This is a genomic window from Vicinamibacterales bacterium, from assembly GCA_036496585.1.
GTDB lineage: Bacteria > Acidobacteriota > Vicinamibacteria > Vicinamibacterales > 2-12-FULL-66-21 > JAICSD01.
Window position 1 is genome coordinate 114,112 of record DASXLB010000050.1, and the last position, 57,671, is coordinate 171,782.

The window sequence follows — 57,671 nt, forward strand, 5'->3', positions numbered from 1 at the left end:
ACGACGACCACGTTGGCGTTCCCCGCCGTCTGCGCGCTTGCGTAGCGGGCGGTGACGGCCGCCTGCGGCGATTGCGGCGTGGCTGAATTGGATTGAACGAAGGCGATCGTTGATTGGGCGCCGACTGGAGCGGCCGTCAGCAATCCGAGAACGATTCCGATTGCGGCCGGGAAAATCCGAGCCGCGCGACACCCGGCGGTGCGCTCGTGAGCCCTAATCACTGATGTGTCCTTTGCGTTCAATGCTGATGGCGCGTTGAGGCGAGACGCGCGATGAGGGCGCGTCAGCAGCGATGTCTCGTTGAGCAAGAGCGCAGCCAAGCGCAATCGCTGGATCTCACTGCAAATGCGTTGGTAATCCGCAGAGTGTCGCCGCGGATGGGCGCCAGGAGGCAGACTAAAGTCTCAGCGCGAGCGATGAAAAAGCGCGGACGTGAACGCACGTCGAGCCGCGAGCGATGAGCGCTCGGCGGCGGTTGCAGAGAGAGATCGGGAGTGACAGAAAGGAGAGACGCGTCGACGAGAGCGATCGACGTTAGGCGATCTTGCGTTCGGCGTCCGACACCAGCCACGGCGTCCGGCGAGCGGGCGATTCAACCCGTACGGGCGCCGCCGCGTGGCGCGCGTTGGACTTGACGATCTGACGGCGGGCCCAGCTGCTGACAATCGAGAGCGAGATGCCGAGCGTCACCAGCAGAGCGGGTTCAGACAACTGAATGTGATTCACGATGGCAATCAAAGGCGTATTCATGGTCGACGATCCCAAAACCCAAAAACGAGTGGATACCGTCGATATAGCAATGGGACTGCCAGACCGCACACGTGAGCGATCCGTCGTTTTTCTCAGGATTTCGCACGATCTGCCGGTATGCCCCTTCCGAAAGGCTGCGTGAGCGCGGACTTTGTTCTGCCGGACCTGCGCCGAAGGACGATTCAGCCAATTGAAATGAGTAGCAACGACCCATCGCTGCAAGGAGGCGTGAGGAAACACGAGGCGTGAGGAAACACGAGCGAGTGACGCCGGCGGCCCGGCGTCATCAAGGGTTCGAAAGGGAGGCTGTCGTTAGAGCGTCGCCAGAATCCGCGCCGCGTCCGCCGCGCCATCGAAATCAGGCTGCAGCCGAAGAGCGGCTTGGAGCGCACCCTTCGCGCGCGTCTTGTCTCCGGCCCTGACGTAGGCGAGCCCGAGATGATATTGCGCAACCGCATTCTTCGGGTCGTGGTCGACACTGCTCTTGAGAGAGGTAATCGCGAGCGGCAGCAAGTCCTTGCGGTAATAGACCCACCCGAGGGTGTCGTCGACCTCCGCCTGCTCCGGCATCGCCGCCTTCGCCGTCTGGGCGAGTTGCAGCGCCATATCGAGATTGCCGCCGTTTTCGCAGTACAGCCAGGCCAGATTGTTGGCGGCGACGGCGGCGTGGCCGTCGAGCGACATGACCCGTTCGAACGTCTTTTGGGCTTCGGCCTTCTGGCCGCGCATCTGCTGCAGGATGCCCACCATCGTCAGCGCCATGGTGGCCGGCGACTGGCGTTGGGCGAGCGTCTCGAACTCCCTTTGCGCGTCAGGCAGTCGCTTCTGGGTCACGTAGAACTGTCCGAGCAGCCCGTAGGCCGCGAGGTTGTTGCCATCGGCCGCGATCGCTCTGGTGAGGAGCGGTTCCACTTTGGTGGGATCCCCCAGCAGCAGATACGTCTTGGCCGCCATCGTCAGGACCGCCGAATTGCCTGAAGCCGACGCGACGAGCGCATCGATGCGCTGGCGCGCCGACTCGCGCTTGTTCTCGCTCAGATCGAGCGCCAGCAATCCGCCGACCGCGTCGAGCTGCAGGGGCTCGAGCTTGACTGCGGTCTCGAATTCCGCCCGTGCCTCCGCCGATCGCTTCCGCGCGGCTGACAGGAGACCCATTTCCGCATGCACGGCGGCCGACTGCGGTATCGCGTCGACCAGGCCGCGCAACACGCCTTCGGCCTGCGTGTAGTCGCCTCGCGCGCGGAGCGCCCGCGCGAACACAAGCTTGGCCTCAGCACTGCGCGGGTCCAGCTTGACGGCATGACCGGCGAACGCCACCGCCGTGTCCGGCGTGCCGCGCTGCAGCTGCAGCCGCGCGAGCTCGACTTCCGCGGCCGCGGCGCGCGGGTTCAGCCTCAGCGTCTCGTTGAAGGCCTGGCGGGCATCGTCGGGCCGGCGCAGCGCGACGAGCACACGTCCCTTGACGAACTGGGCAGGTGCCGAGGTCGGGTCGGCCGCGATCGCCTGGTTGGCGTCGGCGAGCGCGCCCGCCGAGTCTCCCTTCTGCTGCAGCAGCAGGGCGTGGGCGAGGAGCACGTCGACGTTGCGCGGCTCGCGTTTCAACAGGTCGGCCACGAGCTGCAGCGCCGCGTCGCCGCGTCCCTGGCGGCGTTCGATCTCCGCGGCGCGCAGTTGCGCCCGCGTCGCAAATGCCGGGTCGGTGCGCAGCGGCTGCAGGATTGCGCTCGCCTCGGCGTAGCGGTTCGAGGCGAGATAGAAATCGACGAGCGCGAGCTTGCTGTCGGCGGCGTGCGGCGCATTGGCCGCGGCCTTGAGGAACGGCTCGGCCTCGGCGTGGCGATTCGAGGCTTCGTACAGGAGGGCCATCAGACGATTGACCGCCGGATCGGCGGGCGCGAGCGTCAACGCATCTTTCAACACCTGCTCGGCATCCGCCTGCCGGCCCGACAGCCAGTAGAACTGCGCCAGCGCCACCCGCACCGTGGGAGAGGTCGGCGCTTTCGTCACCGCCTCCTTGAAAGCCTTCTCGGCTGCGGGCATGTTGCCGCGCGCCGCCTCGAGGGCGCCGAGATTCGCGTAGGTGCCGCTGCGCTCGGGATCGATGGCCAGCGCCTGCTGGATTTCGGCGACGGCTCCCTCGAGATCCTTGAGGCCGGCCAGGGCGGAGCCAAGCGCGAGCTGCGCCTGGACGTTGCGGGGGTCCCGCGCGATCACGGTCTGCGCCCGCGTCCGCGCCTCCTCGAATCGGCGGGCGAGCAGCAGGAAGTTGATCGCCCGGAGCTGCACATCGTCACGCTCGGGAAGCAGATCGGCCGCGCGGACCGCCTCTCGGAAGGCGTTGGTGGTGTCGCGCGTTTTCTCGTAGGCGATGCTCAACTGGTATCGGGCGTCGCCGTTCCGTGGATCGGCCTGCACCGCGTTCCGGTATTCGATGATCGCCGCCTTGTAATTGTCCGCGCTGACGTACTGTTGCGCTCTCTGCATCGCCGCCTGGCTGGCTGCGCGCGGATCGCGGTGGCAGGCGCTCAACCCGACTGCCACCACGGCGATCAGCACGACTGGAGCGATCAACGTCCACTGTCTATTCATGGTCATCAGAAGACTTCCTCGGCAACGGATCGGGAGACGCGATCGGCCAGCGCACGGGCGCTGCGATCCGCGGAGACGTCGGGCCAGCCGGACGGGAGGGAGACCACGACGCGAACCAGGGCCGCATCGCCGCGGCGCTTGGTAATCGCGTCCGCCACCAGATAGAACTTGCTGGCGTAGTCGCTGGCCACGATCCGATTGAACGACTGGTACCAGTAGTAGACCAGTTGTTGCTGTTCGCCCTTTTGCACGACGACGCGATTGACGATCGCGCCGGCGGCGCCCTCGTCGAGCGGCACGCGGTCGCGGCGCACTGGCTCCCACCCGGCACCGGGCAGGCAGTTCAGCGGCGAGTGAATCGACGCCCCTTGCCGCTGAACGCGGTAATAGCCGATGTAGAGATCCGCCATCCGGCCGGCGTCATCGCGATAGGCGCGGTTCAAGTAGGCATCGGTGGCCAGCGTCCGCTCGACCGCAGGCGAATAGCGGCTGTCTCCCGCACTCTGCCAGGTCTCGAAGTGCGACGGGATACGCGCCAGGGAGATCGGCGGTCCGTCGATGGGGACGCGCTTGAACGCGGCTTCACGCCCGAGACCGCCGGCGGCCAGGACGGCGGCGAGGATCACGACTCTGGCGGTCATACGGTTGCCGCGCCCGCCGGAAGGCTCGGGCGTGATTGCAGCCTGGTGACGATGGTATCGGCCATCACGAGTATCAGGATCGACACGCCGAACAGGGCCCAGCCGGAAAACGAGTGAAGCAGACCCTCGACGGCCTCTGGTCCCCATCGATCGGCGGCGAGCGCCGAGCACATCACGCGCACCGCGTTGACGGCGATCGCCAGAGGCACGACCGAAAGCAGAAGGAGCGCGCGGCGCAGGTGCGTCGCGCCGCAGGTGCGCCCGTAGAGGAGCGCGAACGCCGCCAGCGCAACCAGCGAGCGGATCCCGCTGCACGCTTCTGCGACCTCGAGGGTCATCTGCGGCAGCACGATGACGTTGCCTTCCCGGAACACCGGAGTCCCGAGCTGCTGCAGGCCCGCGACCCCGAGACGCGACGCGAGCAGTTGGAGAGGAAACGCGATCTGATTGAACACCACCGCCGGCAGCGGAATCATCAGGCAGAGAAAGGCGATCGGAAATGCGACTTCACGCAGCAGGCGCGGTCCTCCCAGGAACAGCACGCTGCCGGCGACGACGATCGGCAGCGCCGCTTCGGTGAGAAACCGATCGGCGCCGATGACGCCTGTCAGCAGGACCAGGAGGCCGCCGAGAACCACCGCGAAGCCCGCGTTGGAGGGGGCGAGCGGGAGCTGGCGAAGCGAGTCGCGCCGATCCCACACCAGCCAGATCGCCGCCGGCACCACGAGGAAGCCATGGGAGTAGTTGGCATCCTCGAGCCAGTCGCTGACCAGGTCCGCGAACGTCCGCCAGAAGACCAGTCCCAGCGCCCCGGCGAGGACGAACGCAGCTCCGGCGCCGAACGCCGGCGATGACTTTGTCACAATCGTGACACTGAGCAACCGGGGGTCCACAGTGGCGCCGGTCTCTAATCCCGCTAAGATGAAGCCCCTAAGTCAGTTAGAGACTGACAGAGAACATCCGCCAGGGCGCCTTTTGAGGATAGTTCCACAAAAGGCTGACTTTTATCCTCCGCCTGGCCGATGTCTGGCTCTGAGCAGACTCGAATTTCACGCGCAAAAAAGCCCTTGCGCGGACGGCGCAAGGGCTTTGGGGAGCCGACGAGAGAATCCGACTTCAGGCGACCTGGCGGCGGCGCGCCACGCGGGCGAGGCCGAAGAGGCCGGTGCCGAGCAACAGCAGCGACCCGGGCTCGGGGACCGGAGCGAGCGATTCCACGTAGAGAATGCCGTCCGTGAAGTTGTGGTCGCCGTCGACGTCGAAGGCAATCACCCAGTCCGAACTGTTCCCCTGCTGATACGTCAGCGCGTGGGCCGCGCCGTCGGCGTTGAGCGAATCGAGCGTGTAGTAGGTCTGCCCGCCGGTCTGCAGGAAGAAGCCGAAGGCATTGCGGCTAATCGCGTTCGCGAAGATGCCGCAGTTCACCGTCGTCGGGCTGCAGCTGTCCGCACCGGCGTCCGACAGTTTGACGGTGCCGGTCGTGGACAGCCACTTGATCCCGACCGCGGCCTCGCTGCCATCGAGCGCGCCGTTCGGCGCCGCGGCGCCCGCGAAGAAGAGCGCCAGGTTGTCGATCGAATTGGAATCGGGATCCACGCCCCAGATGCCGATCACGGCGTCGCTCGGTCCGTTGAACACCAAAGTCGGGGTGATCGGACCGAGACCCGACGCGGTCGTCCACATGCCGTACTGCTGCTGGTCCGTGTTCGCGTTGGGAACAGGACCCAGAGAGGGATTTCCGAACAGCTCATTCAAGGTGGTCTGAAGCTCGGTGCCCGTCACAGCGACGTTCGGCGATCGATCGTTCACCGGACTGCCGGGACTGACAATCGGACTGTTCCAGAGCACCGGACCGGCCTCGGCCGACGCGGCGGACAATCCGATCGCGGAAATCGCAAAGCCGAGAGCCAGAGTTAAGTTTCGCATCGTGTTCCGTTCTCCTGCGGGCACCGACCGTATTCAGGACCCGTTACTGCCGACATGTATCCGCAAGTGGGTTGCCACGAGCTTGCGGACCGCACGCCTCGCAAATGACTGGCAAAAATGACGATTGGTGATCCGCCGGATTCTTGACACCCGACACTAGTCTGCCGCAGAGGTGACGAGAGTCTTCGCAAGTGCTGACTCACTTAGAGTCCCGTCGCCCGCCCGACCACCGGCACGCTGCGCAGCAAGCGCGAGACAGTGTCGAGCGGTATCTGCGTCGTGGGTTCCTCGGTTCCGGTGTGCGTGTGCTGGAAGACCTGAGACCCCGTCGTCTCGATGCGCACTGTGTAAGCGATCGGCATCGGATCGAGAATGGCGCCGATGGCTTTCAGTAGCGCCGGCGCAAATCTGTTCTCGTCTTCCGCCGTGAGTGAAGATACAAATCGAATGTCCATGCAGCACTCCGGTGATCCCGACGACATGTCGGGAGCTGGTTGTAGGTTCTGACGAAATTGCAATGAGTGTTCCCTGTCGTGCCATTCAGAAATCCCAACAAATGCGCTGACCTCCATTTGATTCAGTACCCGGACTCAGCCAAAACTCTGCGTCCGCTCAGACTTCTTCCGCGCTGATCCGCTCCGCCGCGCGCGATTCGACGTAACTGCCCGCATTTCGCCGCACCGGTTTCTAGGGCGTGTGGCATATCGTCTGCAGCCGACGTCGCGGACGCGTGTCTCTCGTGACCACACCATCGCAAGGCCCATTCATCGACGTAGCGACGGCGGTCACGCAGGCCGCATCGCTCAACGATGCCGCTCGACGTGCCGCCCGCGCCCTGGCGACGGCGCTCTCGACCGCAATCGCGATCCTGTCGCACGGCGACGACGGCTGGCGTTTCGAAGCGGATGGAGCGCCGCCGCACGGGCGCACACGCGCGCACACGGCGGATGTCCCGATGCCGCTCTCGCCGCCCTCGAGCGGCACCACGCCGGGCTGGACGGGCGTGCTCGTCGGCCGGGTGTCGGATCGCGACTGGATGCTGATGCTGCCGGGTGACATGGACGCCTGGAGCGAAGCGGCAGGGCTCGAGCAATTCGTGACCGATCTGCGCGACAACCTCGAGCGGGTGGCGATCCGCGAAGAGAGCGCCTACGCGCGCCGCCTGCAGCGGCGCCTCTATGGTCTGACGCGCCGCCTGACCTCCACGCACACCAACGGTCGCGTGAGCGATCTCGTCCTGCGAGCCATGTGCGCCCAGACGCGCGCCCGGGTCGGGGCGCTGGCGAAATGGATGCCGGCGGAGAACGCGCTGGCAATCACCGGAACCGTCGGCTATCCGGTGGCATCCGTCGAGCACCTCCGGCTGCGTCCAGGGCAGGGCATTCTCGGCGAGGTGTTCGTCACCCGCCGGCCGATGTTCGTGACCCGCCAGACAACCGAAGGCACGCGCCGCCTGCGCTACGCCACCGACTCGTTCATGGTCCTGCCGGTCCTCGTCGGATCACGCTGCGCCGCGGTGATCGCCCTGACGGACCGCGCCGATGGCCGCCCGTTCGACGCTCGCGATTTCGAGTCGGCACGGCTCATCGCGGCGCAGGCGGCCGCCGGCTTTCTGCGCGAGCGGATCAACGAAGACATGTCGGAACTGGCGCGGATCGCCACGGTCGATCCGCTCACCGGCCTCTTCAACCGCCGCTACAGCGAGGACCGTCTCACCGCCGAGCTGCAGCGCGCGCTCCGCCAGGAACGGCCGCTCGCGCTGATGATGATCGACATCGACGATTTCAAGCGCATCAACGACACGCTCGGTCACCTCGAAGGCGATCGCGCACTGCGCGACGTCGCCGATCTGCTGCGCACCAGCGTCCGGATCTTCGACGTCTGCGCGCGTTTCGGCGGCGAGGAGTTCGTGATCATCATGCCGGGCGCCTCGGCCGACGTCGCGACCCAGGTCGCCGAGCGCATCCGGGTGAAGGTGGAACAGGCGATGGTGTCGATGGGGTCGAGCCTGACGATTAGCGTCGGCATCGGCACGCTCGGGACGGCCGGCAGCGCTCAGGACCTGCTCGCGTCCGCGGATCGGGCCCTCATGGCCGCCAAGTCATCGGGGAAGAACGCGGTGTGGCTCGAGGATTCGTCCGGATCGCCACGCCGAATGGCGTGAATCACGCCGTCGGCGTCGTGGCCTATTTCGCCGGCGAACCAGACGGCGCAGCCGGCGCAGTCATGATGACGTTGAATGGCTGCGATCGCGTCCCGGGAACCGCCTCACCGCCGCTCATCAATGTTGCGCCAATCGCCAGCGCATGCGGACCAGGCGTGAGTTCCGGAACCGTGGCGGTGCAGTCGAAGCGGTCAAGGCCGACGCGCTGGCAGGCCGCGTCAGTCAGTTCTCGGGTGCCGGTCGAGTCCACGTAGACAAAGAAGCGGAAATGCGAGACGTCGGTGGCGGTTTGTGTCCAGGAGAAGCGCTCCCCGCCGGTCATACGCACGGGAGGCGCCGGTGCCGGACCAGCGGGTGGCGCGTCGTGTCGTCGGCAAGCGCCGCAGAGCAGCACAAGCGAGATGCAGAGCATCCCGGCGCTGGCTGGCCAGCGCGCTGACGTCTTCATGCCCTTAGTCTAGCGGCAAAGCCTGGTGCGTGCGGGCAAGACTGGCGATGATGCGGGCGAGCGCACGGCCGTTGTGGCGGATTTTGCCTTCGTTGTCGCGGGCAGCGAGGTCGCACTCCAGCACCTGCGCGCTGCCGACGCAGTGAAGGCGGCCGGGACGTGACACCGGGATCGATCCCTCTTGCGCGTAACGCTGCAGCGTCTCCGGCTCGAGCGATCCGTTGTGCACCAGGATGTAGTCGAACAGATGGTAGCCGGTGTGTGCGTGGATCGCGCGCAGATGGTCGTCGATCGAGTAGCCGTCCGTTTCGCCCGGCTGCGTCATCAGGTTGGCCACGTAGATACGAACAGCCGACGAACCGTAGATGGTCGCCGCCACTCCCTCCACCAGGAGATTCGGCAGCACGCTCGTATAGAGGCTGCCGGGCCCAACGACGATGGCGTCGGCGTTGGCGAGGGCGCAGATGACGTCCGGGAGCGGCCGCGGACTCGGCGAGAGCGACAACTGGGCGATGCGAAGCGGATCCTGGACGATGGCCGTTTCCCCGAACACGACCTTGCCCGATTCCATGCGCGCACGCAGGCGCACGTTTTCAAGGGTCGTCGGGATGACCCGCCCGCGCGCCCCGACCAGACTCCCGACCTGATCGATCGCCTTGGCGAAGTCGCCGGTGACCTGCGTCAAGGCCGTCAGCAGCAGGTTCCCGATCGGATGCCCCGCGTGGCCGCCGGCGTCATCCGCGATGCGATGCTGAAGGAACTGCGCGACCGCGCCGTCGTGGCTGGCGAGGGCGACGAGGCAGTTGCGGATGTCGCCCGGTGGCAGGACGCCAAACAGCTCACGCAGCCGACCCGAGCTGCCGCCGTCATCCGTGACGGTGACGACCGCGGTGAGCGCGTCGAGATCAATCGACGGGTTCGCACTCTGGACGAGACCTCGCAACACCGCGGGCAGCCCGGTGCCTCCCCCGAGGGCCACGATCCGCTTCCCGGGTTGGTGGCGCTGAGGCGAGGGCCTTCCCACGTTGCGGCGGCCGAAGCCAGGTTTGGGACGCTCGACGTGGACCGGAAATGCCATGCGACCTCCAAGAGGCAACGGAGGTGCCACGAAAGTTCTGCCGCAAATGGGCTTCTTTCACGAGACAGGAGAGTTTGTCTTCTTCGCAGGTGACAAATGTTCGTGGTGCAGCGCCTGATGGCGCATCGGCATCCAATCCGGCTCGCTCGGCGTCCTCCCGAACGTCTCAATGGGGCGTTTGACAGTACCGCCGCCGGGGGATAAAGTCACCCCTTTACGGACCTTTTGTTGCGTCTCCCATAGAAAATGGAAGCGACCGACCTTGTCGGCATCAGCTCTGCGATCGTCGCGCTGCGCGAAGAGATCGAACATGCGGCGCGCTGCGATGCGAAAGTCCTGGTCACGGGTGAAAGCGGCGCGGGCAAAGAGATCGTCGCCCGCCTCATTCACAGCCAGAGCAACCGCCGGCGCTCGCCCCTCGTCACGGTCAATTGCGCGGCCCTGACCGAAACCCTCCTCGAGACCGAGCTGTTCGGCCACGTCCGGGGCAGCTTCACCGGTGCCTACCGCGACCGCTCTGGCGTCTTCGAACAGGCGCACCGCGGCACGGTCTTCATGGACGAAATCGGCGAGACGAGCCCCAGGATGCAGGGGCTGCTCCTGCGATTCCTGGAAACGGGTGAAATCCAGCGCGTGGGCGCCGATCGGGCGCAGACGCGCGTCGACGTGCGGGTGATCGCGGCGACGAATCGCGTGCTCGTGGACGCAGTGGCGCAGAAGGTGTTTCGGGAGGACCTCTACTACCGGTTGAACGTCGTCCATCTGTATGTCCCGGCGCTGCGCGAGCGGCGCGACGACATTCCGGTGCTGCTCCGCTATTTCCTCGACTCGTTCGCGCGGCACTATCAGACGCCCGTGCCGGAGCTTTCGCCCGACGCGCTGACCGTGCTGCTGGATCACCCGTGGCCCGGCAACGTCCGCGAGCTGAAAAACATCGTCGAGCGACTGATCGTCAGGGCCGGGGGGGGCACGATTGGCGTCGCCGACCTGCCCGTCGACGTCCGGCGCCCGCCGGCCGCGGTCACGATGGGCGTGGTGACGGCGCCAGCGGTGAAGAGCGTCGCCGACCAGCTGTACGATCAGATGGTCAGCGAGCGGCTGTCGTTCTGGTCCGTGGTCTACGGGCCCTTCATGTCGCGCGATCTCACCCGGGCCGACATCCGGACGCTGGTGAAGCGCGGTCTGGAGTCGACGTCAGGCAACTACAAGGTGCTGGTCGAGCTGTTCAACATGAAGCCCGACGACTACAAGCGGTTTCTCGGCTTCCTGCGGAAGTACCACTGCCACATTCCTTTCCAGCAGTTCCGTTCCGCGGCACTGAGCCGTCCCGCAAGCGACGACATCGAGCCGACGGGTCCGCCACCGCCTGCGGCGTGACCGACGTGCGCGACGGTCGTCTTCTAGGCTTTGGAGAGCAGGCGAATCAGATCGCTCGCGGTCACGGGCTTGACCAGGTAGGTGGCGCCGATGTGCTGGGCTTCGCTGCGGAGCACCGGATCGTCGAACCCCGAGAATACGATGATCCGCATATCCGGGTAGGTGTCGCGCGCGACGACCGCCAGCTGGATCCCGTTGAAGGCTCCCAGACGCACATCGGTCAGCAGCGCGTTGAACCGTTCATCGCGCAGCGCGTTTCGCGCGCCCTCGAAGGTCGTGTGCGCGACCACGTCGAGACCGCCGTCGGACAGGCCGCGCTCGAGCGCCTCCAGGAGCGACAGGTCGTCGTCGACAACCAGCAGCCGCTTCGAAACCGCGTGAGACATGCGGGCTGCATGTTACAACGGAATCCGCAAAATCGAATCGATTACGGATCGTGCGGCTGATTACATCCTCGTTGTTCCTGGCTCATGTGACACCGCCCGGGCACCCCGAACGTGCTGAGCGCGCTGCTGTGTTCGAAGAGGTCGCGCGCACATGGCGCGATCGAGGCGCACACTCGGCTGAGCCGCGTCCCGCGAGTCGTGACGAACTCCTGCGGGTACATAGTGCCCAGCACATCGACGCACTCGCCGCAACGGCAGGGCGGGACGGCCAGATGATCGACTCGGATACGTTCACTTCGCCCGACTCCTACGAAGTGGCGAGGCTGGCCGCGGGCGCCGCCCTGCAGGCCGCGGTGCACGCGCTCGAAACAGGTGAGACGGCCATTGCCCTGGTGCGGCCGCCTGGGCATCACGCCGAACGCAACACGGCGATGGGATTCTGCCTGTTCAACAACGTCGCCGTTGCTGCTGCTGAGGCCATCGCGCGCGGCGTGCCTCGCGTGGCGATCGTCGACATCGATGTGCATCACGGCAACGGCACCCAGTCGATGTTCTACGCGGACCCGCGCGTGCTCTATGTGTCCACGCATCAGTCCCCGTACTATCCCGGCACTGGCGCCGCGGACGAGACGGGCGCGGGCGTTGGAACGGGTTTCACGCTCAACGTGCCGCTCGCGGCGGGCGCCGGAGATGTGGAATACCGGCGGGCGTACGAGTCGATCTGCGGCCGCCTGCGTGAATACGATCCGGGCCTGCTGCTGGTCTCGGCGGGCTTTGACGCCCACGCGGACGATCCGCTCGCGTCGATGCGGGTGACCGTCGGCGGCTTTGCCGAGATCGTCCGGATGCTGTTCTCCGCCGTGTCGTGTCCGACCGCGTTCGTGACCGAGGGTGGCTATGATCTGGATGCCCTTGGCGCGTCACTCGATGCCGTCCTGGATGTCGTCAGAGAGACGGAGACGCCGACGATCGACGGGTCCGGCCGGTGACAAACCGTGCATTTTCGCCACTGTACTTTCGTACAATCCCGGCCTGCGGCAGACAAGGAACATCGGTTCAGTAGAACAAAGATCGCCTTTACGCAGACTTGTCTGACGGTTCGTACGATTCTGTAAAGAAATCCCCGGCAGCAGCGTGGCTGCTCACTTGCAAAGGCTGAGGTCTGTTCGCGAGTTAGGAGAACCCGGCACATGCCGGCTCAGTCACGGGATCGCGTGCAGTTCATCGACATCGCGAGAGGCAGCGCGATGTTCTTTGTCCTGCTCTCGCACTTCGCATTCACCTACTTCGCGCGGTCGGATTCGACGCGGCCGGCGCTGACCTTTATCGGGATGGTGGCGTCGCCGACGTTCGTCATGATCAACGGCCTGCTGCTCGGCCTGATCTTTCGAACGCGACCGCAGGATTTTGATCGGTTCCGCACCATCGTCATCGATCGCGGGCTCTTCCTGCTGACGATCGGTCACATCCTCATTCTCTTGTCGCATGTGACCTACGCCGTCCGTTTCCTCTCGATCACCGACACGGTCGGCGTCTGCATGCTCATCAGTCCTGGCCTGATCTCCGTGATGGGCGCCAGAGGCCGCCTGATCACCAGCGTCGTGGGATATGCCGTGTCGGCGGTGGTCTATTTGTCGTGGTACCCGATCGGCCTTCACGCGCACGTGTTCAAGGAAGCATTCTTCGGCGTTGCCGAGCACAGCCGCTTCACCTACGCCTTCCCGATTGTCCCGTGGTTCTGCTGGCAACTCGCGGCAACGGTGCTGGGAGAACAGCTCGGCGCGCGTGTTCTCTCCGATGACACGCCCGCGGTGCACGCGCTGCTGCTGCGGACCGCCGCGGCGTGCCTGACGATTGCCATGCTTCTGAAGGTGTCCTATCACCTGGCCGTCCGGCTCGGAGCCGCGCCGAGTGATGCCTTGTACGACGCCACGTCGCCGTTTACGAAAGCGCCACCGTCGCTCGTTTACCTGCTGTTTTACGGATCGCTTGGCTTGGTCATGCTCTCGCTGTCTCTCGGTCTCGCCAAGAGCGCGCGCATGCGATTCGCGGCCGCCCGGCTGGCTGCGCTGGGGCAGACGTCGTTTCCGATATTCGTCATTCAGTTTTTCGTGTATTTCACGGTGCTTCCGCTGATCCGACCCCATCTGCCGTGGCCGTCGCTATGGCCCCTGTATTTCTCGATCACGACGGTAGCCGTCGCCATTCCAGCGCTGTTCTGGCATCGAGCCGGAGGAAACAGGTTCCTGACCGTGGGGTATCCACGCATGGCGAGCGGGCTGGGAGATCTCCGCGAATGTTGGCCCCTGTGGCTACGGCGGTCACAACCGCGGAGGATGCTCTAGGACGTCGACCGCTGATCTCGCGCGGTCAGTCGTGCCAGGCGGCGTAGGTGAACGTGAGTTGCGGCCTCAGGCTGCAGCCGACGGCCGTGCGGCCCGACACGTTGATGGCCCCAAAATGCGCTGGATTGTCCGTCAGGACCCGTGCTGCCCGCAGCGTTGGCGATGCACGCGGCCCGGCAGGGCTCATGAGCCAGCCGGTTCCATCGTCGGCGAACACGGCGAGTTGCGTCGTCTCGAGCGCCGCAACGCCGATGACGGTTGCGGTCGACGTGAAGATGGCGCCGCCCGTCGCGGTTGAACGAACCGCGTACTGACTGCTGCCGGACCGTTCGACTATCCAGAACTGCCCATCGCGATTCCAGGTCGCCGCAATCGGGAATCGCGCCACGAAACCTGCGTCGAGGTCGAGGGGACCTGGCGTGCCCGGATCCACGACGGCCACAAACGGGCCCGCGACGGGGGCAGCCGTGGCCCATCCGAACGCGACATACAGGCGCCCGTCCGGCCCGAACGACGCCGTAGCGCCGGCCGGCCTGGAGGGCAGCGCGCCTTCCACGAGCACCGCGCGTTCCCCCAGAACCCCGTTCAGCTCCCGGTAGCGAACTATCCGGACGCGGGGCTCGGCATCACCAAGTGACGTCAACGCGACGTACACCACATGCGCGCCCGGCTCGGTGCGCGCGGCCACCGCCGCGAGATGCCACGACGAGTCCGTCTGGCTGGACCAGGTCAGCGCTTGAACCGCGCGCCTGTTCGGCGATACGAGTTCGAGATCGCCGGCCGTGCTCCACGCAACCAGGCGGGTCGGATCCCATTGAGCGAGACCGCACGAGGGCGACGCGCCGCTGTCTTGCGCGGGCGACGGCGATGAGGTTGCGGGACGTTCGGGCGGCACAGCCATGGCCACGGCCTGGGCCGTGCCTGGGCCGGTGACCGTGACGACAATCGAGTCCGACTTGGGGCCTTCGATGAGTGAGTCGCCGTTTCGAACGGCGGCAGACAGCTGCAGGGTGTGCGTCCCCTTGGTCAACGGTGGAAGCGGCGACTCGCACGCGAAGGCGCCACTGCTCGAGGACGTGCACGTCGCCTGCGTCAGTTCGTTGCGAACGCCGTCGACGTAGGCGGCATAGACGAAGCCGTTGGCGCCGTCGCCCGTCTCGGTCCAGCCGAGCCGTTCGGTGCCGGTGATCGTCGTCCCCCCGCCCGTCGACGGAGGTTGATCGGTGGATGGAGCGGCCGGTTTCGACCCACCGCACCCGACGGTCAGCGCAGCCAATGCGATACAGACGCTGCGAAACACCGCGGTCATCGACGTCCATTGTACGCGGCTCGTTCCGCGCGACGGCTCGACCCTCTATAATTGAAGGATCGTGGCCGATTACAAGCCCCAATCCATCGAGAGCAAGTGGCAGGAGCGCTGGCGCGAGGCGCGTGCCTTCGAGGTCACCGAGGATCCCTCGAAGCCGAAGTTCTACTGCCTCGAGATGTTCGCCTACCCCTCGGGGCACGCGCACGTCGGCCACGTCCGCAACTACATGATCGGCGACGTCGTCGCGCGCATGAAGCGGATGCGCGGCTTCAACGTCCTGCACCCGTTCGGCTGGGACGCGTTTGGCCTGCCCGCCGAGAACGCCGCGATCAAGAACGGCACGCATCCCGAGACCTGGACGCTCGAGAACATCGCGCACATGAAAGGGCAGCTGCAGCGGCTGGGCATCAGCTATGCCTGGGACCGCGAGATCGCGACCTGCCTGCCCAACTACTACCGCTGGAACCAGTGGATCTTCCTGAAGATGCTGGAGCGCGATCTGGCCTACCGTAAGCGCTCCACCGTCAACTGGTGTCCGAGCTGCCAGACCGTCCTCGCCAACGAGCAGGTCGTTGACGGCGGCTGCTGGCGCTGCGGCACGCCGGTCGAAACGCGCGACCTGGAACAGTGGTTCTTCAGGATCACGCACTACGCCGACGAGCTGATCGACGGTATGAAAGAGCTTGGCGAGTGGCCGGCCAAGGTCTTGACGATGCAGACGAACTGGGTGGGCCGCTCACAGGGCGCCCGCATACGCTTCGACGTCGAGGACTCCGGCGCCGCAGGCAGCGACTCGCATCCCGCGCCGCGCGCCTCGGTCGAAGTGTTCACGACACGGATCGACACGATCTTTGGCGCGAACTTCATCGTGCTCGCGCCCGAACATCCGATCGTCCAGCGGTTCGCCGCCGAGTCGGACGATCCGGCGGCGTTCCGAGCGAAGGTGGGCAGATTCACCGCCCAGGACAAGTCGGCGCGCCAGCAGGGCGACGTCGAGAAAGAAGGGTTCGACACCGGCCGGCGGGCGATCAACCCGTTCACCGGCAAACCCGTTCCGATCTGGATTGCCAACTTCGTGCTCGTCGACTATGGCACCGGCGCTGTGATGGGCGTGCCGGGGCACGACGAACGCGACTTCGAGTTCGCCCGCAAGTACCGCCTGCCGATCACGCTGGTCGTCCAGACCGACGAAGAGCCACTGGATTCGGCGACGATGACCCACGCGCATGCGGGTGAGGGCAGACTCGTCAACTCCGGGCCGTACGACGGCCTGCCATGGCAGGACGCCAACCATGCGATGACCGCCGAGGCGCAGAGGCGCGGGATCGGCGAGGGCACGGTGCAGTACCGGCTCAAGGACTGGGGCATCTCGCGCCAGCGCTACTGGGGCACGCCGATTCCGGTGATCTACTGCGAGAAAGACGGCATCGTCGGAGTGCCGTACGATCAGCTGCCGGTCGAGTTGCCGAAGATCGCCGAGTTCAGCGGCCGCGGCGATTCGCCGCTGGCGCAGATCCCCGAGTTCGTGAACACGATCTGTCCGACGTGCGGCGGCCCGGCGCGGCGCGAGACCGACACGATGGACACGTTCGTCGATTCGTCGTGGTACTTCTTCCGGTTCTGCGATCCGAAGGACGACCAGCTGCCGTTCGATCCCGAAACGGTCGGCTATTGGGGCCCGATCGATTTCTACAGCGGCGGCGTCGAGCACGCGATCCTGCACTTGATCTACTCGCGCTTCTTTACACGGGTATTCCGCGATCTGGGCATGACGCACCTGAGCGAGCCCTTCGCGCGGCTGCTGACGCAGGGCATGGTGCTGAAAGACGGGCAGGTGATGTCGAAGTCGAAGGGGAACGTGGTCGACCCCGACGACATGATCCAGAAATTCGGCGCCGACGCGCTCCGTCTCTACGTGATGTTCGTCGCGCCGCCCGAGAAGGAAATCGAATGGACCGACGCCGGCCTCGAAGGGAGCTGGCGCTTCCTGGCGCGCGTCTGGCGGCTCGCCGATTCGCTGCGGGACTCGATCGGGGGAGAAGGGATTCCCCTGCCGTCCACTCTGCCGCTGAACGACGCCGAGCGCGCGCTGCGACGCAAGACGCACGAGACGATCAAGCGGGTGACGGTGGATCTCGATCCGCGCGTGCATCTCAACACCGCCGTCTCGGCGATGATGGAACTCGTCAACGAGCTCTATGCTTTCTGCAGCACGAACCACTGCATCGCCATTGGCGGCGTCGAGGAACCGGAGCAGGTGGGACGCGTCGACAGCCCCTCCACGATCGCCGTGCTCAAGGAAGCGGTCGAAGCCCTCGTCCGGCTGCTGTCTCCGTTCGCCCCGCACATGTGCGAGGAGTTGTGGGAGGCGCTCGGGCATCAGGGGGGGCTCGTCGCCGCCGGCTGGCCCCAGCACGACGAGGCCGTCGCGAAAGCCTCGGAAATCGTGGTGCCGGTCCAGGTGAACGGCAAGCTTCGCGCTCGTGTGACCGTGCCGGCCGACGCGACCGACGATCAGCTGCGCGAGACGGCGCTCGCCGACCCGCTCGTGAAAGGACACCTCGAGGGCAAGACGATCCGCAAGGTTGTCGTGGCGAAGGGTAAACTGGTCAGCATCGTAGTGGGGTAGACGCCCGCGGCGAAAACGGCGGCTCCCCGCACGTCCGAGGCGGGAAGGAAGATGCGAAGACTCTCGACGGTTGGTGTGTTGATCCTGACCCTGCTTGCGCAGAGCGGCTGTGGATATTCGCTTGCCGGACGCGGGTCGTTTCTGCCGGCCTACGTCAAGCGAATCGGCATTCCGATGTTCAGCAACGCGACGACGGTGTTCGACCTCGATCGCAAAGTCACCGACCTGGTCCGCAGCGAATTCATCGGCCGCGGCAAATGGACGGTCGTTCCCGATCAGTCTGGTGTCGACGCGGTCGTGACCGGCAGCATCACCGGAGTCACGCTGACACCAGTGGCGTTCAACCAGCAGCAGCAGGCGACGCGCTATGCCCTGGCGATGACCGGCACCGTCGAGTTCAAGGACCTCCAGGCGAACAAGGTGCTCTGGAGCAATCCCGGCATGTCGTACCGGCAGGAATTCGACGTGCCCGCGTCGTCGAACACGCTCGACACCTCGACCTATTTCGGCCAGGACGCGAACGCGCTCGATCGGCTGTCGCAGGAATTTGCGCGCGCGCTGGTCAGCGCGATTCTGGAAGCCTTCTAAGCCGCGCCCGCCGCAGGCTTCGTCGCCGCAGCCATATCTGCTACAGTCGCTTTCACCTGCGAACGTAGGGAAGGAGCGCCCGTTGGCCGGAGAGGGGTCGCACGAACGCCGTCAAGTGGCCTGGATCGGACAGAACGTCACGGTCGAAGGGAAGATCACCAGCCGCCAGGACATCCGCATCGACGGTCATGTCGCAGGCTCGATCGAAGTTGGCGAGCACGAGGTCGTGCTCGGCGTCGGCTGCACCGTCAAGGCAAACCTGAACGCGCGGACCGTGATCGTCGGCGGCACCGTCAACGGTGACGTCGTCGCAACCGAGCGCATCCAGATACAGTCGACCGGCGTGCTCGTCGGCGACGTCGTCTCGCCGCGGCTGATCGTCCAGGAGGGCGGGCAGCTCCAGGGCAAGGCGGACATCGCGGGTCATCGCGCGAAGTAGCCGACGCTGCCGCCTGCGGCGCGGGCGCGCAGACCTCACGGTGATGTGAGTTTCGAGCGGCGGAGTCACGCGCCGCGCGCGCGATAGAATTCACCATGCCCCAGGCGTCGCCAACCGATCTGCGTGCCGCGGTTGCTCAGCGCAAGCCCGCGCCCGTCTATCTGATCCTCGGAGACGACGAGGCGGAGATGTCGCATCTGGTCGCCGACCTCGGTTCGCTCGTCGAGGACGAGCTGCGCGTCTTCAATTCCGATCGCCTCTACGCCGGCGAGAAGAGCACCACCCCGGCGGTGATCGTCGAAGCCTGCCGGCTGATTCCGATGCTCGGCGATCGCCGCGTCGTTGTCGTGCTGCGCGCGGAGCGGCTTCTCAAGCCGAAGCGGCGCGGCAAGGCGGCCGGCCCGGTCGACGATGGGGAAGAGCCGACCGAAGGCGTGAGCGATCTGGACGCGCTCACCGAGTACGTGCAGGCGCCCGTGCCCTCGACCACGCTGATACTGGTCAGCACGGATCTCGACAAGACCAGGCGCATCGGCAAAGCGCTCCTCAAGCACGCGACCGTCGTCGAGTGCTGGGGGCTCAAGAACGAAAAGAATCCGCGCTACATCGATTTTCGCGCAACGCTGCGAAAGGCGGAAGAGATGGTCCGCCGCATGGTCGCGGAGGCGGGGCAGCAGATCGAGCCGTCGGCGGCGCGACTCGTCGCCGAGCGCGCCGGCGTCGACATCGTCCGGCTGCGCGGCGACGTCGAACGGCTGAAGCTGTATGCGGCAGGCAAGGCGACGATCACGCTGGCCGACGCCCAGGAAGTCGTCAGCGCGGAAACTGCGCAGGACGACTGGGCGGTCACCAACGCGATCGGCCAACGCAATCACGCTGAGGCGCTGCGTCAGCTGTCGCTGGCCATCGACGCCGGAGCGGTGCCCTACATGATCCTGGGGCAGCTCGCCTGGTTCGTGCGCGACAAGTTGGCGAACATCGACGTCAGACGGGTTCCCGCGGCGGTCGACGCGCTGTTTCGCGCCGACCTCGACCTGAAGCGGTCGGGCGGTGAGCCAAAGGTCCTGCTCGAGCGGCTGGTCGTCGAATTGTGCGGCGGCCGGTAGCCGGGCGACGGCAAGCCGGAGAGCGCGAACGAAGCCGGGTCTGAAGACCCGGCCTACGGGGCCGCGTAGCGCGGAGCTTCAGCTCCGCCAAAGATGCCGGGGAACCCCGTAGCGCGGAGCTTCAGCTCCGCCGACGTCTCGGCTCTCGCTCCGCGGCTCTGCCGGGCCGGGCGGAAACCGCGCCTATGCCGCGGTGCGGCGCGCGACCCGCTTGGCGAGGCGCGATTTGTAGCGGGCGGCGGCGTTGCGGTGAATGACCTTCTTGCCGGCGAGCTTGTCGACGAGCGAAATGGTCTCGCGCAGGGCGTCCTTCACCTTGGCGGGATCACCCGAGTCGATGGCGACGCGAATGCTACGCAGCGCGGAGCGCATGCGTGAGCGGTACTGACGATTGGCGTCGCGCTTGACGAGGCTCTGACGGTACGCCTTGATTGCGGAATCGTGACTGGCCATAAACCTCTGATTGTACCACAGTAACTCAGCCGCGCCCCTTCAAGCGTCGCAGCGCCCGCCGTTCCCGCCGATCTGGGGCTCCTGCCGACGCCGGCCTCAGAAACGGTCCCGCCAGCCGCGCAATCCGGCGCAGCTCGATCTCCTCGGGCGACGGCTTGGGCGTCAGGTCTTCGTAGAGTAGCCGCGCATCGGCCTTCCGCACATGCTGCTCGGTGAGCGCCCGCACGACGACCTTCTGTCGTCTTCCGAACCGATGCGTGATGTCGATCTCGTCGCCCGCCTTGATCTCGCGATGCGGCTTGGCCGCCTGGCCGTTGACGTCCACCTTTCCACCCTCGCACGCCTTCTTCGCGTCCGAGCGCGTCTTGAAGAGGCAGGTTATGTCGAGCCAGACGTCGAGGCGCATCGAAGGAATGTGGAAATGTGGAGATGTGGGAATGTGGAAATGCCACGGTACCAGATTTCCACATCTCCACATTTCCACATTTCCAAATTTAATTCCCTCTCAGCGCCGTCACGGGATCGGTGTCGGCGGCGCGGCGGGCGGGAAGCCAGGTGGCGCCGAGGGCGACGCAGGCCAGCAGGCAGGTGACGGCGGCATAGGTGGCGGGATCGTGGGGCGCGACGCCACGCAGGAACGCTGCGGCGAAACGGCTGGCCGGCAGTGCGATGGCCAGGCCGGCGGCGAGACCGGCGGCGATCGGGATCGCGCCTTCCCGCAGCACCAGGGCGCGGATGCGATTGCGATCGGCGCCGAGGGCGATGCGGATGCCGATCTCGCGCGTGCGGAGCGCCGTCACGTACGACGCGACGCCGTAGATGCCGATCGAGGCCAGCGTCAGCGCCAGCAGGGCGAATGCGCTGAAGAAGGCCGCTCCCATCCGCTGCGGCATGACGAGCTGCCGGACCTGCCACTCGAACGGCCTCACCGGAGTCAGAGGCGCCCGTGGATCGACGGCGCGCAGTTCGTCCCCGAGCGCCGGCACCAGCGCTCGCACGTCGCCCGAGGTCCGGACGATCAGCGTGCCGCGATCCATGGCGAAGGGACCGGACGGCTGTGCGAACGGGGCATAGAGGTAGGGTGAGGGCCGCTCGTCGAGGGAGCGGATCTTGGTGTCCTCGACAACTCCGACGATCTGGATGAAGTGGGTGTCATCGACCATGATCCGCCCCATCAGCGGATCGCGGTCGCGCCAGAACTGTTTCACCGCCGTCTCGTTGACGATGCCGACGAGCGGCGCGCCGGCGGTGTCGGCCGGACCGAACGCGCGGCCGCGCAGCAGCCGCGTGCCTGCCGCCGCGAAATATTCCGGCCCAACGTTCGCGACGTACACATGGGTGTCGTCGCCGGGCCGCTTCTGATAGCCGGCGATCGTGGCGCTCATGGACATGGAGCCGTTGACCGGCAGCACATTGGTCCACGCAACTGCGGTCACGCCGGGCAGCCGGTGAACACGCACGAGCGTCTCGTCGAAGAACCGGGCTGCCCGGGCACGGTCGAAGCCACTCACCGACGGGGTCAGCGTCGTCGTGGCAGCGCCCGCCGGCACGAAGCCGAGCGGCACCTGCACGGCGGCGGTCAGGCTCTGGATGAAGAGTGCCGTGCCGGCGAGCAGCACGAGGCTGAGCGCGAGTTGTGCCGCTACGAGCCCCGAGCGCAACCGGCTCCGAGTCGTGACCCTGCCGTAGATCCGGAGCGGCACCGGCGCGGTGTCGCGCGCCGCCTGCCAGGCCGGCAGCAAGCCCGAGAGCACGACGGTCGTGCCGGAGACCAGAACGGCGAACGTCAGCGCCGTGCGATTGACGCCGAGCGGCAGCACGCCGATATCGAGACCGCCTGGCAGCTGAAAGCGCGAGATCAGCCGAAGGCACAGCGACGCCACCTCGAGACCGATCGCGCCGCCGAAACCCGCCAGCACCAGACTCTCGGCGAGCAGCTGCCTGAAGATCCGGGCACGTCCGGCGCCGATCGCCAGCCGCACCCCGATCTCGTGGCGGCGCGCCGCGGCGCGGGCGAGCTGCAGGTTGGCGACGTTGGCGCAGCCGATCAGCAGGGTGAGCGCCACGACCGCGGCGAGCAGCCCGACGAAGGTGGACACGCCGTTCGCGTCGCCGAGCGCGCGGGCGCCGAGTGGCATCAGCTCGACGCGCGGCTCCGCACTCTTGTCGTCAGGATGCTGGTGGGCATACATCGCGTCCATCGCCGCCGCGGCGGCCGCCGCCGACACGCCGGGCCGAAGCCGGCCGATCGTCGTCAGCCACACGAAGCCGCGGTTCTCGAGTGCGCGAGGCGCGCTGAACGGGCTCGCCAGCAGGCGCGCGGCCGACGACACCGGCAGATAGATCTTTGGCGGACGCGCGAGGCTGGTGCCGCGGAAGCCGTCCTCGACGATGCCGACAATGGTAGCGGGTGCGCCGCTGACGTGGATCGTACTGCCGACGGCGGCCGTATCCGCATTCAATCGCGTCTGCCACCAGTCGCGGTCGATCACCACCGCGAGATCGCCGCTGGTGGCATCCCCTGGACCGAGCAGGCGGCCCGCCGAGGCTCCCACGCCGAGCACGGTGAAGTAGTTCGGCGAGACGAGCGCGCTGTCGATCGGCTCGGCGACGCCGTCGATCGCTACCGCCACGCGCACGTTGGCGGCGGCGGCGATGCCGGTGAAGACGTCCGTGCGCGTCGTCCACTCGCGGTAGTCCGGCAGCGACGCCGACCATGTGAACGCCACCAGACGCTGGGGATCGGCCACCCGAAGCGGCCGCAGCACGGTCGCGTCGGCGAGCGTGAAGATGGCCGTGTTGGCGCCGATGCCGAGCGCCAGCGTCGACACCGCAGCGAGCGTGAAGCCCGGGCTGCGCCGGAGCGTGCGAAACGCATAGAACACGTCACGCGACAGGCCGTTCATCGGGAGTCCTTTCAGCAGGAGGAGCCACTCGCTCGGAACGCTGACGGCAAGATCGGCGAAGAGCCGCGGCATGGTCTTGAGTCCCCGTCCCGCCGCCGCGGCGCGTGCACACTGCAGCATCTCGCCGGCGTACTCGCGCCGTAACCCTGGCGGATAGGCGCGCAGCGCGACCGCATACAGCCGGATCAGCAGCCTCGTCACGCCCGCACCCGCTTGGCTCGCGCGGCGCCGACGAGGCGCGCCATGCGTTCGGTCTCGGCCGCAAGGACCGCGCGCCCGAGCGGCGTGAGCCGGTAATACCGCCGGCGCTCGTCGTCCACGACCGGGTCGGGCCGCTCGTCGGCTTCTTCGATCAGACGACTCGCGATCATCCGCTTGATGGTCCCGTACAGCGTGCCGGGGCCCATGCGGACGAGGCCATCGGTCAGGCGCTCGACTTCCTGCATCACGGCGTAGCCGTGACGATCCTCGTCGGCGAGCGCCAGCAGAATGTGAGCGATGGCCGGTGTGAGCGGCAGGAAGTCGCGTGGATCGGGCGGGATCCGGCTCATATATCCGTCACGGATATATTAGACGCAGGGGACCTGATTTTGGTTGGCAGGAGCCGCCGGCGGCGCGCGCCGGCCTAGCGATTGACCAGAGTGGCGCCCGGGGATGGCCGGTTGGAGTAGCTGACGGTCTCCCGGCCGTCGACGACGCGGACGATGCGGTAGATCGCGGTGGGGGAGTTCACGGCCTGTGTCGCGTCGGTGTTCTTCTTGATGCGCGCCACATAGTTGCGCGTCTCCTTGTACGGCGGCACGGTCCGGCCGTACTTGTCGACGGCGCCCGGGCCGGCGTTGTACGCGGCGAGCGCCAGCGAGACGTCGTTGCCGTAGCGCGTCATCAGGCTCTTCAAATAGGCGACTCCCGCGCGGATGTTCTCGCCGGGATCGTAGGCGTTGGTCACCCGGTATTCCGCGGCGGTCTGCGGCATCAGCTGCATCAGCCCCATCGCGCCTTTTGGCGAGCGCGCCTGCGGATTGAACGCCGACTCCGCCTGGATCACCGCGCGGACGAAAGCGGGGCTGAGGGCGTTCGCGGTCGCGTGCTCGCTGATGAGTGATTCGAACTGCGCCGCGCGCGGCGACGGAGCCTTGGTCGACCGGTAGGGACTTCCGTCGGAGCCGAACACCAGGTAGGTCTTCGCCGAAGGATCCCGGGGTTGGTCCGAGATGACCAGCCGGCCGTTGACGTCCTTCCACGAGTAAAGCTCCGCATGCGCGGGCGACGGAGTCAGCGCGCACAGCATGGCGGAGAGGAGAGCGGCCCGGACCATGTTTTCGTTTGAGCTCAGCAGTTTAGCGCGGGTAGCGCCGGGTCGGGACAGCGCAAGTCCTTTGCCGCGCGCGTTCAACGACTTACCGGGACCTTATCGGTCCACGCGCACCAATCCTGCACAATCGATCACGGATCTGGAATCAGGCTCAGCGCCGGGCGCGGGGATGAGCCGCCGTCGAACGACAGGGGTCAAACGGGGGTCAAACCGGGGTCAGACCACCATGTGTTCGTAGGGGTAGTCAGATTCTGCCGAAAACCCGGCGGCCGCAGTGTTTCCCGAGCGGCGTACCCCTATGATCACCTGGTGGTCTGACCCCGGTTTGACCCCGGTCTGACCCCGGCGCTACAGCTGCGCGGCGAGGATCTCCGGCGCCCTCGCGAGCAGCTCATCGATCTTCGCCGGATCCTTGCCCCCCGCCTCGGCGAAATCGGGACGGCCGCCCCCGCCCCCCCCGACGATGGGCGCCAGCGCCTTCACGAGTTGGCCAGCCTGGACGCGCGACGTCAGGTCCTTGGTCACCGACGCCACCAGCGACACCCTGCCGTCGTTCTCCGACGCGAGCACGACGACACCTGACCCGAGGCGATCGCGGAGGGAATCGGAGAGGCCGCGCAGGGCCCCCTTCTCGAGGCCGCTGACCCGCCGGGCAATCAGCTTCACGCCCTTCACCTCGCGCGTATCGTCAGCGGCGCCGGCCGCGCCGCCGCCGAGCGCCGCCTTCAGCTTCGCCTGCTCCAGTTCGCGCCCCAGCCGCTTCACGTCCGCCTGCAGGCGCTGCAGGATCTCGACACCCTGGTCGGGCGGCGAGTTCAGCGCGTCGGCGATGCGATCGAGCGCCGCGCGCTGGTGCTGCCAGTGGGCCACGGCGCCGTCGCCGGTCAGCGCCTCGATGCGGCGCACCCCCGCCGCGACGCCGCTCTCCTGGGTGATGACGAAGAATCCGATATTTCCCGTGGCGCTGACGTGGGTGCCCCCGCACAGCTCGAGGCTGAAGCCCGGCACCGACACCACGCGCACGCGATCGCCGTACTTCTCGCCGAAGAGCGCCATCGCGCCCGACGCCATCGCCTCGTCGGTGCTGCGCACCTCGGTCGTCACGGTCGTGTTGCGGTGGATCTGCTCGTTGACGATCCGCTCGATGCGGTCGAGCTGTTCACGCGTGACCGCGGCATGGTGGACGAAGTCGAAGCGCAGGCGGTCGGGGGCGACCAGCGAGCCAGCCTGCTTGACGTGCGAGCCCAGCACCTGGCGAAGCGCCGCGTGCAGCAGGTGCGTCGCCGTGTGGTTGCGGCGCGTCGCGTCGCGCACGCGCTCATCGACGGCGGCGGTCACGCGGTCGCGCGGAGCGATTGCGCCTCCCGAGACGACAACCCGGTGGGCGCGGGGCGCGCCGGGAGCGATCCGCGCCAGACCGGCGACAGCGGCAGACGCGCCGCCGCCCTCGATGGCGATCGTCCCGCTGTCAGAGACCTGGCCGCCCGATTCGACGTAGAACGGCGTCCGCTCGAGCACGATGAAGCCGCGCGCGCCGGCCTCCAGCTGCGCCACCTGCTTGCGATCTTCGTCGAACACGGCGAGTACCGGAACGCCGGTCACGGACGTCTGGTCGTAGCCCTCGAACCGGTCGCCTGCGGCAACGGTCGTGCGGCGCGCCTCGTCCGACTCGAACGCGAAATCCTGCACCTTCCTGGCGTCGAACGAGCTGCCCGCGCGCGCGCGTTCGCGCTGTCCCTCCATGGCACGCTCGTATCCCTCGCGATCGATGCCCAGCTCGCGTTGGCCGGCCAGGTCCTCCATGAAGTCGATCGGCACGCCGAGCGAATCGTAGAGCCGGAACATCTCGTCGCCTGCCAGCACCCTGGATCCGGCCGCCGCCCGATCGAGCGCCTCTTCGAGACGCGGCAGACCGGCCGTGAGGACAGCGTCGAACCGGTCTTCTTCGCTGCGGACGACCGTCACGATGTTGTCGCGGTGACGTCGCAGTTCGGGATAGGCGTCGCCCATCTCCGAGACCACGCTGTCGACCATTGCGTGCAGGACAGGCTCAGTGAAGCCTAGCTTCTTGCCATGCCGCATCGCGCGACGCATGATCTTCCGCAGCACGTAGCCCCGCCATTCGTTCGACGGGACGACGCCGTCGGCGATCAGGAACGTCATCGCCCGCAGATGGTCGGCGACGACGCGCATCGAGACGTCCGACGGATCGTCGGGCGACGCCGTGTACCGGCGCCCGGCGCGCGTGCCGATCGCGTCGAGAATCGGCGTGAAGAGGTCGGTGTCGTAGTTCGAGAGCTTCCCCTGGATCACGGCCGTGATGCGTTCGAGACCCATGCCCGTGTCGATCGACGGCGCCGGCAGGGGGTTCAAGGCGCCGCCGGCCTGGCGGTCGAACTCCATGAACACGTTGTTCCACACTTCGACGTAGCGGTCGCAGCGGCATTCGAGCCCGACACACGAGCCGCCGGCCGCCTCGACCTCGCAGGGGACCTGGTTGCCACGGAAATAGTGGATCTCCGAGCAGCGGCCGCAAGGGCCGGTTTCGCCCATCTGCCAGAAGTTCTCCGCCAACCCCAGTTCCGTGATGCGATCGGCAGGCACGAGCTTCTTCCAGATCCCGTAGGCCTCGTCGTCGCGAGGGATGCCGGCATCCCCCTTGAAAATCGTCGGGAAGAGGCGGTCCGGGGCGAGCTGCCACACCGTGGTCAGCAGTTCCCATGCGAAGGGAATCGCGTCGGCCTTGAAGTAGTCGCCGAACGAGAAATTCCCGAGCATCTCGAAAAAGGTGTGGTGGCGCAGCGACGGTCCCACGTTGTCGAGATCGTTGTGCTTCCCGCTCACGCGCATGCACTTCTGCGAGGTCGTGGCGCGGCGGTAAGGACGCGTCTCCTTGCCGAGGAACGCATCCTTGAACTGGTTCATGCCGGCGTTGGTGAAGAGCAGCGTCGGGTCGTCGGCCGGCACCAGCGAGGAGCTCGAGACCACCGCGTGGCCATGTTTCTCGAAGAAGGTGAGGAAGCTGGCGCGAATTTCCCGAGAGGTCATCCGCATATTGTAGCGAAAGAGCCCCCCATGCCAGGGCTCCGCCTGGCGGCAGGGCCGAGTTACGATGGACCGGACAATGGACGCCCTCTTCGAAGGAGGCGGTGCAGTCGGCGCCATCATGGCCGGGCACGACTGGGCGGCGACGCCGCTTGGGCCGCCGGATACCTGGCCGCGCAGCCTCCGGACCATCGTGCGCGTCCTCCTCACGTCGCGCTACTCGATGTGGATAGGCTGGGGCCCCGAACTCGCGTTTCTCTACAACGACGCCTACGCCCACGACACGCTCGGCGCCAAGCACCCCTCGGCGCTCGGCCGGCCTGCGCGCGAGGTGTGGGCGGAGATCTGGGATCAGGTGCACCCGCGCGTCGACCGCGTGCTGCGGTACGGAGAAGCGACCTGGGACGAGGATCTCCTGCTGTTCCTCGAGCGCAGCGGCTATCGCGAAGAGACCTATCACACCTTCTCGTACAGCCCGCTGCCGGACGACGAGGGGCGAATCGCCGGGAATTTCTGTGTCGTCACCGAGGGCACCGAGCGGGTCATTGGCGCGCGGCGCCTGGCACTCCTGCGCGATCTGGCGGCCCGGCTGGCGCGGGCGATCACCGAGCGCGATGTCTGCGCGGCGGTGGTCGAAAGCCTGACCGTCGAGTCGCGAGACATCCCGTTTTCGCTGCTCTATCTGTTCGACGACAGCGGTTCACAGGCTGAACTGGTGTGTGCGTCCGGCTTCGAGTCCGTCGCAGCCCTGCCGGCGGTGGTCGATCTCACGTCGCCATCGGCGCCGTGGGGACTGTTCGAGGTGGCCGGCCGTCCGGCCGGCGTGGTGGTTCCTGCGCGGCCGCCCGCCGGCGTAGCGGCGCTGCCGCGGGGCCCCTGGCAGGATTCGCCGTCGCGGCTTCTGGTCGTGCCGCTGCAGCACAAGGGGCAGGGCGGGGCCTTCGTCGCCGGCCTGAATCCCTACCGCGTCGTCGACGACAGCGTTCGCAGCTTCGTCGGCCTGCTGGTCGGGCAGCTCGCCGCGGGGCTGGCCAGCGCCCGCGTCTACGAAGAAGAGCGGCGGCGCGCCGAAGCGCTGGCGGCCATCGACCGTGCCAAGACGGCGTTCTTCTCCAATGTCAGCCACGAGTTCCGCACGCCGCTGACGCTGATGCTCGGCCCGACGCAGGACGCGCTGGCTGCCGGCGGGGCCCTGACTGGAGAGGCGCTCGAAACCGTCTATCGCAACGAGCTGCGGCTGCTCAAGCTCGTCAACTCGCTGCTCGACTTCTCGCGCATCGAGGCGGGGCGTACGCGCGCCACCTACGAACCGACCGACGTGTCGGTGTTGACCGCCGACCTGGCCAGCACCTTCCGCTCGGCGATCGAACGCGGCGGGCTGCGGCTCGACGTCGACTGCGCGCCGCTGCCCGAGCCGATCTATCTCGATCGGCAGATGTGGGAGAAGATCGTCCTCAACCTCATCTCGAACGCGTTCAAGTTCACGTTCGACGGGCACGTGCGCGTGGCGACCGCCTGGCATCCTGGCGCCGCTGTTCTCACCGTGTCGGATACCGGCGTCGGGATTCCGCCCGAGGAACTGCCGCGCGTATTCGAGCGCTTTCACCGCATCGAGGGAACGCGCGCGCGGACGCACGAGGGGTCCGGGATCGGTCTCGCGCTGGTCCGCGACCTGGTGACGCTGCACGGCGGCGACATCACGGTGGCCAGCGAACCCGAACGCGGGACGACGTTCACGGTGACGATTCCGTCGGGGCATGCGCACCTCGAGCGGTCGCAGATCGGCGAAGGCGGGAGGGTCGACGCCGGCGCGATCGGCCCGCAGGCGTTCGTCGTCGAAGCGGAGCGCTGGCTCGACAGTGCGCCGGACGCTCCCGCGGACGCGGCCGCGACGGCGCGGGGCACGGAGGCCGGCGCCGAGCGGGGCCGCATCGTTCTCGCCGACGACAACGCCGACATGCGCGAGTACGTGCGGCGGCTGCTCGGCGCGCGCTGGAACGTGGAAGCGGTCGGCGACGGCGCGCGGGCGCTCCAGGCCGTGCGGCGGGCCCGTCCCGACCTGCTGATTACCGACGTGATGATGCCCGAGCTCGATGGCTTCGGGCTCGTCGCGGCGCTGCGCGCCGATGACGTGCTCCGCGACCTGCCGGTGCTGATGCTGTCGGCGCGCGCCGGCGAGGAAGCGCGCCTCGAGGGACTGCAGACCGGCGCCGACGACTACCTGGTGAAACCGTTCTCGGCGCGCGAGCTGATCGCGCGCGTCGAGATGCAGCTGCTGCGCGCCTCGATTCGCGCCGTCGAGAACCTGCAGCGGCGCCAACTCGCGGAGGTCTTCGCGCAGGCGCCGGCCGCGATCGCCATCCTGCGCGGACCGGACCACGTCTTCGAGCTGGCGAATCCCGCCTACCTCAAGCTGGTGGGCGAGCGCGACCTGCTCGGCATCCCGGCGCGTCAAGCCCTGTCGGAGCTGGAAGGGCAGCACCTGTTCGAGCTCCTCGACCAGGTCTACACCAGCGGCGAACCTCACGTCGGCAAGGCGCACCGCGTCATGATCGTCTCGCGGCCCGGCGGCCCGCTCGAAGAGTCGTTCTTCGACTTCGTCTATCAGCCGATGCGCGACACGGCCGGGGCGATCGAGGGCATCGCGGTGGTCGTCTTCGAAGTCAGCGAGCTGGTGCGCGCCCGCCGGGAGGCGGAATCGGCCAGCCGCGCCAAGGACGAGTTCCTGGCGATGCTCGGCCACGAGCTGCGCAATCCGCTGGCCCCGATGCTGACCGCGCTGCAGCTGATGCGACTGCGCGGCGATTCGGCGCTCGAGCGCGAACGCGTCGTCATCGAGCGTCAAACACGCCACCTGGTGCGGCTGGTCGACGATCTCCTGGACGTCTCGCGGATCGCACGAGGCAAGATCGATCTCCGGCTCGAACCTCTCGACCTCGCCGACATCGTGGCCAAGGCGATCGAGATGGCCAGCCCGCTGCTCGAGGAGCGCGGCCACGCGCTCGAAGTGGACGTGGCCCGCGGTCTGGTGGTCGACGGGGACCCGGCGCGGCTGGCGCAGGTCGCCGCGAACCTGCTGACCAACGCGGCGAAGTACACCGAGAAGGGCGGCCGTGTCTGGCTGCACGCGGCGGCAGCCGACGGGCGGGCCGTGCTCACCGTCCGCGACAGCGGCATCGGCATCTCGCCGGAGATGCTGCCGCGGGTGTTCGACATGTTCACGCAGGAGCGCCAGGCCCTCGACCGCACGCAGGGCGGCCTTGGCCTGGGGCTGACGATCGTTCGCAACTTCACCGCGCTGCACGGCGGCACGGTGGAGGCGCGCAGCGACGGACGCAACCGCGGCAGTGAGTTCATCGTCCGGCTTCCGCTCGCCGCCGGGCGGGCGGAGCGCGTGTCGGCGGCCGCACCCGAACGAAGCGTGGCCGCAGCCGCGCCCCACGGCCCTTCGGTGCTGGTCGTGGACGACAACGAGGATGCGGCCGCGATGCTGGCCGAATACGTCGAATCGCTCGGCTACCGGGTGCGGGCGGTGCACGACGGTGTGGCGGCGCTCGATGCCGCGATCGAGGCGGCGCCCGACATCGCGCTGCTCGACATCGGCCTGCCGGTGATGGACGGCTATGAGCTCGCGGCACGGCTCCGCCAGACTGAGGCGGGATCGGCGGTGAAGCTCGTCGCGATCACGGGATACGGACAACCGGCCGACCGCGAGCGCACGCGCGCGCTGGGATTCGACGCCCACCTGGTCAAGCCGGTCGATCTGGACGTGCTCGCCGACCTCCTGCAGTCGTTCAGCGGCTAGACCCGAGCGGATTGTCCAGGGCGGGGCAGGCCTGAAGGCCTGCGCTACGTCGAACCCCTTTGTAGCGCGGGGCTTCAGCCCCGCCTCACGGCAGGCCTGAAGGCCTGCGCTACGGCGAATCGGAGCAGGCCTGAGGGCCTGCGCTGCTGTGAGTCGGTTCCTCTGTGTGAATCCGTGCCTTTGTAGCGCGGGGCTTCAGCCCCGCCTCACGGCAGGTCTGAAGGCCTGCGCTACGGCGAACCGGAGCAGGCCTGAAGGCCTGCGCTACGGCGAACTGGAAATGCTCTAGTCCCCTTCGTCGGGCGCGGATTTACGAGAGGCGCGCAGCACCGACGTGATGATCGAGGGGGGAAATCCCTGCCGCATCAGGAACTGGAACGCGCGCGCGTACTCGACCTGGGTGGTGATCCGCGCGCCGCGCAGCTTCTTGCGTAGCGCCTCGCTGACCATCGCGCGCTCGTCGACGTCGCCAAACGCTTCGGCGAGCGCTTCCGCGGCGACGCCCTGATCGATGCCCATCTCCTGCAGCTCGCGGCGGATGCGCAGGCGGCCCCGCCCTTTCACCTTCATCGCCGTCCGCACGTAGGCCGCCGCCACCCGTGCGTCGTCCAGCGCGCGATTCTCGAGCAGCAGGGCGATGGCGCGATCGACGTCCGCCGGCGGGTGATCGCGCTCGAGCAGGCGGTGGCGGAGATCCTCGACGGACAGCTCACGACGGCCGAGCATGTGGAGGCCGTCGACGTATGCGGTGCGTTCGGGCATCGCGCGTGGGCCCGTCCGTGACCTGTGGCCGCGACGGCGCACTAACGTCCGCCGAAGCGTTCGATGGTCGGAATCGTTTTCGGTGGCGCCGCGGCCTGCTTCGCCGGTGCCGAAGGGACGGCCGGCGTCCCGGTCTTGGCGGCCATCTCCTCGCGAGACATGTCGGCGGTGGTCGAAATGCCAGCGACCTTCAGCTTGAAGTCGTCGACGTTCGAGGCCCAGCGCAGCGCCTCCTCGAGCAGCACCAGCTTCTGCGAGTAGAGGCCGAAGATGGCCTGGTCGAACGTCTGCATGCCGTACTGCGAGGTTCCCGAGGCAATCGCCCCGGCAATCATCGACGTCTTGTCCTTGTCGACGATGCAGTCGCGGATGAACGCGGTCGTCGTCATCACCTCGACGGCGGCGACCCGGCCCATGCCGTCGGCGCGCGGCAGCAGGCGCTGGGAGACGACGGCCTTCAGCACCGCCGCGAGTTGGATGCGCACCTGACGCTGCTGGTGCGGCTGGAACACGGCGACGATCCGGTTGATCGTCTCGGTCGCGTCGAGTGTATGGAGTGTCGAGAAGACGAGGTGGCCTGTTTCCGAGGCGTGCAGGGCGGTCTCGACGGTTTCGATGTCGCGCATCTCGCCGACCAGGATGACGTCCGGATCCTGCCGGAGCGCCGCGCGCAGCGCGTGCGCGAACGTCTTGGTGTCGACCGAGATCTCGCGCTGGTTGACGATCGATCGGTTGTCGCGGTGGAGGTACTCGATCGGATCCTCGACCGTCATCACATGTGCCTGGCGGGTCGCGTTGATGTAGTCGATCATCGCGGCCAGCGTCGTGCTCTTGCCGCTGCCGGTCGTGCCGGTGACCAGCACCAGGCCGCGCTCTTCCGACGCGATGCGCTTCAGCACCGGCGGCAGCGACAGCTCGTCGATGGTCTTGATGCGGGTCGGAATCACGCGCAGGACCAGGCCGACGGTGCCGCGCTGCTGGAAGATGTTGACCCGGAAACGGCCGAGGCCGTCGATGCTATAGGCGAGATCGACGTCCTGGTTCTGGCGGAACTTGTCGACCTGGTCGGGATTGAGAATCCCCTGCGCCATCGACTCCGTGTCGCTGCGATCGAGCCGCTTCTCCTCGGCGGCGACGACCAGCGTGCCGTTGACCCGCATCATCGGATAGCTGCCGACCTTCAGGTGCAGGTCGGACGCGCCGCTGGCGACCGCGGTCTGGAGAAGCTGATTGATGTCCATGTGGGGCGCCCCGGGGAGCGCCCCAATTCTAGCAGGGTTAGGCGCGCGCTGAACCGGCCGCGCCGACCGTTTCCCGGCGCGGCTCGCCGTCGTAGACGAACTCGAGCCAGCCGTGGCGATCTTCGGCCCGTCCGCTGACGATACCGAAGAACGCGTCCTGGATGGCGGCGGTGATCGGGCCGCGGCGGCCGCTGCCGATCGTGATCTTGTCGACCGACTTGATCGGCGTCACCTCGACGGCGGTGCCGACGAAGAACGCCTCGTCGGCGATGTAGAGCAGCTCGCGCGGCAGCATCTCTTCGCGCACCTTGAAGCCGAGATCCTCGGCGAGCGTGATGATCGAGTTGCGGGTGATGCCCGGCAGGATCGACGCGCTGAGCGGTGGCGTGTAGATGGTGTCGTTGCGCACCAGGAAAAGGTTCTGGCCGCTGCCTTCGCTGAGATAGCCGGCGGTGTCCAGTGCGATGCCTTCGCTGTAGCCTTCGAGCATCGCTTCCATCTTGATGAGCGTGGAGTTGGCGTAGTTCGCCGACGTCTTCGCCAGGGTCGGAAAGGTATTGGCGGCCGCGCGCGCCCAGGACGAAATCCTGACGTCGACGCCGTTGGCGATCGCGTCCTGTCCCAGGTACGCGCCCCAGTCCCAGAGCAGAATCGCGGCGTCGACCGGGCAGGGCAGCGGATTGACGCCGAGCGTGTGGTAGCCGCGGTACACGATCGGGCGGATGTAGCACGCCTTGTACTGGTTGGTCCGGATCGTCTCGAGCACCGCGCTGTGCAGCTCGTCGTAGCTCTGGCGCGGCTCCATCCGGTAGATCTTGCAGGAGGCGAACAGCCGTTCGAGGTGCGCGTCGAGGCGGAAGCAGGCCGAGCCGCGCTCGGTCTCGTAGCAGCGGGCACCCTCGAAAACGCCGCTCCCGTAGTGCACGACGTGCGAGCCGATGTGGATCTTCGCGTCGGCCCAGTCGACGAGCGAGCCGTTCATCCAGATCTTGCCGGTGCCGAAGGACATGCTGGTAACTCCTGAAGGGATCGTAGCATAGGGGTTCGGCGGGCTCCGCGGCCAATCGCGGATGGACTGGCTACTGCTTCTCGCCGCAGAAGGGGCAGCGGTCGGTGCGCGCGTGCAGCGGCTTGCGGCAGTGCCAGCAGAACCGCGCGCTGGGCGTCTCGCGGGCCCGAAGCCTCGTCTGGATGCTCTGGGGATCGTCCCGCCCGATGCGGCCGCCGCCGATCGGCCTCGCCATCGGTGCCGGCTGCGGCGTCCGCGACGCGCTGCGCGCCGCCAGTACGTCTTCGAGCAGCTCGGTCGCGCGCTGATAGCGACCGGTCGTCTCCGGCGTCAGCGCCTTCATCACGATGTCGCTGATCGCCTTGGGAATCGAGGGGTTGCGCAGCCGCGGCGGCGACACCAGCTCGCCGGACATCAGCTTGTCGAGGTCGGCCGGCGCCGGCGTGTCGTACGGGAGCATGCCGGTCAGCATCTGGTACATCGTCACGCCGACCGAATAGAGATCGGACGCGAAGACCGCCTTGCCGTGGAACTGTTCGGGCGCCATGTAGGGCGGGCTGCCAATGACGGTCGTGCCGTGCGCCGCGATCTCCAGGAAGCGCGACGTGCCGAAATCGGCGACCTTGAGCATGTCGTTGTCGCTGATCAGGACGTTGGCCGGCCGCAGATCGCGATGAATCACCCCCTGGCGGTGCGCGTGATCGACGGCGTTGCAGATCTGGCAGGTGAAGTCGAGCGCCCGCGTCAGGTCGAGCGCTCCCTTCGCCCCGATGATGTTCTCGAGGGTCTCGCCGGGGACGTATTCCATCACGATGAAGAAGATGCCGTCCTGCTTCTCGGCGGTCGTCACCGAGACGATGTTCGGGTGCGACACGGAAGCGAGCAGCCGTGGTTCGCGCAGCAGTTCGCCGAAATCGAGGCTCTGCCGGTGCGGGACCTTGATCGCGACGCGCTTGTCGATCCAGGTGTCGTTGGCGAGGTAGACCGTGCCGAACCCGCCGCTGCCAAGCGGCGCGATGATTTTGTACTTACCGAGCTGCTGGCCCTTGAACAGCAATGCGAGTGAGAGCGAGTATACGTCATGCTGTCGCGCTTCCTTGCGTCGATCGACGCCGAATCCGCCACCGCGCGCCTCGACGCCGAGGAGACGCGCCATCTGTCGCAGGTGCTGCGGATTGCGGTCGGCGACGAGGTCGCCGTGTTCGACGGCGCCGGACGGGAGTTCAGGGCGCGTGTCGAGCGGATCGGCCGCGACGGCGCGGCCGTGCGGCTGCTCGAGGCGTACGAACCCGTTTCCGAGCCCCTGGTCCGCGTCACGCTGGTGCAGGCCGCGTTGAAAGGCGAGCGGATGGACGAGGTCGTTCGCGACGCGACCATGATGGGGGTCGCGGCGATCGAGCCGATCGTCAGCGAGCATATGGCGGCGCATCTGAAGCCGGGCGGTGCGCCGGCGCGCTGGTCGCGGATCGCACTCGCCTCGGTCAAGCAGTGCCGGCGGGCCGTGGTGCCCCGGATCGGCAGTGGTGTGACGTTCGCCGACTGGCTCACGCGTGATGAATCCCGCCAGGCGGGGCTGCGGGTGCTGCTCGTCGAGCCGTCAGCCGGCGTGGAGGGGCATCCAGCCTCCGTCCTCCAAGGACAACGTCCGTCGGACGTCGCCGTTCTCGTTGGTCCGGAGGGTGGCTGGAGCGGGCGCGAGATCGAGGCGGCGGCCGGCGCGGGCTATGTGCCGGTGACGCTGGGTCGGCGCACGCTGCGCGCCGACGCCGTGCCGCTCGTCGCGCTCGGCGTCCTGCTGTATCTCTGGGGCGACCTGTAGTGAGTCTGAAGACTGGGGCTGATTGCGCCGGGTCTGAAGACCCGGCCTACATCATCGACGGAGCCTGAACCGGAAGACGTAGGCCGGACCTTCTGGTCCGGCACAGCGCGTCGCCGGAAGAAGACGTAGCCCGGACCTTCAGGTCCGGCGCAACATGAGCGACGCCCAATCGCCTTCCGACTGCTCGTCGATCACCGCCAGATCCCTGAACGCCGAGCGGACCACGACGGTATCCTGCGGGGCGAAGCCGCTGAGAATCAGATGCCCGCCGTCGAGCACCAGCCCGCGCAGCTCGTCTGCATAACGCACCAGCACCGCGCCCGTCAGGTTCGCCAGCACGATCCCGGCGCGCTCGATGCGCAGGCTCCCCAGATCGTCCTGAACGATGTCGATCGACGGGCCAGCGCCGTTGCGCGCGATGTTCTCGCGCGCGTTCTGTAGCGCATCGGGGTCGTTGTCGACGCCGACGACGTCGCCCGCGCCAAGCTTCCACGCGGCCAGCGCGAGCACGCCGGACCCGGTGCCCACGTCGAGCACGCGCGCACCGCGCAGGGGAGACGGCTCGCCCGCCCGCTCGGAGCCGGCCAGCCGCCGCAGCATCCGCAAGCACAGCCGGGTCGTCGCATGGTGCCCGGTGCCGAAGCCCATCGACGGCTCGATGATGATGACTGGCGTCGCCCCTTTGGGCACGTCCCACGGCGGGGCGATGACGAGGCCGCCCGCCTCGATCGCCCGCAGATCGTCCTGCGATCGACGCGCCCAGTCCTCGTCCGACACCTCTATCGCCACGGCGTTCAAGCCCTCGCGGTCGGCAATCGCCTGTCGCGCCTGATCGCGCATCGGGCCGGATCGAAAGAAGACACGGAGTCCCGCGTCCACGACCAGCAGCCCGAGCGGATCGAAGTCGTCGAGCAGCGCGCAGAGACGGTCGGACAGCGGTGAATCGGGGTCGTCGCAGGGGACGTCGAGCGCCGGATACTCAGCCAAAAATATCCTTGACCTTCTCGAAGAACGGCTTCTCTGCGCCGTCGGCGGCGTCCGGCTCGTACACTTCCTGCGGCAGCGTTTTCGCCAGCTCCTCGAGCAGCCGTTTCTGATCCTTCGTCAACTTCTTCGGCACCGCGACACGCGCGATGGCATACAGATCCCCATGCCCGCGCCCGGAGACGTTCGGCATGCCCTTGCCGCGCAGCTTGAAGCGAGCCCCCGCCTGCGTGCCGGCCGGAACCTTCAGCGATTCCTCTCCTTCGACGAGCGGCACCCGGAGATCGCCGCCGAGCGCAAGCACCGGGAAGCTCACCGGCAGTTCGCAGTAAAGATCGTCTCCCTCGCGATGGAAGAACGAGTGCTCCTGCACGTGCACGACGACATAGAGGTCGCCGGGCGGCCCGCCGGCCGCGCCGTGTTCTCCTTCGCCGTACAGGCGAAGGCGCTGGCCCGTCGCGATGCCGGCCGGAATCTTCGCGGTGAGCTTGCGCTCGCGCCCGACGCGGCCCGCGCCCCGGCACGCCTGGCAGGGGCGGCTGATCACGCGGCCGCTGCCCTGGCACGTCGAGCATGGACGCGCGACCGTGAGGAATCCCTGCTGGAAGCGCAGCTGGCCGGCTCCCTTGCAGTGCGGGCAGATCTCGGGCGCGCTCCCGGCCGCGGCCCCCGAGCCGCTGCACGTCTCGCACGTCTCCTCGCGCGGAATCAGGATCGTTGTCTCGGTGCCCGTGAACGACTCTTCGAACGAGATCTCGAGATCGTAGCGAAGGTCGGCCCCGCGCTGGGGGCCGCCGCGCCGGCGCCGGCCGCCGAAAAGATCGCCGAACCCGAAGATGTCGCCGAGGTTGCCGAAGATATCCTCGAACCCGGCGAACGCATTCGGATCGAATCCGCCGGCCGCGGCGCCACTGACACCGGCATGGCCGTAGCGGTCGTACAGCCCGCGCTTCTCCTTGTCGCAGAGCACCGCGTAGGCTTCAGCCGCTTCCTTGAAGCGCTCCTCGGCCTCGCCGCTGCCCGGATTGCGATCCGGGTGGTACTTGAGCGCCAGCTTCCGGTAGGCGCTCTTGAGCTGCTGGTCGGTGGCCCCACGTTCGACGCCGAGGACCTCGTAGTAGTCCCGCTTGCTCACCCTTTCGCCACCTTCACCATCGCCGGCCGGAGGAGGCGGTCACCGAGCATGTAGCCGCGGCGGAACTCCTCGATGACCTCGCCGTCGCGACGCCCGGCGGCCGGCTCGTAGGACACCGACTGGTGAAAATGCGGATCGAACTCCGCGCCAAGCGCATCGATCGGCTTCACGCCGCGCTTGCGCAACGTTTCCACCAGCTGCCGGTGGATCAGCTCGACTCCCTTGCGGATCCCTTCCACGCTGCCGCCGCTGTCGGCCTGTAGCGCGCGCTCCAGATCGTCGACGAGCGGCAACAGCTCGGTGAGCAGATCCGCGGCGGCTGCTTCCGAGAGCTGCACCCGCTCGCGATCGGTCCGCCTGCGGTAGTTGTCGAACTCGGCGGTCTTGCGCAGCAGGCGATCGTAGAACTCGTCGCGCTGCTGCTTCAGCTCGGCGACGCCGAGCGACGCATCGTCTTGGTCCGGCGGCGCCGTGGCGCTGGTCTGCCCGGAGTCTTCGTTCAGTTCGTCGGTCATGAGTTACGGGTTGTCGAAAACGCGGTTGATGGTACGCGACAGGCTGTCGACGACGTTGATCGCGCGCGAGTAGCGCATGCGGGTCGGCCCGATCACGCCGACCGCGCCGCGGCGCCTGCCGTCGGTATACGTCGAGGTTACCAGGCTGAAATGCTGCAGCTCCGGATCCTGGTGCTCCGAGCCGATGATGACCGTCAGGCTGCTGCCGTCCATGCAGGCGTCGATCAGCCGGATCAGGCGCGACTTCTCCTCGATCATCTGCACCAGCGATCGCAGCGTCGTCAGAGCGGTCTCGGGGTCCCCCGCCGTGACGAGGTCGAAGAGCAGCGCCGTTCCCTGCACGTAGATGGACGGCTCGCGCTGCATCCCCTCGAATGTCCGGCTCGCCAGGCGCAGCGCGCGCGCCTTCAATTGATCGTAGAGGTGGCGATCCTCGTTCACGCGGTCGACGATCGCCTGGCGGATGTCGCTGAGCGATCGCCCCTTGAACTCCGTGTTGAGGAAGTTCGCCGCCTGCTGGAGCTCGACGGCCGAGTACGCCTCCGGCGGTTCGATCACCTTGTGCGAGATGTGTCCGCCGTCGGAAATCAGCACGACGAGGACCTTGCCGCCGTCGAGGACGACGAAATCGAGGTGCTCGAACGTGGCCTCGGTCGCCGGCACCATCGCGAACGCGACCTGGTGCGAGGCGCGGGAGAGCTCCTGGGACACATGCGACAGCACGTCCTCGATGGTGCCGGCGCGGCGCAGGCGCTCCTCGACGTCGGGGGCGTGGCGCATCGACCGCCGCTCGGACAGCAGCTGATCCACATACGAGCGATAGCCGAGATCGGTCGGGACCCGTCCCGCCGACGTATGCGGCTGCCGCACGTACCCCAGCTCTTCCAGCCGGGCCAGCACGTTACGCAGGGTCGCCGACGACACGCCAAATCCGCGGTTGGCGAGCCACAGCGACGACACGGGTTCCCCCTGCTCGATGTAGGCCTGCACGAGCGCGCCGAGGATCCGCCTATCTCGTTCCGGTAGCTCAGGATGACGGCTCATACGTAACTTAGCAATCTGAGAATGCGACTGCTAATTATAGCACCAGGCGGCTCTTCCCGGAGGCCTCAGTGCAGCTCTGCTCGCGCCACGATCATCGCCGCGGCGTCGCGGGCATCTGCCGTAATCCCCGCAACCTCTTCATTTACAAGACGAAAGTCGTCCACCAGCACCTCGCCGTCGACGATAGTCGTCCGCACGTCCGTGCCCCGCGCGGCATAGACGAGCGTGGACCACGGGTTGCCGTCCGGCGCGAGGTGTGGCCGATCCCGCTCGACGAGGATCAGATCGGCGCGTTTGCCGAGTTCGATGGACCCGATCGAGTCCGATAGGCCAAGTGCCCGTGCCCCTTCGCGCGTGGCCATCCACAGCGCGTCACGCGCCTGGAGGGCGCCCGGATGCCGCCGCACGGCCTGGATTGTGGCCGCCAGACGCATCTCTTCGAACATGTCGAGACGGTTGTTGCACGCGGCGCCGTCGGCACCGAGCGAGACCGAGATGCCGCGCGCCCGCATCTCGGCGACCGGCGCGAGCCCCGAGCCGAGTTTCAGATTCGAGCTGGGGCAGTGCATGACCTTCACGTCGTGCTCGGCCAGTAGCGACTGTTCTCGCTCGCTGACCCAGACGCAGTGGGCGGTGCATAGAAGCGGCGTCGCGAGACCAGTGTCTGCGAGGTATTCCAGATTGGTCATGCCGCCCGACAGGCGCCGGACCACCTCGACCTCGTCCCGGTTCTCCGCCGCGTGCGTGTGGACGATGACCCGGTCGCGCGCCGAGAGATCGGCGACCGCCTCGAGCAGCGCGCGCGAGCAGGACACCGCAAATCGCGGCGCGAAGGCCGCCCGCAGCCGTCCGTTGCCGCGTCCGTCCCAGCGTGTGCGCAGCGCGACGCTCTCGTCGATCGACGCACGCGTCTGCTCCTGCAGCCGCGCCGGCACCTGCCGATCCGAGTCCATCATGCACTTGCCGACGACGGCTCGGAGTCCCATTCGCTCGAGCGCCTCGAAGACCACATCCGTGTCGTGCACCGTCTCCATCGTCAGCGCCGTGGTGGTGCCGGTGAGCAGCAGTTCCGCGGCGGCAAGGCGTGTCGACGCGCGCAGGGTCGGCGCCGTGTGCGCCGCCTCCATCGGCCAGACGCGCCGCTGCAGCCATTCGAGCAGCGGCAAGTCGTCGGCATAGCCGCGGAACAGCGTCTGGCACAGGTGCACGTGCGTCTGGATGAAGCCCGGCAGCAGATAGGCGCCGCCCGCGTTGATCACACGATCGTGCCAGTCCGCCGGTTCGGCGCCGACGCTCGCGATTCGCCCGTCGCGTATGGACACGGCCCCCTCGACGATATCGAGGGCGTCGTTCATGGTGACGATCGTCGCGTTGCGGAGAAGAAGCGAAGGGCACGAAGGAATACGAAGTATTCGAAGGAGACTAGCGACGCTCCTCCGCCTCCTGCGCGCTGATATCTCGCTCCGTCGGCCCCTTACGCTCCGTCCGCGCCGTCGGCTCCTTCGCCTCTGTCGGCCCCTTCGTGTCCTTCGCCGTCCTTCGTGTCCTTGGATGTGACGCCATCGACAGGGCCGTCACATCCCGACCATGACGGACCGCGATCAGTTCGCTGATGATGCTGACGGCGATCTCGGCGGGCGTGACCGCGCCGATGTCGAGCCCGATCGGGGCGTGCACGCGCGCCAGGCATTCGGGTGGCATGCCTTCGGCGTCGAGCGCGTCGAAGATGCGCGCCACCTTGGCCCGGCTGCCGATCAGCCCGAGGTAGCGCAGATCGCGGGCGGCGAGCGCGCGGAGGACTTCGAAATCGTGCGTGTGGCCGCGCGTCACCACCACCACAGAGGCCGCCGCGGACAGCTCGGCGACATGCAGCCAGGCGCCGATGTCGTCGACGACGATCGTGGCGGCGGCGGGGAAGCGCTCGGCGTTGGCGAATTTCTCGCGGTCGTCGATGACGTGGATGCGGAACCCTGCGTCGGCGGCGAAGCGCGCCAGGTGCCAGCCGACGTGGCCGGCGCCGATGATATAGAGGGGAGGCGCCGGGGCGATCGGATCGATATAGACCTCCATCTGGCCGCCGCAGATGAGGCCCGACTCCTCGACGAAGTCGTCGTTGAGGTCGTACTTCACCAGTTGCGGCGTGCCGCTGGCGATCGCGGCGCGCGCCTTGCCGGCGGCGTCGTTCTCGTAGCAGCCGCCGCCAATCGTGCCGACGGTGCGGCCGTCGGCGAAGACGAGCATCTTGGCGCCGGTCCGCTGCGGGGTCGAACCCGACGCGCGGACGATCGTCACCAGCGCCGCCGGCTCGCCGCGTTCGAGCGCCGCCGCCGCCGCCGGCAGGACCTCTTCGTTCATCGCTCTGCGATGTTCATCGAGCCTGCGCGTTCAAATCAGGACTTCGATCTTCGACTTCTTCTTGAGGCCGTCGATGAAGGCGTCCATGTGCTGCTGCTTCTTCTGGCCGTCGAGACCGGCCTTGATCTGCTGCGCGGCCTCGTCGTACGACACGACGCCAGCCGGCTTGCGGTCGATCACCTTGATGACGTGATAGCCGAACTGGGTCGTCACGACGTCGCTCAGCTGCCCAGGTTTCAACGCGAAGGCCGCGGCGTCGAATTCGGGCACCATCTGGCCGCGCGGGAACTCTCCGAGGTCTCCCTTGTTCGATGCGCTGCCGTCCTGCGAGTACTGCTCGGCCAGCTTGCCGAAGTCCGCGCCGGCGCGCGCCTTCTTCAGCACGTCGTCGATGGTCGCCCGGGCCTTCGCCTTCGTGGCGGCGTCGGCATTGGGCGCGACGCGGATGAGGATGTGCGCCGCGTGGACGCTCTCTCCCTGTTTGAACCGGTCGGGATTCTTCTGGTAGAAGTCTCTCGCTTCCGAGTCGCTCGGGCCGGGGATCGTCGCCACTTCCGAGTCGACGAGCTTGCTGACCGTCAGGTCGTTGCGCGCTTCCTTTTTCAGGTCGTCGACGGTCATCCCGCGGGTCTTCAGCGCGGCTTCGAAGGCCTGCTCGGTCTGGAAACGCCCGCGTACTTCCTGGATTTTCTGCCCGATCTCGTTCTCGTCGATCTTCAGGTTGCGCCCCTTGCTCTCCTGCGAGAGCAGCGTGTACACGATCAGGCGATCGAGCGCGTTGCGCAGGATCGCGTCGCGCTGATCCGGCGGCACCGGCTGGCCCGCCTGCATCTCGATGCCCTTGACCATCCGGTCGAAGTCGTCCTTGGTGATGTTTTCGCCGTTGACGCGTGCGACGACAGGCGGCAGCTGCTGCGGAACGGGCTTGGGCGGCACCGGGGCGGCCGGAGGGCCTGAAGGAGCGCCGGCTCCCGCGGGTGCCGCGGGCGTGGCGGCCGGGGGCGTCGCGACGCCGGAAGTCGCCTGCGCGGCCGGCCCTTTCTTGCACGCGCCGACGAACATCAGGCCGAGCACGGCACACGAGACGAGCTTGAATTTCACTGATACCTCAATGATTTGTGGGGATGTGACCGATCAATTCTAAATCAGAAGTAGTGGATCGGACAGGGTTCGGTGGGTTCGGTACCGGCCAGGAACGCCTCACGCAAGACCCTGGGGCATGCCGGCGTGGCGAGCTTCCCCGTGTCCTTGTCGATGTCGACGAACACGATGCCGTCGGCCGCGGCGAACGGCTCGCTGGGATGTCCCCCCAGCGCCCGGATCATGAACGTCGTCCAGATCGGCAGGGCGGCCTGGGCGCCGCTGAGCCCGATCGGCTGATTGTCGTCGAGCCCGACCCAGACGACCGTCAGCAGTTCCGGCGTGAAGCCGATGAACCAGGCGTCGCGGAGGTCGTTGGTCGTGCCGGTCTTGCCCGCGGCCTCGAGCGTGAACCCGGCGCTGCGTGCGCCCGCGGCTGTACCTTCGTCGAGGACGCTGCGCATCATATTGGTGACGAGAAAGGTCGTGTCGGGGCGCGCGATCGTCTTGGGCTGGGGCAGCTGGATCGGCAGGTCCTTGCCGTCGGCGACGATCCGCTCGAGCGCGCGGAGCGGGCGCGTGACGCCGCCGTTCTGGAAAATCGTGTAGGCGGTGGCCATCTCGAGCGGCGTCGCCTCGAACACGCCCAGCGCGATCGACGGATAGCCCTTCGGCGGCGTGCCGATGCCGAACTTCTTCCAGAGGGCGGCGACGTTGTCGAAGCCGATCGACTCGGCCACCTTGATCGTCGCGATGTTGCGCGAGTGGGCGAGCGCGTGGCGCAGCGTGATCGGCCCGTCGTACTCGTTCTGGTAGTTGCTGGGCGCCCACACCTGGTTGTTGAAGGTGAACTCGGTCGGCGAGTCGTCGACGATCGTGGCGGGCGTGATGTCGCCGCGTCCGTCCGCGAGCGCGCGCTCGAACGCGGCGAGGTAGACGAAGGGCTTGAAGGTCGAGCCCGGCTGGCGTTTCGCGGTGGTGGCGCGGTTGTACTGCGACTGGTTGTAGGAGCGGCCGCCGACCATGGCGAGAATCTCGCCGGTGCGCGGGTCGACCGCGATGAGCGCCGCCTGCGGCACGCGCGGCTTGCGCTTGCTGAGCAGTTTCTCGACGTTGGCGATGCCGTCGCTGACCGCGTCCTGCGCGATCCGCTGCAGGTGCAGATCGAGCGTCGAGTAGACGTCGACCGGTCCAGACGCCTTGGTCCGCTCCTGCATCTCCTGCGTCAGGTAGTCGACGAAGTACGGGGCCTCTGACTCAAGCGCGCGCGCCACCACCTGCACCGGCTCTTTCGACGCGCGGTCGGCGGCATCGGGGCTGATGAAGCCGGATTCGGACATCGCGCGCAGGACGACATTGCGGCGGTCCCTGGCGCGATCGGGATGCTGGAAGGGAGAGTAGTAGGGCGGCGACTGAATGACGCCGGCGATCGTTGCGGCCTCGACCAGTGTGAGATTGCTGACGTCCTTGCCGAAGAACAGCCGCGCCGCCTCTGGGACGCCGTGAATGCCGAACGAGCCGCGCTGGCCGAGATAGACGTCGTTGAGGTAGAGCTCGAGGATCTTGTCTTTCGGCAGCCGCCGCTCGAGCGCCAGCGACATCAGTTGCTCGGTAAACTTCCGCTTGAGGCCCGCGAGGCCGCCGCGCTCACGCGCCTTGTCGAGGCCCCACATCGAGGCGAGAAAGGTGTTGCGCACGAGCTGCTGGGTCAGCGTGCTGCCGCCGGTCAGATACTGCTTCCGGCCGAACAGGTTGGTGACCACGGCGCGCGTGGTGCCGATGAGGTCGACGCCGGGGTGCTCGTAGAAGCGGCGATCCTCGATCGCGATCACCGCCCGCGACATCTGCGACGGAATCGCGGTGATCGGCACGTCGCGGCGCTTCTCTCGTCCTTCGCTGACGAGCGCGGTCAGCAGCGGCGCGTCCATCGCGACTTCCTGGACGGCCTGCCGCTTCGAGACGGACTCGATGCCGGTGAGCGGCCCCGGCTTGCCCTTGCGATCGGGCGCTGCGAAGGCGAACCGCAGTGTCTGTCCGGCCCGATCGCCGCTGCGCGGGACGACCGCCAGCGCATCGCGCCCGATCGCGAACTCGCCCGGCTGCTCGGCGCGCGGCTTCTCCGCGTAGCCGAGATCGTTCAGCCTGTCGATCATCTCGCGCTGGGTGACACGCTGACCGCGGCGGACCGTCAACGGCCGCGCGAAAATGCGCGGGTCGGTCCGCTGGAACTCGCCGTGCATCCGCGCGTCGATCATGCGCGAGAACGAAAGGTAGTAGTGGACGACGACCGCGCCGAGCACCAGCGAAGGCACGATCACCGCCAGCGCGGCGTAGAACTTCCAGCCGCGCCGCCGCAGAAAGGCCAGGCGCGGTGTGGATGGCTTTTTCGCCGCGGGCTTCTTCGCGCGGACCGTGGGCACTCGGGGGACTGTGCCCCTGATTGTATACTGACCGGGGTCCCGCCCCTCTGCGATTCATGCTTATTCGTTCGCGCCATTTCCTCACCGTCGCGTCGGCCGTGTTCGCGCTGATCGCGGCGCTCGGCACGCGCCTGCCCGCGCAGCTGCGCGTCGCGCCTGTCGCCGAACGCCCCGATGCGCGGTCGCTCGAGCTGCTCCTGCGCAAACTCTCGAGCACGGGCACCGTCATGGAAACCGACGCGCATCCCGACGACGAGGACAACGGGCTGCTGGCGAGGCTCGGCGAGGGGGAGGGCATGCGCGTCGCGCTCGTCACGGCGACGCGAGGCGACGGCGGACAGAACGAGATCGGTCCTGAGCTCGGCCAGGCGCTCGGCGTGCTGCGCACCGAAGAGCTCCTGGCCGTGCACCGGTTCGACGGCGCCGAGCAGTATTTCACGCGCGCGATCGATTTCGGCTACTCGTTCAGCATCGACGAGAGTGTGCAGAAGTGGGGCGAAGACGCCATCGTCGGCGACTACGTCCGACAGATCCGCGCGATCCGCCCCGATGTCGTCGCCGGGTTTCTCTGCGGCGGCACGTCCGGCGGGCTGCACCATCAGGCGGCCGCGCAGCTGACGCTCGAGGCGTTCCGCGCCGCCGGCGATCCGGCGAAGTATCCCGAACAGATCGCCGCCGGCCTTCGCGCGTGGCAGCCGGTGCGCATCTTCTGCACCGACGAGACCTCGTTCGGGCCGCCGCAGCCGTTGACGGCGGGCAAGGTGCGGCCGGACCTCTCGGCCTTCGACGCGCTGCTGGGGCGCACCTACGCGGAGCTGGGGCTCGAAGCGCGCTCGATGCACAAGTGCCAGGGCACGTCGCAGCTGCTCCTCCTGCCGGGCGTGTCGCAGAGCCGCACCTACAAGTTCCAGGACGGCCGGCCCAGCAACGGCGCGCTCGACAATCTCTTCGGGGGCATCGACACGTCCGTGGTCGGGTTGATCCGGTTCGCCGGCGAACGTCAGCAGCCGTCGCTGCGGACGGCGCTCGTGGCGCTGCAGCAGCTCGTGACCGACGCCCGCGCCGGGCTGGCGTCGCGCGGGCCCGCCGGTAGCGTCGCTCCGCTCGCCGCGGGGCTGCGGGCTGTCCGCGCGCTCCGTTCGGACCTGCCGCGGCTGCTCGTCGCACCTTCGGCGAATGGATCCGACCTCGCGCCGGCGGCCTCCGACAGTCGCGCGGAAATAGACTTCCGGCTGGCCCAAAAGGAGCGTCAGTTCCAGGACGCGCTGGTCGTCGCAACCGGGACGCGCCTCGACGCTCTGGCCGACGATGGTGTGGTGACGCCCGGACAGTCCGTCGCCGTGACCCTGGCGGGCGCCAGCGCGGTGGACGGCGTCGAGCTCGTCCGCGCCAGCCTTGTCGGATTCGAGCCAGTGCCGGAGCCGGCATGCTCGGGCACGCTGGCGCGCGGGGCGTCGGTCAATTGCCGGACGGCCGCGACGATTCCGGCGAACGCGCACCTCTCCACGCCCTACTGGACGCCGCGCACCGATGCCGCGCGCTACGACTTCGAGGCCGACGTGCCGTTCGGCGTCCCGTTCCGGCCGTCGCCATTCCGCGCCACCTTCGCGCTGCGGATCGGCGGTGCCGAGGTGAGCGTCGAGCGGGAGATCCAGTATCGCTATTCCGATCTCTTCGCTGGCGAGAAGCGTTCGGGGCTGCTGGTCTCGCCGGCGTTCAACGTGCGCGTCGATCCCGGCATCGCGATCGTGGCGATCGGATCCCCCGCCAGGCAGAAGAGTGTCAGCGTCAGCGTCGGCAACAACCAGAAGGGACCGACGTCGGCCGCGGTGATCCTGGCGGTGCCGGCCGGCTGGACGGTCTCGCCGGCGTCGATCCCGTTGACCTTCGTTCGCGAGGACGAAGCGGTCACGGTCGCCTTCACCGTGGAGGCGCCCGCCGCGATCGGCGCGGGCGATTGGCCCGTCACCGCGACCGTCACCAGTGCGTCGGGCGCCAGCTCAAATCTCGGCTACCAGGTGGTCGAATACCCGCACATCCACCGCCGTCACGTGGTGATCCCGGCAGCCGCGAGGTTCAAAGCCATCGACGTGCGCGTCGCGCCGGCCACGAGAGTCGGCTACGTCATGGGCAGCGGCGATCGCGTGCCGGACGCGATTGCGCAGCTGGGCGCCGAAGTCGATCAGATCGGACCCGACGCGCTCGCGTCAGGCGATCTGTCGCGCTTCAACGTGATCATGGTGGGCGTGCGCGCCTACGAGAAGCGGCCGGACCTGCGCGCGAACAACCAGCGGCTGCTCGACTACGCCCGCGCCGGCGGCACGGTGATCGTGCAGTATCAGCGCGCCGAGTTCAACCAGGCGCAGTATGGGCCGTATCCGGCGAAGACCAGCGACCAGCGCGTCACCGACGAGAATGCGTCGATGGAGATCCTGGCGCCCGACAATCCGGTTTTCACCACGCCGAACCGGATCGGTCCGGAGACCTGGGCGAACTGGGTGCAGGAGCGCGGGACGTATTTCATGGGCGAGCGCGATCCTCGCTACATCGATCTGCTGCGTTCAGCGGATCCGTTCCCCTACAACGCCGGTCCGAAGACCGGCATCCTCGTAGAAGCGCAAATCGGGCAGGGGCGCTGGTTCTACACCGGGCTCGGACTCTGGCGGCAACTGCCGGCCGGCGTCGACGGCGCCTATCGCCTGCTCGCCAATCTCATCAGCCTGGGGAAGCGGTAAGCGTGTCTTTTTCACCCGAATACGTCCGGCTCGTGCTCAACGAGAACTTCGAAGACGCCAAGGCGCAGTTTCTCGCGCCGCTGATGGCCATCAACTACGCCCACCTGGTGATGCTCGCCGGCCAGTCGATCGTGTCCGGCGGCGACGCGCGCGCGATTCGCGCGGCGCTCGACGGCGTCCGGATCGACGAGATCCGGAAGGCGCGCTACGACGGCAGTTGCGAAGACCTCTTCTTCTATGTCGAGCGCGAGGTGACCGCGGCCTGCGGCCCTGACGTCGCCGGCCGCCTGCACACGGCGCGGTCGCGCAACGATATCGACATGACGATGTACCGGATGCAGCAGCGGGAGCTGATCCTGGCGGTCGTCGACGGCGTCCTGGCGCTGCGCCGGGCGCTGCTGCCGCTGGCGGAGCGCCATCGCGAGACCGTCTTCGCGGCGCACACGCACACCCAACCGGCGCAGCCGTCGACCATCGCGCACTATCTGCTGGCGGTCATCGAACAGCTCGAGCGCGACACTGTCCGGCTCAAGGCCGCATACGCGGCGACCAACCACAACCCGCTCGGCGCCTGCGCGATCACCGGTACCGGCTTTCCGATCGATCGCTACCGCACGGCGGCGCTGCTCGGCTTCGACGGCGTCTGTGGCAACACCTACGGCAGCATCGCCACCGTCGACTACCTGCTCGAGAGCGTCGGCGCAGCCGCGGTGCTGCTGGCCGGCCTCGGCCGTGTCGTGCAGGACCTGCTGCTGTGGAGCACCGTCGAATTCGGGTATCTGCGTCTCGCCGACGGCTTCGTGCAGGGCAGCAGCATCATGCCGCAGAAGCGCAACCCGGTGGCGCTCGAGCACGCGCGCGCCATCGCCAGCAAGGCGCTCGGGCAGGCGTCGGGGATTTTCCTGGCCGTCCACAACACGCCGTTCGGCGACATCGTCGACACGGAGGACGATCTGCAGCCGCTCGTGACGCGGATGTTCACCGACGCGGCGCGTGCGGTGGCGCTGGTCGCGGCGGCGATGGCGAGCGCCGAGTTCGACGCCGAGACCCTCGCGGCCCGCGCCGGCGCGCACTGGATCACCCTCACCGAGCTGGCTGACACGCTGGCGCGCGATCACGGGCTGCCGTTCCGCGCCGGCCACGAGATCGCCAAGCGGATCGTGGCCGGCTCGATCGCCGATCCTGCCGCGTCGGCTGCCGCCTTGCTGAGCGACGCCGCACGCGAGGCGATCGGGCGGGAGATCGTCTATACCGACGCGCAGCTCGCGGAGATTCTCAGCCCGAGGCACTTCGTCGAGGTGCGCAAGACGCACGGCGGGCCGTCGCCGTCCGAGACGCAGCGCGCCCTCGGCGTGTCGGAAGTGTGCCTGGCGGCCGACGATCAGTGGCTCGCCGACGCACGCGCCCGCCTCACGGCTGCGGCCGCGGCGCTGACGGAAGCGTCCGCGTCGCTTTGAACTGTCGCGGTTGTCGCCTCAGGCGGAGCGCGACCGTCAGGCGTCGTTCGGGAACTTCAGGCCGCCGGCTTACAGCGTGACCAGCCAGTGCCGGCCGGCATCGACCGGCAGATCCTCCAGCAGGATCTCGACCAGTCCGGGACCGTACTTGTTGAGGAAGTAGACGCCGCCGAGCATCCGCTCCTGCGGATGCCCTTCCGGAAAGGCCTGCGCCTGCGCGCGGACGAACTGGCGGCGGAGGGTGTCGTGGCGCTTCTTCGCCGCGTGGATCACCTTGGTGTGCAGCGAGTGAAGCTCGTGCTCCATCTTGCCAAGCGTGGTCTTGGCGGCACCGGTCAGCGTCGGGTCGAGCTGCGGCAGGGCCTGCATGACGCGGCCCATCGCGGCGTCGATCTGCGCGCTCGCCTCGCGCAGCGATTCGTCGACGCCGGCAGGCAGCTGCGATTCGAGCAGCTTGTTGAGCGCCGACTCGCCAGGCGTCCGCAGCTCGGAAAACGACACGTCGTACTTCTTCAGGAACTTCGTGGCTCCAGAATCAAGCAGCGTCGCCGTCGTCCTCGGGAACATCAGCGGCATCGGCACGCCGAACTGCTCGTAGACGCCGCGCAGCTGGCCCAGGTAGGCCAGCTCGCTCGGGCCGGCGACATAACAGATGGTGGGGAACAGCGTGTCCTGCACGATGGGTCTGAGCAGGACGTTGGGACTGAAGGACTGCGGGGACGCGGCTGCCGACTGCGCCAGCGCCGCGACGTCGAAGGATCGCTCGCCGACGACCAGCTGATCGCCGCTGCGCTTGATGGCCTTGCGCCCGTCTTCGATCGAGAAGAGCGCCACGTTGTCGGCCTGCGTGACCACCTGCGGCGCGTGGCCGCGGGCCGCGAGCTCTTCGCCGGCGCGCGCCGCGAGCGTCGCGGTCTGGCCCGGCGAAGACAATTCCCGCACGAACACGTCGGCCACCAGCGGCTTTGCCGCCGGATCCGCCGCCTCGTAGACGACGAGCCCGTAGGGGCCGAGCACGCGCTCGAGCCAGACGGCAAAGGCGCGCGCCATGCCGGTTCCGGGCTGCCATGCCGCCCGGATGTCGCCGAGGACGGTTGCCGTGAACTCAGTCTGCTGCAGGGCGGCGGCGAGCTCGTCGATCGTCTGCTCGACGCCGGAGTCGAGGGTGAGCTGCGCAACCGGCCGCTCTCCCGCGCCTTCGAGATCCGCCAGCGTCACGGTGCGCGGCTGGAACTCGGCGTCGAGCACCGTACAGCTCTTGATCTCCTCCCAGTCGTGATCCTCGGATTCGACCCAGAAGATCGCCACGGCGGGCACTCCCTGCCGCTGTTCCGTGCGACGGGCCAGCTGCAGCGCGGTGATCGCCTTGAGGAGCGTATACATCGGCCCGCCAAACGCGCCGGCCTGCTGGCCGGTGACGACGGCGACCGATTGCGGGAGCGCCAGCTGCGCGGCCGCGCGGCGGGCCGGATCGGGCGCGCCGCGTTCCTCCTGCTGATGCCGAAGCAGCTCGGCGACGCCGGCTCGATCGCGCGGTTGGGCCTGGACGCGGCGCACGGCGTCGAGCCAGCCATCCGGGTCGTGCGGGTTGCCGCCGTACAGCCCTTCGACCTGAGCGAAGTTGTAGGCGTAGTCGCCCGACAGCGGGCGGATCCACGGGAAACGCCGGACGTCGATGCCGGCGACGCTGATGCGTCCGGCGGACTCGCGGGGGGCGGTGGACGGCTCAGCGGTCACGTTGTCGTACTCTCTCAGAGCCATCCGAAACCTGTCAAGGCACCGCACGATCGCATCACGATTCTGACGCGCAAAGCCCGTCCGGGGATCCCGCGATCCATGTTACATTCTCTTGATCCGCCCGAGGAGTTCCGTCGCTGACCACTGAGGACCCTAGCGCATTCTCGCCGCCGCCGGCATTCGGGCCTTTCCGGGTGCTGCATCAGATTGGCATCGGCACGCTCGGTCCGGTGTTCCGCACCTATGAACCCAGCCGGGATCGCCTGATCGCGGTCAAGGCCTTCCGTCTCGACATCGTTCCCGAACAGGCCCAGGCGCTCGCCCTCGCGCTCGATCGTGCCGCGCACGCCTCGCTCTTTCATCCCTCAATCGTCGAGCCGATCGATGCCGGCGTCGAGGGGACGGTGGCCTATCGTGCCGAGGAATACGTCGCGGCCGAGTCACTCGACGTCGCGATGCGGCATTACGCACCGGCGTCGATCGAGAAGGTCCTGCCGTTCATCACCCAGCTCGCCGGCGCCATCGATTTCGCGCGCGCGGCCGGTATCGGGCACGGCGGCTTGCATCCGCGCGACATTTTCGTGACGCCGGACGAAGCGCGGGCCACCGGATTCGGCGTGGTCGACGCGCTCGAGCAGATCGGGATTCGCGCGCCGATCCGGCGTCCCTACAGCGCGCCGGAGCGCATCGCCGGCAGCGCGTGGAGCACGCCCGCAGACGTCTTCTCGCTCGCCGCCATCACCTTCGAGCTGCTGACCGGCAAGCGTCCGTCGGGGACAGGTGAGGAAATCGGGCTCGTTCCAGACGGTCCGCACGCACGGGGCATCCACGCCGTCCTCGCCCGCGCGATGGACGACGAGGCGTCGAGACGCTACGGCCACGCCCTGGGGTTCGCCGCGGCGCTCGAGGCGGCGGCCGAAGGCCGGACGATCAGCGACGCAGTGCAGACGGTCATCCCGTTGGCCGGATCCGCGGAGGCCGCGGGATCTCTCCTGCCGCCACCGCCCGACGCGTCCGCGCCGGAGCCAACCGTGGTGATCCGGGCCGCGGTTGACGATGACCGGACCCTGAAGTCCACGGCCCATGCCGCCGACCTCCTGGATTACCAGCCCGAGGCGCCGACGCTCGGTGAATTCGCCGTCGAAGCGGAACTCGATCCCGTCCATGCGGCGCTGGATGACCTGACCATTCCGCACGATAGTCCGCCGACGCCGACGCCGATTTCGCTGTTCGCCGCGACCGCGACCGAGCCCGTGCACGACGCGTTCGCCGACGAGGCGCCTACCGAGCCGCAACTGCAGATGCCGCTCGCGGTGGAGGCGCCAGATGACGACACAGCGCCGGCACTCGTTGCCGGCGGGCTGCCGCCCGAAGCGCCGCGCCGGACTGTCGCGGAGCCGGCGATGTTCGGAGTCGTGGCCGCGGAGGCGGATCCGCACGAGCCCGTAGAGACCGCCCGCCCGGCGATCCTGCCCTACGCCGTCGTCGCGGTGCCGATGCTGCTCGTCGGCTTTGCTGGCGGCTATTTCGTCGGCAGCCGCGACCGCATTCCGCAGGAGAGCGTCCAGACGACGACGAGCGTGCCGGCTGCGGCGGGCGCTCAGGCCCACGATACGGCACGACCGTTCAGCGACGAGAAGGTGACCCCGCCGGCTCCGCCCAGGCCTGACGCAGGCGCCGCCCCTGAGTCGAAAGCGCCGGTCAGGCCGATCGAGACGAAACCGCCAGCGCCGGTTGAGGCCGCGCCGCCGGCGAAGGCCGCTCCGGTCGCATCGGTCAAGAAGGGACAGCTCGTCGTGCGATCCCTGCCGACCAACGCCGGCGTCACGGTGAACGGGAAGTGGCGAGGCCGTACGCCGATCACGATCGACGATCTCAACTTCGGTGACTACACAATCAGGGTCGTGCAGCCGGGGTACCGGGTGATGCGCGACGAGTTCAGCCTGAGCGCGCATGCGCCCTCACGCACCGTGACGGCGCACCTCGAGCGGGTGCCTCTCGCCCCGGTGACCGCACCGCCGCCGGCCGGCCATCAAGCGCCGGCGTCTGGCGACGAGGCAGCGGTCTCGTTCACCGGATCGCTCTACGTCGACTCGCGGCCGCGCGGCGCGATAGTGTTCGTGGACGGCAAGAGCGTCGGGCAGACGCCACTGTCGGTTCCGGAAATGCCGGTGGGCTCGCACGTCGTACGGATCGAAATGGAAGGCAAGAAGCCGGTGAACGCGAATCCGCGGATCAGCGCCGGCAAGACGGAGAGAATCACCGTGTCACTGGAAGACAAGGAGCAGGCGCCGATGCCCGTCGAGGCGGCACCCGTCGGCAAAGGCAGGCGATGAAGGCGACGCTCGCGCTCGAGAACGGGCGCTGCTACGAAGGGGAATCGGCGGGCGCGCCCGGCGAGACCGGCGGCGAGGTGGTGTTCAACACCAGCATGACGGGGTACCAGGAGATCCTGACGGACCCGTCGTACGCGGGGCAGATCGTCACGATGACGGCGCCCGAGATGGGTAATTACGGCGTCGCGCCAGACGACATGGAATCGCGCGCGCCCAAGGTGGCCGGCTTCATCGTCCGCGAGGAGTCGCCAATCGCGAGCAACTGGCGCGCCGACGGCACGCTGCGCGACTACCTGACGCGGCACGGGATCGTCGCGATCTCCGGCGTCGACACCCGCGCGCTGACGCGCGTGCTGCGTTCGGCCGGTGTCATGCGGGGGATCATCGCGACTGGCGACACCGATCCGACCGAACTGGTGGCGCGCGCGCAGCACCTGCCGTCGATGGCCGGGTCGGATCTCGTGCTCGGCGTCACCTGCGAGCGTGCCTTCGACTGGGTGCCCTCGTCCGACAATGGTTCCGGCCCCGCCGACGCCGAGTTCGCGCCGCCGCCGCAGACCCGGCCGCGCCGCACGCTGCGCGTCGCCGCCTACGACTTCGGGATGAAGTGGAACATCCTCCGCCGCTTCACCGCCTACGGCTGCGAGGTGCGCGTATTTCCAGCCACGACGCCCGCGTCGGAGCTGCTCGCGGCGGGTCCCGACGGAGTGTTCCTGAGCAATGGTCCTGGCGATCCCGCCGTGCTCTCCTACGCGATTGCCAACGCCACAGACCTGATCGCTGCCGACATGCCGGTGTTCGGCATCTGTCTCGGGCACCAGGTGCTATCGCTCGCGCTTGGCGCCCAGACCTACAAGCTGAAGTTCGGCCACCGCGGCGCCAATCATCCGGTGCAGGAGCTGCACAGCGGCAAAGTCGAGATCACGTCGCAAAACCACGGCTTCGCCGTCGACCGCGACTCGCTGCCTGCCGACGTCAAGGAGACCCACCGCAATCTCTACGACGGCACCATCGAAGGGCTGCGTCACACGACCCGGCCGGTGTTCTGCGTCCAGTATCATCCCGAGGCGTCGCCAGGCCCGCACGACGCGGACTACCTGTTCAAACAGTTCGTCGAAGAAATGGAAAAGAGAGTCGGATGAAACGATCGGGTGATCTGGTGATCTGGTGATCGGGTGAACTCTCAGCGTTCATGCCATCGCCCGTTCCCCAGATCATCCGATCGCCCGATCACCCGATCACCCGATACTACTGATGCCGAAACGCACTGATCTCAAACGGATTCTCGTCATCGGTTCCGGCCCGATCGTCATCGGCCAGGCCTGCGAGTTCGACTACTCCGGCACGCAGGCGTGCAAGGCGCTCAGGGCCGAGGGGCTCGAGGTCGTGCTCGTCAACAGCAACCCGGCGACGATCATGACCGACCCGGAGATCGCCGACCGCACCTACGTCGAGCCGCTCACCTCCGACACGGTCGCGCGGATCATCGAACGCGAGCGGCCGGATGCGCTGCTGCCGACGGTGGGCGGGCAGACCGCGCTCAACCTGGCGGTCCAGCTCGCCGAGGAAGGCGTGCTCGAGCGCTACGGCGTCGAGTTGATCGGCGCCTCGATCGACGCGATCAAGGTCGCCGAGGATCGGCTGCTGTTCCGCGACGCGATGACCGAGATCGGCATCGCGACGCCGAACAGCCGCTACGTGCGCTCGATGCAGGAAGCCTTCGACGCCATCGAGCCCATCGGCTTCCCGATCATCGTCCGCCCGTCGTTCACGCTCGGCGGGGTCGGCGGCGGCATCGCCTACAACGTCGAGGAGTTCCGCGAGATCGCGCAGCGCGGCCTGAGTCTCAGCCCGGTGCACGAGGTGCTGCTCGAGGAATCGGTGATCGGCTGGAAGGAGTTCGAGCTCGAGGTCATGCGCGACCGGGCCGACAACTTCGTCGTCATCTGCTCGATCGAGAACGTCGACCCGATGGGCGTGCACACCGGCGACAGCATCACCGTGGCGCCGGCGCTGACCCTGACCGACAAGGAATATCAGCGCATGCGCGACATCGGCCGGCGGATCATCCGCCGCGTCGGCGTCGAGACCGGCGGATCGAATATTCAATTTGCGATCAATCCCGACGACGGTCGGATCGTCGTCATCGAGATGAACCCGCGCGTGTCGCGGTCGTCGGCGCTCGCCTCGAAGGCGACCGGCTTTCCGATCGCCAAGATCGCCGCCAAGCTGGCGCTCGGCTACACGCTCGACGAGATCCCGAACGACATCACGCGGCTGACGCCAGCGTCGTTCGAGCCCACCATCGACTACGTCGTCGTCAAGGTGCCGCGCTGGGCGTTCGAGAAGTTCCCGCGCGCCGACCGCACGCTGACCACGCAGATGAAGTCGGTCGGCGAGGTGATGGCGATCGGGCGGACGTTCAAGGAAGCGTTCATGAAGGCGTTCCGCTCGCTCGAGCTGGGGCGGGGCAACATGCTGTTCGCCAGGAGCGGCGGCCGCATCAACGCCACTGCGGCCGTCGACACCGACCACGACGAGAGCACGCTGCAGCGGTCGCTCGCCGTGCCGAACGACCAGCGCATGTGGGCGCTGTTCACCGCGTTCGAGCGCGGCTGGGACCTCGAGGACATCCACCGCCTGACCCACATCGACCGCTGGTTCCTGACCCAGTTCAAGCAGCTCGTCGATCTCAAGAACGAAGCGACGCTGGTCGGGCTGCGCGGCATCTCCCGCGATCTGATGCGCACGCTGAAGCGCGCCGGCTTCGGCGACTGGCAGCTCGGCAGCATGCTCGGCGCCGACGAGGAGGCCGTCCGCGCGGTCCGCACCGAACAGGGGCTCGAACCCGCCTACAAGCGGATCGACACCTGCGCCGCCGAGTTCGAGTCGTTCACGCCGTACCTGTACGGCACCTACGAGCAGGAGTGCGAGGCGGAACCGACCGCGCGCCGCAAGGTCGTGATCCTCGGCAGCGGCCCAAACCGCATCGGGCAGGGGATCGAATTCGACTACTGCTGCGTGCACGCCGCCTTCGCGCTGCGTGACGACGGCTTCGAGACGGTGATGATCAACTGCAACCCGGAAACGGTGTCGACCGACTACGACACTGTCGACCGGTTGTATTTCGAGCCGCTGACGTTCGAAGACGTGTCGGCGATCATCGCGCGCGAGCAGCAGAACGGCGGGGACGTCGCCGTCGTCGTGCAGTACGGCGGACAGACGCCGCTCAAGCTGGCGCTGCCTCTGCAGCGGGCCGGGATCCGGATTCTCGGCACCTCCCCCGACTCGATCGATCTCGCCGAGGACCGCGAGCGCTTCTCCAAGCTGCTGTGGGAGCTCGGGATCCCACAGGCCTCGAGCGGCACCGCGACCTCGCCGGAGGAAGCGCGCGAGGTGGCGCTCAAGATCGGCTTTCCGCTGGTCGTCCGTCCGTCGTACGTGCTCGGCGGCCGCGCCATGGCGATCGTCTATGACATGGCGGCGCTCGACCGCTACATGACGACGGCGGTGCAGGCGTCGCCGGAACGGCCGGTGCTGATCGACAAGTTCCTGGAGGACGCCGTCGAGCTCGACGTCGACTGCATCGCCGACGCGACCGGCGCGGTGGTGATCGGCGGCATCATGGAACATATCGAGGAGGCCGGTATCCACTCCGGCGACAGCTCCTGCGTCGTCCCGCCCTACCGCGTCGCCGAGCGGCATCTCGATCAGATACGCGACTACACGCGACGCATCGCCCG

The 57,671-nt window shown here is 67.7% G+C and carries 45 protein-coding genes (2 of these 45 only partly in view); 15 read left to right on the plus strand and 30 right to left on the minus strand.

The genetic code is table 11. The features are described 5' to 3' along the window. The 7 genes from VGI12_16165 to VGI12_16195 all read right to left on the minus strand — a co-directional run. Positions 1–143: the beginning of a LamG-like jellyroll fold domain-containing protein gene (locus tag VGI12_16165; protein ID HEY2434212.1), read on the minus strand. The gene continues 5,338 nt to the left of window position 1, outside the view; only the first 143 of its 5,481 coding nucleotides appear in the window; the start codon lies at positions 141–143; its stop codon lies beyond the left edge, outside the window. Positions 144–534: 391 nt separating this feature from the next. After that, on the minus strand, positions 535–711 hold the full coding sequence (locus VGI12_16170; GenBank protein ID HEY2434213.1) for a hypothetical protein: 177 nt from the start codon (positions 709–711) through the stop codon (positions 535–537). Between the two features lie 351 nt (positions 712–1,062). Continuing rightward, positions 1,063–3,345, minus strand: coding sequence for a tetratricopeptide repeat protein (locus VGI12_16175; GenBank protein HEY2434214.1), 2,283 nt, complete (start codon positions 3,343–3,345; stop codon positions 1,063–1,065). Next, entirely contained in the window at positions 3,345–3,980 is a 636-nt protein-coding gene (locus VGI12_16180; GenBank protein HEY2434215.1) for an EpsI family protein, read from the minus strand. Before VGI12_16180 ends, VGI12_16175 begins: the two co-directional genes overlap by 1 nt. Next, entirely contained in the window at positions 3,977–4,843 is an 867-nt protein-coding gene (xrtA, locus tag VGI12_16185) for an exosortase A (GenBank protein ID HEY2434216.1), read from the minus strand. The genes VGI12_16180 and xrtA overlap by 4 nt, the downstream gene beginning before the upstream one ends. 253 nt (positions 4,844–5,096) lie before the next feature. Continuing rightward, the gene (locus VGI12_16190) at positions 5,097–5,906 is read right to left on the minus strand and encodes a PEP-CTERM sorting domain-containing protein (GenBank protein HEY2434217.1); all 810 of its coding nucleotides are present in this window, start codon (positions 5,904–5,906) and stop codon (positions 5,097–5,099) included. Between the two features lie 203 nt (positions 5,907–6,109). Next, on the minus strand, positions 6,110–6,361 hold the full coding sequence (locus VGI12_16195; GenBank protein HEY2434218.1) for a hypothetical protein: 252 nt from the start codon (positions 6,359–6,361) through the stop codon (positions 6,110–6,112). A 284-nt stretch (positions 6,362–6,645) separates the two neighbouring features. Here VGI12_16195 and VGI12_16200 point away from each other — a divergent pair, with 284 nt between their 5' ends. Beyond that, on the plus strand, positions 6,646–8,070 hold the full coding sequence (locus VGI12_16200) for a sensor domain-containing diguanylate cyclase (GenBank protein HEY2434219.1): 1,425 nt from the start codon (positions 6,646–6,648) through the stop codon (positions 8,068–8,070). 22 nt (positions 8,071–8,092) lie between these two features. On the opposite strand, the gene VGI12_16205 is transcribed toward VGI12_16200, so the two are convergent. Together VGI12_16205 and yvcK are read right to left on the minus strand one after the other, a co-directional pair. Beyond that, positions 8,093–8,518, minus strand: coding sequence for a hypothetical protein (locus VGI12_16205; protein HEY2434220.1), 426 nt, complete (start codon positions 8,516–8,518; stop codon positions 8,093–8,095). 4 nt (positions 8,519–8,522) lie between these two features. Beyond that, positions 8,523–9,497 (minus strand): uridine diphosphate-N-acetylglucosamine-binding protein YvcK, encoded by a 975-nt coding sequence (gene yvcK / locus VGI12_16210; protein HEY2434221.1) that lies wholly within the window; start codon positions 9,495–9,497, stop codon positions 8,523–8,525. Positions 9,498–9,842: 345 nt separating this feature from the next. Here yvcK and VGI12_16215 point away from each other — a divergent pair, with 345 nt between their 5' ends. Beyond that, positions 9,843–10,973, plus strand: a complete 1,131-nt coding sequence (locus VGI12_16215; GenBank protein ID HEY2434222.1) for a sigma-54 dependent transcriptional regulator — start codon at positions 9,843–9,845, stop codon at positions 10,971–10,973. Positions 10,974–10,996: 23 nt separating this feature from the next. On the opposite strand, the gene VGI12_16220 is transcribed toward VGI12_16215, so the two are convergent. After that, positions 10,997–11,359: a response regulator gene (locus VGI12_16220; protein HEY2434223.1), complete on the minus strand. Its 363-nt coding sequence runs from the start codon at positions 11,357–11,359 to the stop codon at positions 10,997–10,999. Positions 11,360–11,409: 50 nt separating this feature from the next. On the opposite strand from VGI12_16220, the gene VGI12_16225 reads away from it, so the two are divergent. Both VGI12_16225 and VGI12_16230 read left to right on the plus strand, forming a co-directional pair. Next, complete coding sequence (locus VGI12_16225; protein ID HEY2434224.1) at positions 11,410–12,348, plus strand: histone deacetylase; 939 nt, start codon at positions 11,410–11,412, stop codon at positions 12,346–12,348. 201 nt (positions 12,349–12,549) lie between these two features. Further along, positions 12,550–13,704, plus strand: a complete 1,155-nt coding sequence (locus tag VGI12_16230) for an acyltransferase family protein (GenBank protein ID HEY2434225.1) — start codon at positions 12,550–12,552, stop codon at positions 13,702–13,704. A 25-nt stretch (positions 13,705–13,729) separates the two neighbouring features. Here the strand turns inward: VGI12_16230 and VGI12_16235 are convergent, their stop codons facing one another. Beyond that, positions 13,730–15,013 carry a hypothetical protein gene (locus tag VGI12_16235; GenBank protein ID HEY2434226.1) on the minus strand — a complete coding sequence of 428 codons (1,284 nt, stop codon included), beginning with the start codon at positions 15,011–15,013 and terminating at the stop codon, positions 13,730–13,732. Between the two features lie 61 nt (positions 15,014–15,074). On the opposite strand from VGI12_16235, the gene leuS reads away from it, so the two are divergent. The 4 genes from leuS (at position 15,075) to holA (ending at position 19,775) form a co-directional block, all read left to right on the plus strand. Next, positions 15,075–17,642, plus strand: a complete 2,568-nt coding sequence (gene leuS / locus VGI12_16240; protein ID HEY2434227.1) for a leucine--tRNA ligase — start codon at positions 15,075–15,077, stop codon at positions 17,640–17,642. Between the two features lie 51 nt (positions 17,643–17,693). Then, the gene (gene lptE / locus VGI12_16245) at positions 17,694–18,230 is read left to right on the plus strand and encodes an LPS assembly lipoprotein LptE (protein HEY2434228.1); all 537 of its coding nucleotides are present in this window, start codon (positions 17,694–17,696) and stop codon (positions 18,228–18,230) included. A 115-nt stretch (positions 18,231–18,345) separates the two neighbouring features. Continuing rightward, positions 18,346–18,669, plus strand: a complete 324-nt coding sequence (locus VGI12_16250; GenBank protein ID HEY2434229.1) for a polymer-forming cytoskeletal protein — start codon at positions 18,346–18,348, stop codon at positions 18,667–18,669. Between the two features lie 95 nt (positions 18,670–18,764). Continuing rightward, positions 18,765–19,775 carry a DNA polymerase III subunit delta gene (gene holA, locus VGI12_16255; GenBank protein ID HEY2434230.1) on the plus strand — a complete coding sequence of 337 codons (1,011 nt, stop codon included), beginning with the start codon at positions 18,765–18,767 and terminating at the stop codon, positions 19,773–19,775. A gap of 183 nt (positions 19,776–19,958) precedes the next feature. Here the strand turns inward: holA and rpsT are convergent, their stop codons facing one another. From rpsT to alaS, 6 genes are all read right to left on the minus strand, one after another. Beyond that, positions 19,959–20,228, minus strand: coding sequence for a 30S ribosomal protein S20 (gene rpsT / locus VGI12_16260; protein ID HEY2434231.1), 270 nt, complete (start codon positions 20,226–20,228; stop codon positions 19,959–19,961). A gap of 25 nt (positions 20,229–20,253) precedes the next feature. After that, positions 20,254–20,634: an RNA-binding S4 domain-containing protein gene (locus VGI12_16265; GenBank protein HEY2434232.1), complete on the minus strand. Its 381-nt coding sequence runs from the start codon at positions 20,632–20,634 to the stop codon at positions 20,254–20,256. An 88-nt stretch (positions 20,635–20,722) separates the two neighbouring features. After that, on the minus strand, positions 20,723–23,335 hold the full coding sequence (locus tag VGI12_16270; protein HEY2434233.1) for an ABC transporter permease: 2,613 nt from the start codon (positions 23,333–23,335) through the stop codon (positions 20,723–20,725). Then, entirely contained in the window at positions 23,332–23,685 is a 354-nt protein-coding gene (locus VGI12_16275) for a PadR family transcriptional regulator (GenBank protein HEY2434234.1), read from the minus strand. Before VGI12_16275 ends, VGI12_16270 begins: the two co-directional genes overlap by 4 nt. Positions 23,686–23,759: 74 nt before the next feature. Then, positions 23,760–24,452: a lytic transglycosylase domain-containing protein gene (locus tag VGI12_16280; protein HEY2434235.1), complete on the minus strand. Its 693-nt coding sequence runs from the start codon at positions 24,450–24,452 to the stop codon at positions 23,760–23,762. Positions 24,453–24,797: 345 nt separating this feature from the next. After that, positions 24,798–27,497, minus strand: a complete 2,700-nt coding sequence (gene alaS, locus VGI12_16285; GenBank protein HEY2434236.1) for an alanine--tRNA ligase — start codon at positions 27,495–27,497, stop codon at positions 24,798–24,800. Positions 27,498–27,573: 76 nt separating this feature from the next. On the opposite strand from alaS, the gene VGI12_16290 reads away from it, so the two are divergent. Next, positions 27,574–31,299, plus strand: coding sequence for an ATP-binding protein (locus tag VGI12_16290; GenBank protein ID HEY2434237.1), 3,726 nt, complete (start codon positions 27,574–27,576; stop codon positions 31,297–31,299). A gap of 285 nt (positions 31,300–31,584) precedes the next feature. Here the strand turns inward: VGI12_16290 and VGI12_16295 are convergent, their stop codons facing one another. From VGI12_16295 to VGI12_16310, 4 genes are all read right to left on the minus strand, one after another. Beyond that, on the minus strand, positions 31,585–32,061 hold the full coding sequence (locus VGI12_16295; protein HEY2434238.1) for a regulatory protein RecX: 477 nt from the start codon (positions 32,059–32,061) through the stop codon (positions 31,585–31,587). 41 nt (positions 32,062–32,102) lie between these two features. Next, positions 32,103–33,302, minus strand: coding sequence for a type IV pilus twitching motility protein PilT (locus tag VGI12_16300; protein HEY2434239.1), 1,200 nt, complete (start codon positions 33,300–33,302; stop codon positions 32,103–32,105). A 37-nt stretch (positions 33,303–33,339) separates the two neighbouring features. Next, on the minus strand, positions 33,340–34,311 hold the full coding sequence (locus tag VGI12_16305) for a branched-chain amino acid transaminase (GenBank protein ID HEY2434240.1): 972 nt from the start codon (positions 34,309–34,311) through the stop codon (positions 33,340–33,342). A gap of 70 nt (positions 34,312–34,381) precedes the next feature. Beyond that, on the minus strand, positions 34,382–35,368 hold the full coding sequence (locus VGI12_16310; GenBank protein ID HEY2434241.1) for a protein kinase: 987 nt from the start codon (positions 35,366–35,368) through the stop codon (positions 34,382–34,384). A gap of 24 nt (positions 35,369–35,392) precedes the next feature. Between VGI12_16310 and VGI12_16315 the strand changes: the two genes are divergently transcribed. After that, a complete protein-coding gene (locus VGI12_16315) occupies positions 35,393–36,130 on the plus strand; it encodes an RsmE family RNA methyltransferase (protein HEY2434242.1) in 738 nt (245 codons plus the stop codon). A gap of 138 nt (positions 36,131–36,268) precedes the next feature. Here VGI12_16315 and VGI12_16320 read toward each other — a convergent pair whose 3' ends face one another. The 8 genes from VGI12_16320 to VGI12_16355 form a co-directional block, all read right to left on the minus strand. Next, positions 36,269–37,117, minus strand: a complete 849-nt coding sequence (locus VGI12_16320; GenBank protein ID HEY2434243.1) for a 50S ribosomal protein L11 methyltransferase — start codon at positions 37,115–37,117, stop codon at positions 36,269–36,271. Continuing rightward, positions 37,110–38,249, minus strand: coding sequence for a molecular chaperone DnaJ (dnaJ, locus tag VGI12_16325; protein HEY2434244.1), 1,140 nt, complete (start codon positions 38,247–38,249; stop codon positions 37,110–37,112). Before dnaJ ends, VGI12_16320 begins: the two co-directional genes overlap by 8 nt. Then, entirely contained in the window at positions 38,246–38,764 is a 519-nt protein-coding gene (gene grpE / locus VGI12_16330) for a nucleotide exchange factor GrpE (protein ID HEY2434245.1), read from the minus strand. The genes dnaJ and grpE overlap by 4 nt, the downstream gene beginning before the upstream one ends. Before the next feature lie 3 nt (positions 38,765–38,767). Next, positions 38,768–39,808, minus strand: a complete 1,041-nt coding sequence (gene hrcA / locus VGI12_16335) for a heat-inducible transcriptional repressor HrcA (protein ID HEY2434246.1) — start codon at positions 39,806–39,808, stop codon at positions 38,768–38,770. A gap of 65 nt (positions 39,809–39,873) precedes the next feature. After that, positions 39,874–41,265, minus strand: a complete 1,392-nt coding sequence (locus VGI12_16340) for a 5'-deoxyadenosine deaminase (GenBank protein ID HEY2434247.1) — start codon at positions 41,263–41,265, stop codon at positions 39,874–39,876. Next, a complete protein-coding gene (locus tag VGI12_16345) occupies positions 41,231–42,163 on the minus strand; it encodes an XdhC/CoxI family protein (GenBank protein ID HEY2434248.1) in 933 nt (310 codons plus the stop codon). Before VGI12_16345 ends, VGI12_16340 begins: the two co-directional genes overlap by 35 nt. Positions 42,164–42,193: 30 nt before the next feature. Then, entirely contained in the window at positions 42,194–43,264 is a 1,071-nt protein-coding gene (locus tag VGI12_16350; protein ID HEY2434249.1) for a peptidylprolyl isomerase, read from the minus strand. Between the two features lie 44 nt (positions 43,265–43,308). Next, positions 43,309–45,663 carry a PBP1A family penicillin-binding protein gene (locus tag VGI12_16355; protein ID HEY2434250.1) on the minus strand — a complete coding sequence of 785 codons (2,355 nt, stop codon included), beginning with the start codon at positions 45,661–45,663 and terminating at the stop codon, positions 43,309–43,311. Between the two features lie 56 nt (positions 45,664–45,719). Here VGI12_16355 and VGI12_16360 point away from each other — a divergent pair, with 56 nt between their 5' ends. Then, complete coding sequence (locus VGI12_16360; protein ID HEY2434251.1) at positions 45,720–48,398, plus strand: PIG-L family deacetylase; 2,679 nt, start codon at positions 45,720–45,722, stop codon at positions 48,396–48,398. A 2-nt stretch (positions 48,399–48,400) separates the two neighbouring features. After that, on the plus strand, positions 48,401–49,855 hold the full coding sequence (gene argH, locus VGI12_16365) for an argininosuccinate lyase (GenBank protein ID HEY2434252.1): 1,455 nt from the start codon (positions 48,401–48,403) through the stop codon (positions 49,853–49,855). A gap of 69 nt (positions 49,856–49,924) precedes the next feature. Here the strand turns inward: argH and bshC are convergent, their stop codons facing one another. Beyond that, positions 49,925–51,616 (minus strand): bacillithiol biosynthesis cysteine-adding enzyme BshC, encoded by a 1,692-nt coding sequence (gene bshC / locus VGI12_16370; protein ID HEY2434253.1) that lies wholly within the window; start codon positions 51,614–51,616, stop codon positions 49,925–49,927. Between the two features lie 170 nt (positions 51,617–51,786). Here bshC and VGI12_16375 point away from each other — a divergent pair, with 170 nt between their 5' ends. The 3 genes from VGI12_16375 to carB all read left to right on the plus strand — a co-directional run. Continuing rightward, positions 51,787–53,928: a PEGA domain-containing protein gene (locus VGI12_16375; protein ID HEY2434254.1), complete on the plus strand. Its 2,142-nt coding sequence runs from the start codon at positions 51,787–51,789 to the stop codon at positions 53,926–53,928. Further along, positions 53,925–55,070, plus strand: coding sequence for a glutamine-hydrolyzing carbamoyl-phosphate synthase small subunit (carA, locus tag VGI12_16380; protein ID HEY2434255.1), 1,146 nt, complete (start codon positions 53,925–53,927; stop codon positions 55,068–55,070). The genes VGI12_16375 and carA overlap by 4 nt, the downstream gene beginning before the upstream one ends. A 112-nt stretch (positions 55,071–55,182) precedes the next feature. Beyond that, a protein-coding gene (gene carB, locus VGI12_16385; protein HEY2434256.1) for a carbamoyl-phosphate synthase large subunit crosses the window boundary here: on the plus strand, positions 55,183–57,671 show its 5' portion. Its footprint extends 787 nt past the window's final position; 2,489 of the gene's 3,276 nt are visible here — the first part of the coding sequence; it begins with the start codon at positions 55,183–55,185; the stop codon falls past the right edge of the window.

What these genes read in the sequence shown, in the direction of transcription:
- VGI12_16290 (HEY2434237.1), top strand. Translation starts at nt 27,574, where the DNA reads ATGGACGCCCTCTTCGAAGGAGGCGGTGCAGTCGGCGCCATCATGGCC.
- VGI12_16175 (HEY2434214.1), bottom strand. Translation starts at nt 3,345, where the DNA reads ATGACCATGAATAGACAGTGGACGTTGATCGCTCCAGTCGTGCTGATC.
- VGI12_16215 (HEY2434222.1), top strand. Translation starts at nt 9,843, where the DNA reads ATGGAAGCGACCGACCTTGTCGGCATCAGCTCTGCGATCGTCGCGCTG.
- VGI12_16180 (HEY2434215.1), bottom strand. Translation starts at nt 3,980, where the DNA reads ATGACCGCCAGAGTCGTGATCCTCGCCGCCGTCCTGGCCGCCGGCGGT.
- VGI12_16360 (HEY2434251.1), top strand. Translation starts at nt 45,720, where the DNA reads ATGCTTATTCGTTCGCGCCATTTCCTCACCGTCGCGTCGGCCGTGTTC.
- VGI12_16295 (HEY2434238.1), bottom strand. Translation starts at nt 32,061, where the DNA reads ATGCCCGAACGCACCGCATACGTCGACGGCCTCCACATGCTCGGCCGT.
- VGI12_16305 (HEY2434240.1), bottom strand. Translation starts at nt 34,311, where the DNA reads ATGTCCTTCGGCACCGGCAAGATCTGGATGAACGGCTCGCTCGTCGAC.
- carA (HEY2434255.1), top strand. Translation starts at nt 53,925, where the DNA reads ATGAAGGCGACGCTCGCGCTCGAGAACGGGCGCTGCTACGAAGGGGAA.
- VGI12_16230 (HEY2434225.1), top strand. Translation starts at nt 12,550, where the DNA reads ATGCCGGCTCAGTCACGGGATCGCGTGCAGTTCATCGACATCGCGAGA.
- VGI12_16275 (HEY2434234.1), bottom strand. Translation starts at nt 23,685, where the DNA reads ATGAGCCGGATCCCGCCCGATCCACGCGACTTCCTGCCGCTCACACCG.
- lptE (HEY2434228.1), top strand. Translation starts at nt 17,694, where the DNA reads ATGCGAAGACTCTCGACGGTTGGTGTGTTGATCCTGACCCTGCTTGCG.
- holA (HEY2434230.1), top strand. Translation starts at nt 18,765, where the DNA reads ATGCCCCAGGCGTCGCCAACCGATCTGCGTGCCGCGGTTGCTCAGCGC.
- rpsT (HEY2434231.1), bottom strand. Translation starts at nt 20,228, where the DNA reads ATGGCCAGTCACGATTCCGCAATCAAGGCGTACCGTCAGAGCCTCGTC.
- VGI12_16235 (HEY2434226.1), bottom strand. Translation starts at nt 15,013, where the DNA reads ATGACCGCGGTGTTTCGCAGCGTCTGTATCGCATTGGCTGCGCTGACC.
- VGI12_16265 (HEY2434232.1), bottom strand. Translation starts at nt 20,634, where the DNA reads ATGCGCCTCGACGTCTGGCTCGACATAACCTGCCTCTTCAAGACGCGC.
- grpE (HEY2434245.1), bottom strand. Translation starts at nt 38,764, where the DNA reads ATGACCGACGAACTGAACGAAGACTCCGGGCAGACCAGCGCCACGGCG.
- VGI12_16190 (HEY2434217.1), bottom strand. Translation starts at nt 5,906, where the DNA reads ATGCGAAACTTAACTCTGGCTCTCGGCTTTGCGATTTCCGCGATCGGA.
- VGI12_16280 (HEY2434235.1), bottom strand. Translation starts at nt 24,452, where the DNA reads ATGGTCCGGGCCGCTCTCCTCTCCGCCATGCTGTGCGCGCTGACTCCG.
- VGI12_16345 (HEY2434248.1), bottom strand. Translation starts at nt 42,163, where the DNA reads ATGAACGAAGAGGTCCTGCCGGCGGCGGCGGCGGCGCTCGAACGCGGC.
- alaS (HEY2434236.1), bottom strand. Translation starts at nt 27,497, where the DNA reads ATGACCTCTCGGGAAATTCGCGCCAGCTTCCTCACCTTCTTCGAGAAA.
- VGI12_16300 (HEY2434239.1), bottom strand. Translation starts at nt 33,302, where the DNA reads ATGGACATCAATCAGCTTCTCCAGACCGCGGTCGCCAGCGGCGCGTCC.
- VGI12_16205 (HEY2434220.1), bottom strand. Translation starts at nt 8,518, where the DNA reads ATGAAGACGTCAGCGCGCTGGCCAGCCAGCGCCGGGATGCTCTGCATC.
- hrcA (HEY2434246.1), bottom strand. Translation starts at nt 39,808, where the DNA reads ATGAGCCGTCATCCTGAGCTACCGGAACGAGATAGGCGGATCCTCGGC.
- VGI12_16195 (HEY2434218.1), bottom strand. Translation starts at nt 6,361, where the DNA reads ATGGACATTCGATTTGTATCTTCACTCACGGCGGAAGACGAGAACAGA.
- bshC (HEY2434253.1), bottom strand. Translation starts at nt 51,616, where the DNA reads ATGGCTCTGAGAGAGTACGACAACGTGACCGCTGAGCCGTCCACCGCC.
- VGI12_16315 (HEY2434242.1), top strand. Translation starts at nt 35,393, where the DNA reads ATGCTGTCGCGCTTCCTTGCGTCGATCGACGCCGAATCCGCCACCGCG.
- VGI12_16220 (HEY2434223.1), bottom strand. Translation starts at nt 11,359, where the DNA reads ATGTCTCACGCGGTTTCGAAGCGGCTGCTGGTTGTCGACGACGACCTG.